The 57,671-nt window shown below is 69.3% G+C and carries 45 protein-coding genes and 1 pseudogene (1 of these 46 only partly in view); 19 read left to right on the forward strand and 27 right to left on the reverse strand.

Features of this window, described 5'->3' with window-relative positions:
- Positions 1 to 206: 206 nt before the first annotated feature.
- Both AQJ58_RS36380 and AQJ58_RS36385 read right to left on the reverse strand, forming a co-directional pair.
- The gene (locus AQJ58_RS36380; RefSeq protein ID WP_067258280.1) at positions 207 to 1,640 is read right to left on the reverse strand and encodes an RICIN domain-containing protein; all 1,434 of its coding nucleotides are present in this window, start codon (positions 1,638 to 1,640) and stop codon (positions 207 to 209) included.
- Between the two features lie 182 nt (positions 1,641 to 1,822).
- Positions 1,823 to 3,823, reverse strand: coding sequence for an RICIN domain-containing protein (locus AQJ58_RS36385; protein ID WP_067258282.1), 2,001 nt, complete (start codon positions 3,821 to 3,823; stop codon positions 1,823 to 1,825).
- A gap of 589 nt (positions 3,824 to 4,412) precedes the next feature.
- Between AQJ58_RS36385 and AQJ58_RS36390 the strand changes: the two genes are divergently transcribed.
- The 5 genes from AQJ58_RS36390 to AQJ58_RS36410 all read left to right on the forward strand — a co-directional run bounded on the left by AQJ58_RS36390 (position 4,413) and on the right by AQJ58_RS36410 (position 11,473).
- Positions 4,413 to 5,411, forward strand: coding sequence for a LacI family DNA-binding transcriptional regulator (locus AQJ58_RS36390; RefSeq protein ID WP_067258285.1), 999 nt, complete (start codon positions 4,413 to 4,415; stop codon positions 5,409 to 5,411).
- A 303-nt stretch (positions 5,412 to 5,714) separates the two neighbouring features.
- Positions 5,715 to 7,013, forward strand: coding sequence for an extracellular solute-binding protein (locus AQJ58_RS36395; RefSeq protein ID WP_067258288.1), 1,299 nt, complete (start codon positions 5,715 to 5,717; stop codon positions 7,011 to 7,013).
- 48 nt (positions 7,014 to 7,061) lie between these two features.
- Positions 7,062 to 7,946: a carbohydrate ABC transporter permease gene (locus AQJ58_RS36400; protein WP_067258291.1), complete on the forward strand. Its 885-nt coding sequence runs from the start codon at positions 7,062 to 7,064 to the stop codon at positions 7,944 to 7,946.
- Positions 7,947 to 7,952: 6 nt separating this feature from the next.
- Positions 7,953 to 8,849 carry a carbohydrate ABC transporter permease gene (locus AQJ58_RS36405; RefSeq protein WP_062032379.1) on the forward strand — a complete coding sequence of 299 codons (897 nt, stop codon included), beginning with the start codon at positions 7,953 to 7,955 and terminating at the stop codon, positions 8,847 to 8,849.
- On the forward strand, positions 8,846 to 11,473 hold the full coding sequence (locus AQJ58_RS36410) for an alpha-L-rhamnosidase (RefSeq protein ID WP_067258294.1): 2,628 nt from the start codon (positions 8,846 to 8,848) through the stop codon (positions 11,471 to 11,473). Before AQJ58_RS36405 ends, AQJ58_RS36410 begins: the two co-directional genes overlap by 4 nt.
- Positions 11,474 to 11,608: 135 nt before the next feature.
- Here AQJ58_RS36410 and AQJ58_RS36415 read toward each other — a convergent pair whose 3' ends face one another.
- Together AQJ58_RS36415 and AQJ58_RS36420 are read right to left on the reverse strand one after the other, a co-directional pair.
- On the reverse strand, positions 11,609 to 12,478 hold the full coding sequence (locus tag AQJ58_RS36415; RefSeq protein WP_067258297.1) for an alpha/beta fold hydrolase: 870 nt from the start codon (positions 12,476 to 12,478) through the stop codon (positions 11,609 to 11,611).
- 229 nt (positions 12,479 to 12,707) lie between these two features.
- Complete coding sequence (locus tag AQJ58_RS36420) at positions 12,708 to 13,358, reverse strand: TetR/AcrR family transcriptional regulator (RefSeq protein WP_234360416.1); 651 nt, start codon at positions 13,356 to 13,358, stop codon at positions 12,708 to 12,710.
- Between the two features lie 937 nt (positions 13,359 to 14,295).
- Here AQJ58_RS36420 and AQJ58_RS36425 point away from each other — a divergent pair.
- The gene (locus AQJ58_RS36425; protein ID WP_067258298.1) at positions 14,296 to 15,162 is read left to right on the forward strand and encodes an alpha/beta fold hydrolase; all 867 of its coding nucleotides are present in this window, start codon (positions 14,296 to 14,298) and stop codon (positions 15,160 to 15,162) included.
- A 193-nt stretch (positions 15,163 to 15,355) separates the two neighbouring features.
- Here AQJ58_RS36425 and AQJ58_RS36430 read toward each other — a convergent pair whose 3' ends face one another.
- The 9 genes from AQJ58_RS36430 to AQJ58_RS36470 form a co-directional block, all read right to left on the reverse strand.
- Entirely contained in the window at positions 15,356 to 15,928 is a 573-nt protein-coding gene (locus tag AQJ58_RS36430) for a TetR/AcrR family transcriptional regulator (RefSeq protein WP_062032389.1), read from the reverse strand.
- A gap of 368 nt (positions 15,929 to 16,296) precedes the next feature.
- Positions 16,297 to 17,358 (reverse strand): alkene reductase, encoded by a 1,062-nt coding sequence (locus AQJ58_RS36435; RefSeq protein WP_067258301.1) that lies wholly within the window; start codon positions 17,356 to 17,358, stop codon positions 16,297 to 16,299.
- 314 nt (positions 17,359 to 17,672) lie between these two features.
- The gene (locus AQJ58_RS36440) at positions 17,673 to 19,865 is read right to left on the reverse strand and encodes an ATP-binding SpoIIE family protein phosphatase (RefSeq protein ID WP_067258304.1); all 2,193 of its coding nucleotides are present in this window, start codon (positions 19,863 to 19,865) and stop codon (positions 17,673 to 17,675) included.
- A gap of 329 nt (positions 19,866 to 20,194) precedes the next feature.
- Entirely contained in the window at positions 20,195 to 21,028 is an 834-nt protein-coding gene (locus AQJ58_RS36445) for an enoyl-CoA hydratase/isomerase family protein (protein WP_067258309.1), read from the reverse strand.
- Between the two features lie 181 nt (positions 21,029 to 21,209).
- On the reverse strand, positions 21,210 to 23,099 hold the full coding sequence (locus AQJ58_RS36450) for an AMP-binding protein (protein WP_067258311.1): 1,890 nt from the start codon (positions 23,097 to 23,099) through the stop codon (positions 21,210 to 21,212).
- A gap of 176 nt (positions 23,100 to 23,275) precedes the next feature.
- Positions 23,276 to 24,187: an alpha/beta hydrolase gene (locus tag AQJ58_RS36455; RefSeq protein ID WP_067258314.1), complete on the reverse strand. Its 912-nt coding sequence runs from the start codon at positions 24,185 to 24,187 to the stop codon at positions 23,276 to 23,278.
- A gap of 365 nt (positions 24,188 to 24,552) precedes the next feature.
- The gene (locus tag AQJ58_RS36460) at positions 24,553 to 26,190 is read right to left on the reverse strand and encodes a sodium/solute symporter (RefSeq protein ID WP_067258316.1); all 1,638 of its coding nucleotides are present in this window, start codon (positions 26,188 to 26,190) and stop codon (positions 24,553 to 24,555) included.
- A 10-nt stretch (positions 26,191 to 26,200) separates the two neighbouring features.
- On the reverse strand, positions 26,201 to 26,422 hold the full coding sequence (locus tag AQJ58_RS43610) for a hypothetical protein (protein WP_159056380.1): 222 nt from the start codon (positions 26,420 to 26,422) through the stop codon (positions 26,201 to 26,203).
- 650 nt (positions 26,423 to 27,072) lie between these two features.
- Positions 27,073 to 28,035 (reverse strand): LysR family transcriptional regulator, encoded by a 963-nt coding sequence (locus AQJ58_RS36470; protein ID WP_079079442.1) that lies wholly within the window; start codon positions 28,033 to 28,035, stop codon positions 27,073 to 27,075.
- 128 nt (positions 28,036 to 28,163) lie between these two features.
- Between AQJ58_RS36470 and AQJ58_RS36475 the strand changes: the two genes are divergently transcribed.
- Positions 28,164 to 29,324 (forward strand): iron-containing alcohol dehydrogenase, encoded by a 1,161-nt coding sequence (locus AQJ58_RS36475; protein ID WP_067258321.1) that lies wholly within the window; start codon positions 28,164 to 28,166, stop codon positions 29,322 to 29,324.
- Positions 29,325 to 29,383: 59 nt separating this feature from the next.
- Positions 29,384 to 30,394 carry an enoyl-CoA hydratase/isomerase family protein gene (locus AQJ58_RS36480; RefSeq protein ID WP_067258323.1) on the forward strand — a complete coding sequence of 337 codons (1,011 nt, stop codon included), beginning with the start codon at positions 29,384 to 29,386 and terminating at the stop codon, positions 30,392 to 30,394.
- Positions 30,395 to 30,730: 336 nt separating this feature from the next.
- On the opposite strand, the gene AQJ58_RS36485 is transcribed toward AQJ58_RS36480, so the two are convergent.
- Positions 30,731 to 31,744 carry an NADP-dependent oxidoreductase gene (locus AQJ58_RS36485; RefSeq protein ID WP_067258325.1) on the reverse strand — a complete coding sequence of 338 codons (1,014 nt, stop codon included), beginning with the start codon at positions 31,742 to 31,744 and terminating at the stop codon, positions 30,731 to 30,733.
- A gap of 159 nt (positions 31,745 to 31,903) precedes the next feature.
- Between AQJ58_RS36485 and AQJ58_RS36490 the strand changes: the two genes are divergently transcribed.
- Positions 31,904 to 32,413: a winged helix-turn-helix transcriptional regulator gene (locus tag AQJ58_RS36490; RefSeq protein ID WP_062032430.1), complete on the forward strand. Its 510-nt coding sequence runs from the start codon at positions 31,904 to 31,906 to the stop codon at positions 32,411 to 32,413.
- Positions 32,414 to 32,448: 35 nt separating this feature from the next.
- On the opposite strand, the gene AQJ58_RS36495 is transcribed toward AQJ58_RS36490, so the two are convergent.
- Positions 32,449 to 33,054: a CGNR zinc finger domain-containing protein gene (locus AQJ58_RS36495; protein WP_067258328.1), complete on the reverse strand. Its 606-nt coding sequence runs from the start codon at positions 33,052 to 33,054 to the stop codon at positions 32,449 to 32,451.
- 85 nt (positions 33,055 to 33,139) lie between these two features.
- Between AQJ58_RS36495 and AQJ58_RS36500 the strand changes: the two genes are divergently transcribed.
- Positions 33,140 to 33,985, forward strand: a complete 846-nt coding sequence (locus AQJ58_RS36500) for an alpha/beta fold hydrolase (protein WP_234360417.1) — start codon at positions 33,140 to 33,142, stop codon at positions 33,983 to 33,985.
- 97 nt (positions 33,986 to 34,082) lie between these two features.
- Here the strand turns inward: AQJ58_RS36500 and AQJ58_RS36505 are convergent, their stop codons facing one another.
- The 5 genes from AQJ58_RS36505 to AQJ58_RS36530 all read right to left on the reverse strand — a co-directional run bounded on the left by AQJ58_RS36505 (position 34,083) and on the right by AQJ58_RS36530 (position 39,757).
- Positions 34,083 to 34,913 (reverse strand): MBL fold metallo-hydrolase, encoded by an 831-nt coding sequence (locus AQJ58_RS36505; RefSeq protein WP_079079444.1) that lies wholly within the window; start codon positions 34,911 to 34,913, stop codon positions 34,083 to 34,085.
- 47 nt (positions 34,914 to 34,960) lie between these two features.
- Complete coding sequence (locus AQJ58_RS36510) at positions 34,961 to 36,397, reverse strand: DHA2 family efflux MFS transporter permease subunit (protein WP_067258333.1); 1,437 nt, start codon at positions 36,395 to 36,397, stop codon at positions 34,961 to 34,963.
- A 134-nt stretch (positions 36,398 to 36,531) separates the two neighbouring features.
- Positions 36,532 to 37,230, reverse strand: coding sequence for an SDR family oxidoreductase (locus AQJ58_RS36515; RefSeq protein ID WP_067258335.1), 699 nt, complete (start codon positions 37,228 to 37,230; stop codon positions 36,532 to 36,534).
- A gap of 992 nt (positions 37,231 to 38,222) precedes the next feature.
- Complete coding sequence (locus AQJ58_RS36525; RefSeq protein ID WP_067258339.1) at positions 38,223 to 39,179, reverse strand: quinone oxidoreductase family protein; 957 nt, start codon at positions 39,177 to 39,179, stop codon at positions 38,223 to 38,225.
- The gene (locus AQJ58_RS36530; protein ID WP_159056381.1) at positions 39,176 to 39,757 is read right to left on the reverse strand and encodes a TetR/AcrR family transcriptional regulator; all 582 of its coding nucleotides are present in this window, start codon (positions 39,755 to 39,757) and stop codon (positions 39,176 to 39,178) included. The genes AQJ58_RS36525 and AQJ58_RS36530 overlap by 4 nt, the downstream gene beginning before the upstream one ends.
- Positions 39,758 to 39,997: 240 nt before the next feature.
- On the opposite strand from AQJ58_RS36530, the gene AQJ58_RS36535 reads away from it, so the two are divergent.
- From AQJ58_RS36535 to AQJ58_RS36570, 8 genes and pseudogenes are all read left to right on the forward strand, one after another.
- On the forward strand, positions 39,998 to 40,816 hold the full coding sequence (locus AQJ58_RS36535) for a glutathione S-transferase family protein (protein WP_067258343.1): 819 nt from the start codon (positions 39,998 to 40,000) through the stop codon (positions 40,814 to 40,816).
- Between the two features lie 167 nt (positions 40,817 to 40,983).
- The gene (locus AQJ58_RS36540; protein ID WP_067258346.1) at positions 40,984 to 41,901 is read left to right on the forward strand and encodes an ATP-grasp domain-containing protein; all 918 of its coding nucleotides are present in this window, start codon (positions 40,984 to 40,986) and stop codon (positions 41,899 to 41,901) included.
- A 178-nt stretch (positions 41,902 to 42,079) separates the two neighbouring features.
- Positions 42,080 to 43,432 (forward strand): glutamate-cysteine ligase family protein, encoded by a 1,353-nt coding sequence (locus AQJ58_RS36545; protein ID WP_067258349.1) that lies wholly within the window; start codon positions 42,080 to 42,082, stop codon positions 43,430 to 43,432.
- 165 nt (positions 43,433 to 43,597) lie between these two features.
- Entirely contained in the window at positions 43,598 to 44,584 is a 987-nt protein-coding gene (locus AQJ58_RS36550) for an aldo/keto reductase (RefSeq protein WP_067258350.1), read from the forward strand.
- 340 nt (positions 44,585 to 44,924) lie between these two features.
- Positions 44,925 to 45,203, forward strand: a complete 279-nt coding sequence (locus AQJ58_RS36555; protein WP_067258353.1) for a hypothetical protein — start codon at positions 44,925 to 44,927, stop codon at positions 45,201 to 45,203.
- Between the two features lie 211 nt (positions 45,204 to 45,414).
- Positions 45,415 to 46,335: an alpha/beta fold hydrolase gene (locus AQJ58_RS36560; RefSeq protein ID WP_067258355.1), complete on the forward strand. Its 921-nt coding sequence runs from the start codon at positions 45,415 to 45,417 to the stop codon at positions 46,333 to 46,335.
- Between the two features lie 255 nt (positions 46,336 to 46,590).
- On the forward strand, positions 46,591 to 47,598 hold the full coding sequence (locus AQJ58_RS36565) for an alpha/beta hydrolase (RefSeq protein ID WP_067258357.1): 1,008 nt from the start codon (positions 46,591 to 46,593) through the stop codon (positions 47,596 to 47,598).
- Between the two features lie 206 nt (positions 47,599 to 47,804).
- Positions 47,805 to 47,996, forward strand: a pseudogene (locus tag AQJ58_RS36570) (transposase family protein); the annotation flags it as partial.
- 95 nt (positions 47,997 to 48,091) lie between these two features.
- On the opposite strand, the gene AQJ58_RS36575 reads toward AQJ58_RS36570, so the two are convergent.
- The 3 genes from AQJ58_RS36575 to AQJ58_RS36585 form a co-directional block, all read right to left on the reverse strand.
- Positions 48,092 to 49,288 carry an epoxide hydrolase family protein gene (locus tag AQJ58_RS36575; protein ID WP_067258361.1) on the reverse strand — a complete coding sequence of 399 codons (1,197 nt, stop codon included), beginning with the start codon at positions 49,286 to 49,288 and terminating at the stop codon, positions 48,092 to 48,094.
- 663 nt (positions 49,289 to 49,951) lie between these two features.
- Positions 49,952 to 50,968: an NADP-dependent oxidoreductase gene (locus AQJ58_RS36580; protein WP_067258364.1), complete on the reverse strand. Its 1,017-nt coding sequence runs from the start codon at positions 50,966 to 50,968 to the stop codon at positions 49,952 to 49,954.
- A gap of 107 nt (positions 50,969 to 51,075) precedes the next feature.
- Entirely contained in the window at positions 51,076 to 51,657 is a 582-nt protein-coding gene (locus AQJ58_RS36585) for a TetR/AcrR family transcriptional regulator (protein ID WP_067258366.1), read from the reverse strand.
- Positions 51,658 to 51,707: 50 nt separating this feature from the next.
- Between AQJ58_RS36585 and AQJ58_RS36590 the strand changes: the two genes are divergently transcribed.
- The gene (locus AQJ58_RS36590; RefSeq protein ID WP_067258368.1) at positions 51,708 to 52,610 is read left to right on the forward strand and encodes a TIGR03620 family F420-dependent LLM class oxidoreductase; all 903 of its coding nucleotides are present in this window, start codon (positions 51,708 to 51,710) and stop codon (positions 52,608 to 52,610) included.
- A gap of 30 nt (positions 52,611 to 52,640) precedes the next feature.
- Here AQJ58_RS36590 and AQJ58_RS36595 read toward each other — a convergent pair whose 3' ends face one another.
- The 4 genes in view from AQJ58_RS36595 to AQJ58_RS36610 are tightly spaced (at most 53 nt apart) and all read right to left on the reverse strand, a layout consistent with a single transcriptional unit that may run on beyond the window.
- On the reverse strand, positions 52,641 to 54,251 hold the full coding sequence (locus AQJ58_RS36595) for a 4-coumarate--CoA ligase family protein (RefSeq protein WP_199844770.1): 1,611 nt from the start codon (positions 54,249 to 54,251) through the stop codon (positions 52,641 to 52,643).
- Between the two features lie 53 nt (positions 54,252 to 54,304).
- On the reverse strand, positions 54,305 to 55,192 hold the full coding sequence (locus AQJ58_RS36600) for an alpha/beta fold hydrolase (protein WP_067258373.1): 888 nt from the start codon (positions 55,190 to 55,192) through the stop codon (positions 54,305 to 54,307).
- Entirely contained in the window at positions 55,189 to 56,724 is a 1,536-nt protein-coding gene (locus AQJ58_RS36605; RefSeq protein WP_067258376.1) for a flavin-containing monooxygenase, read from the reverse strand. Before AQJ58_RS36605 ends, AQJ58_RS36600 begins: the two co-directional genes overlap by 4 nt.
- A 1-nt stretch (position 56,725) precedes the next feature.
- Positions 56,726 to 57,671: the 3' portion of a 3-hydroxyacyl-CoA dehydrogenase gene (locus AQJ58_RS36610; protein WP_067258377.1), read on the reverse strand. The gene runs 11 nt beyond the window's last position; only the last 946 of its 957 coding nucleotides appear in the window; its start codon lies beyond the right edge, outside the window — the gene reads right to left on this strand; the stop codon is at positions 56,726 to 56,728.

Genomic DNA, 57,671 nt, shown 5'->3' on the forward strand with positions numbered 1-57,671 from the left:
CAGCCTGTGGAGCCCAGGCTGAACGGTCTGGGGAGGGCCCCCGCCGGTCTCGTGCCGGATGGTGTCCAAGACCTGCTTCGCGGTCCCAGGAGGCCGCAGGGGGTCACGGCCATGGCGCTGCGCAGGGCAGGTCGTTGCAGCGCAGGCCCTTCCGTGAGGTGGTCCTCCGGCCTGGGGCAGACCGGAGGACCTGGTGGCGACGAGGGTCAGTCAACGAGCCACTGCTGGTTTGCACCCGCGGTGCAGGTCGCCTGGTCGAGGGCCGCGCCGTTGGCGGTCGACGCCCCGGCGACTTCGAGGCACTTACCGCTCCCCACGTTGGTGAGGGTGACGTAGCCGCCGATGACCGCCGTCCTCGTCCACAGTTGGTGCGGGGCTCCGGTGCACGTCGACTGGACGGCCACCGCCCCGTCGGCCGTCGAACCGCCGGAGATCTGGAGGCACTTGCCGCTGTTGACGTTCACCAGCTCGTAGTTGGAGCCCACCGCGGTGGGGACCCACTGCTGGTTGGCACCGGAGTTGCAGTTGCCGGAGTTCACCGAGGCCCCGTCCGCCGTGCTCAGGTACCACACGTCCGCGCACTTGCCGCTGTTGCGGTTGAGCAGGTGGTTGTTCGTGGTGCCGAGCGGAGCGGCGAGGACCGGCCATCCGCCCGCGAAGGTCACCTGGCGGATGTCCAGGGTCTCCTGACCGGAGTTGTCTCCGTCGTAGTAGTGGTAGGCGAGGAACTTGGACGTGCCGTCGTCGTAGGCGTCGGCACCGCCCGCGGCCACCCGGGGATAGGCGCCGGTGAGGACGGTGGTGCCGCCGCCCGAGGCCATGTCCGTGCCGTTCTGGTCGAGATAGGGGCCGGTGATGCTGGTGGAGCGGCCGACCACCGTGTAGTAGGTGCTGTTGACCCCGCTGCAGCACAGGCCCTTGGAGCCGAAGAGGTAGTAGTAGCCGCCGTTGAGGATGATCGTCGGGTTCTCGATGCCGACGGCGATGTGCCAGAGGTTGTTGTCGGTGGTGGAGAGCTTGCCGGTGGTCTGGTCCAGGACGTGCATGTAGGTGCCGCTGCCGGTCCAGGAGCCCCAGGAGATGTAGAGCCGGCCGTCGGGGCCCCAGTCGACGTTGGGGTCGATCGGGTAGTTGACGTCCGTGACCATGCCCTGGTCGGTCCACGGGCCCTCGATGTTCGTGGCCGTGGCGACGCCCATCACCGCGTAGTTCGAGCCCCAGAGCGAACCGGCGTAGTACAGGTGGTAGCTGCCGTTGAAGTACTTGATGTCCGGGGCCCAGATGTTCGGCGGGGTCGAGCCCAGCTTGGCTGTGATCCAGGACGGGGTCGACGACCACACGTTGCTGACCTTGGCCCATCCGGAGGCCGCGGTGCCGCCGCAGGTCTTGCGGATGGTGATCGATCCACTGGGGTTGAGGGGGTCGTTCTCGAACCCGGTGGAGAAGCCGTAGTAGCAGCTGCCGACCTTGATGACGCTCGGGTCGTGCATGCGGAGGTCACCGCTGAGCGCCTGCGCCGGACCGGCGGTGACCAGAGCGACGACGACGCTCACGAGGGCGGCCAGGACCTCGGCAAGGGAGCGATGGCAGCGGCGTCTGCGGATTCCAGGGGGCGCACCTGCGGTGCGATGGCTGGGCATGGGCGAAACTCCTTTGTGTCGCTGGTGCTGGCGTCCATTCAGTCGGCGGTCAGCCTCGGCTGCGGTGGTCCGCCTCCTGGCGCACGCATGTCACCGTCATCCGCGAAGGGGCACAGCCGGATGACGGTGGCCTGCGAGTCCGAGGCGTGGGCGGGGAGTGGCTGTCCGTTCCAGAAGCACGGCTAGTTGATTTTGGTGATCGTCCACAGCTGCGAAGAAGCAGACGTGGAGGTTTCCTGATCGAGCAGGGCGCCGCTGCTGGTTGAGGCTCCCACTACGGCAAGGGCCAGTCCGCTGGCGCGGTTGACCACCTGGTACTTGCCGTTGCCGGTGTCGGTGAGGGACCACTGCTGGGAGGTCGCGCCGGAGGCCGGGTTCTGGACGACGGCGCTGCCGCTGGCCGTGTTCTGGGCCGAGTCCAGGACGTCGCCCGAGTTCACGTTGGTGATGGTCCAGTAGGAGCCGTTCTGGGTGAAGGTCCAGTACTGGTCGGGATGATTGACGTCGCGGTACTGGTCGGCCTGGGTGCCGCTGCCTGTTCCGACCGTCTCCGCGTAGTCGCCGCTGTTGACGTTGGCCAGAACGTACTGACCGCTGGTGAAGTCGGGAGCCGCGGTCTGCAGGAGGTTCCACCGCTGGTTGGCCGCCGAGGTCAGCGGCGCCTGGGTGACCTGCTCGTTCGTGGAGGTCTGGCCGTTTGAGTCGGTGGCCATGGTCAGGGCCAGGTCGCTGCGGCGGTTGGTGATGGTGTACCCGCCGGCGGGGGAGGGTTCGACCGACCAGTCCTGCTCCGCGCCGCCGGTGGACGTCCACTGGATCTCGCCGGTGCCGGAGGACAGGGAGCCGTTCGGGACGGCGAGGTATTTGCCGCTGAAGGTGTTGTAGATGCGGTAGTAGCCGTTGCTCTGGAGCTGGAACTGCCAGTTGTGGTCGGGGGTTCCGTTGTCCGCGGCCTGGACGACCTGGGATCCGGAGTTGGCGTTGGGGACGCCCAGGACCTGGGAGCTCAGGTTGTTCTGGATCTTGTAGGTGGCGCCGGTGGAGAGGCCGCCGCCGTAGTCGTCGATGCCGTAGGTCACCTTGTTGGTGCCGTTGGTGACCAGCGCGCCGCCCCGGGTGACCAGGAGGCTCTTGCCGTCGGCGAGGGGGAGCAGGCCGCGGCTGTAGCCCTGGACGGTGTTGGAGAACATGCGCACCCAGGTCGCGCCGTTGTCGGTGCTCTTGTACAGCTGCTGGTCGCTGTAGGCCTGCACGACGATCGTCCCGTTGGGGCCGCCGGTGGGCAGCCAGGTGACGTACGGGTCACCGTCCGGCTTCTTGTTGTCCGTGGTGATGAGCTGCACGCCGGTGACCGAACCGAAGTTCTCCGGGTCGTCGGCGATCTTGTAGTAGACGGGGCAGCCGCCGCCGGGTGCGCCGCAGTACTCGTAGGTGAGGATGTACTTGCCGTTGCCGAGGCGGGCCACGATCGCCATGCCCGGCCGGGCGGCGTACGTCGAGTAGGCGACGTCGTCGACCTCCGAGGACCAGTTGACGCCGTCGGTCGTGGTGAAGTGCGCGAGCTTTTGGCCGTGCGCCGGGTCGCGCTGGTCGGAGATCCAGGCGATCAGCTTGTTGTTCGCCACCATGAAGTACGGCTCCCACACCGGGGTGTTTCCGTTGGTGTCGACGGCCTTGCCGCCGGTGGCGATGGAGCTGACAAAGGACCAGGTGACGCCGTGGTCGGTGCTGGCGTACATGTCGATCTTGGTCTGGGAGTTGTCGGCGGGGATGGAGTCGCCGGCCGCGATGATCGTCCCGGCCGGGAACGAGCCGATGGCCTGCGGCAGCTCGTACAGCGTGGGCTCGAGCTGGATGTTGTTCCAGGAGTTCACCTGGTCGCTGATGGTGGAGATCTGCGTCCAGGTGTGTCCGGAGTCGGTGCTGCGGTACACCGGCATCCCGTTGCCCGAGTACTGCTCGAAGGAGGCGAGGAGGGTGCCGTTGGAGTCGGTGCTGTGCTCGAGCCTGATCGCGTGGGCGTAGAGCGAGCCGTAGGACGGTGCTCCGCTCGGCGGCGTCCACATGGTGCCGCCGCTGTAGGTCACGGCCCCGGCGGGCGGGGCCGACGTCGTGATCGACATCAGCAGGGCGGCCGCGCCGACCACAGCGGCCTTCGCCAGTGCGTTTCGTCTTCTGTGCATGTCGTGGAGACTTCCTCGCCGTTGAAGAGGTGTTCTGGGGAGGGGATGCGGCGACAGCCGGTGCGGCGGCCGGCGCAGCGCTGAGCACTGCAGGTCAGGGGCGTGCGTGCGACGACGGCTCCGCACGGGGTTGCTGCACGCCGGGGGCCGAGGCTTCGGCCCTTCTGCTATTGATGCGTTTCAATCAGTTCGGCGATGGGAGGCTCGCATGCTCCCTGCGGCTCGTCAAGAACTGCCGTCACGATTGCCCAGGTCAAACTTTCGGCCGCCATGGGTGCCCGCAGGCGTCGACAACCCGTCCGAGGCGGACTTGGGCATGCGTAAGGGCGGGGACGCGGGGGATGCATGGAAGGCGGGGGACGCGGTATCAGCGCGTGACCTGGCTTGACGGGTCACACGCCGCATGGCCGACGGATCGGTCCGGACGCTAGACTTTGGAGCGCTTCAACGCGCGTCATGTATTCTGCCGCTTGCCCGCGAGAGCCTGGTCACTGTGAGTGCCGTGCGGCCGGGGGCTGGATGAGACCGGAGGTCGAGGAGCGCTGTGGCAACCGCCCGTCCGCGAGTGCAGGGGCATGCGGGACCAAGCATGCAGGACGTCGCCGACGCCGCGGGCGTTTCGGTCGGGACCGTCTCCAACGTCCTGAATCATCCGGCGAAGGTGAGTCCCGCAACGGCGCAGCGTGTCCGCGAGGCCATCAGCCGGCTGGGTTTCGTGCGCAACGACGCGGCCCGGTCGCTGGTGTCGGGCTCCACCAAGAGCATCGGCATGGTCCTCGCCGACATCGAGAACTCCCTGTTCATCGACATGGCGCACGGCGCGCAGGACGCGGCCCGGGCGATCGGCCAGAACCTGCTGCTCGCGAACACGGCGTGCGACATGACGCTGCAGGACGACTACCTGGACCTCTTCGACGAGTCCCGGGTGACCGGGGTGCTGCTGGCCCCGATGGAGGACTCGACCGCCGGCATCGCGCGCATCCGTTCCCATGGGCGCCAGGTCGTGCTCCTCAATTACGCACCGAAACCGGGCACGTGCTGCTCGGTACTGGTCAACAACGAGCACGTCGGATACCTGGCGGCCCGGCATCTCATCGACACCGGGCGCACGCGGCTGGCCTACGTGGTCGCGCACGACGACTACCAGCCGGTGCGCGACCGCCGCAGGGGGGTGCGCATGGCGGTGGAGGAAGCGGGAGGCGGCGTCACCCTGGAAGAGATCGACAGCGTCGGCCTGACCGCCTCCCACGGGCATGTCATCGGGCGGGAACTCGCACGGAGGGCGCCCGGCGAACTGCCGGACGGCCTGATCGTCGTCACCGATGCGCTGGCCAACGCCATCATCCACGAGCTGCACACCGTCGCGGGCGTCCGCGTGCCCGACCAGGTCGCGATCGTCGGCTGCGAGAACAACCGCGGAGCCGGTGCCGCGGCGATCCCGCTGACCGCGGTGGACATGCCGGGCCGCACGATGGGCCAGGAGGCGATCCGGCTCCTCATGGACGAGGTGTCCGCGGGCAAGCAGCACCGCCATGCCACCGTCGTGCTCGAGCCGGAACTGATCGTCCGCGCCAGCGCGCCGCTCTGACCGGGCGGCACAGCCTGCCGCACTGACCGGCGCGCACCCCCGGCTGCCGCGCCCTGCCGGCCCCGCCCGCCACCGTGGCCCTTCCGGATCCGCTCGTCATCGCGGCCTGCGGCCTCCGCGCATCGGGCTGACCAGCCGTTCCTCGTTGCCCGCTGGAAGTGATGTGCCCGGGCGGCCGCTCCGCAACGCTCGGATGCGGTTCGGAAACATCCCCGACAGATCCTTGACACGCGCCGAAGCGGGTCATAGGTTCCCGGCATCTCCCAATTGAAGCGTTTCAACGCTGTGTGCCGAGGAGCACCCGTGCACAAGACCCTCAGAACCCGCCGTATCGCCCTCCTGGCGGCCGCCGCCACCTCGAGCCTGCTGCTGAGCGCCTGCGGCGGCGGCAGCGTCTCGAGCAGCGACGTCAAGACGTTCAGCCTCACCATCAACGACGACAACCACATCGTGCAGCAGGAGCTCACCGCCCTGGGCAAGGGCTCGTGCGCGCCGCAGGACAAGGCTCTGCCGCTGAAGATCCAGACGCTTCCGATCGGCAACGTCGACCAGAAGGTGCAGCTCCTCGCAGGTCAGAACGCTCTGCCGGTGCAGTTCGCCGCGGGTGGTACACCGCAGCTGACCAAGACGCTGGACAAGGCCGGCCAGGTCCTCGACCTGGAGAAGACGCTCAAGGACCTCGGCGTCTGGAACGACCTCCAGCCCGCGGCGATCAAGACCGTGGAGAACCTGTACGGCAAGTTCAACGTCATGCCCTACCAGTTCAACATCGAGGGCATCTGGTACAACAAGAAGCTCTTCGCCGACCACCACATAGCCACCCCCACCACCTACGACCAACTGGTCGCGGCCGCCGCGAAGTTCAAGGCCGCCAGCATCACCCCGTTCTCCGCGGACGGCAAAGACGGCTGGCCCCTCACCCGTCTGGTCAGCGGCTACCTCTACCGCGAACTCGGCCCGGACGCCCTGCAGGCGGTCGCGGACGGCAAGGCCAAGCTCACCGATCCCGCCTACGTGAAGGCCGCGCGGGCCATCGCCGACCTGGGCAAAGCCGGCTACTTCGGCAAGGGCGTCGGATCGATCGACTACGACACCGCGGTGCAGCAGTTCCTCACCGGCAAGGCCGCCATGTTCTACATGGGCAGCTGGGAGCTCGGCGACTTCAACGACAAGACCAAGAACAAGATCGGCGCGGACAACGTCGGCTTCATGCCGTTCCCGACCGTCGCGGGCGGCAAGGGCAGCGCGGACCAGATCCCGGCCAACGTCGGCCTCCCGGTTGCCGTCTCCGCCAAGTCGTACAACGCCAAGGTCGGCGACTGGCTGTCCTGCATCACCAAGAACTACGGCGCCGCCTCCCTCAAGGACCAGGGCACCATCTCCGGCTTCAAGCCCAACGGCGACACCGGCACCCTCCCGCCGCTCACGCAGACGGTCCAGGACACCATCACCAAGACCAAGACCAGCACTCTGTGGTTCGAGGCGCTGTTCAACACGAAGGCGACGGAGACCAGCCAGACCAACGCCGCGCCGTTGGTCACCGGAAGTATCTCGGCCAAGGACTTCATGACCAAGGTCCAGGCCGATCTCGACAACGGCTGACCCTCCTGTCCGCCGAGATCCGCACAACCCCTTCGTGAGAGAGCCGAGATGCGTTCAGTTCTGGGAGACCGCCGTGCCATCGCCGTCCTGCTGGGCCCGGCACTGCTGGTGTACACCCTGGTGATGCTGGTGCCGATGGGCTGGTCCCTCGGCTACACCTTCTTCAAGGGCAACGTCATCGAGGGCTTCACCTTCGGAGGCCTCGGCAACTTCACCAAGCTCTGGCACGACCAACAGGCCCACTCGGCGCTGTGGTTCACGTTCAAGTACGCACTCGCCGTCAGCGTCGGGCAGGTCCTGTGCGGATACCTGCTCGCGCTGCTCTACGTCTTCATCCTGCGCAGGTCCTCCGCGCTCGTGCGCACCCTGGTGTTCTTCCCGGTGATCCTCCCGACGGTCGCCGTGGCCCTGATGTTCCAGAAACTCTTCGCCGTCGCGCCGCAGAACGGCCTGGCCAACATCGCCCTGGGTGGACTGGGCATCCACCACGGCGACTGGTTCGCCACCGGCACGGGGTCCTTCATCGTCTTGGTCGTCATGGACGTCTGGCGCTCCATGGGCTTCTACGGCGTCCTCATCTTCGCCGGCCTCCTCGACATCCCCGACGAGACCCTCGAATCGGCGCGCATGGACGGCGCCACCGGCTGGCGGCTGATCCGCCACATCGTTCTGCCGCTGTCCGCCCCCGTGCTGCTGTCGTCCATCGTGTTCAGCATCAACGGCACCCTCAAGGTCTTCGACTCGGTCCTCGCCCTGACCAACGGCGGACCGGGCAGCGACACCACACCCCTGACCCTCTACATGTTCCGCACCGCCTTCTCCTACGGCGACTACGGCTACGGCAGCACCATCGCCTCGCTGCTCACCGTCGTCTGCCTCGGCGTCACCCTGATCGTCTTCCGCTTCTCGCGCCGCGACCTGACCAAGGGCTGAACTCCCATGACCGACACCATGACGGCACCACCACGGGAACTGCCCACCCACGCGCGGCCGGCCACCGTGCGAAAGCCCGGCCACGCGCGGCGCCTGATGCGTAACCTGCTCGTCGCCCTGCTGGTGGTTATCGAGGTGACCCCGCTACTGTGGCTGCTGCTCAGCTCCTTCAAGACCCAGTCCGAGTTCGTGGGCGACCCCGCGTGGTCGCTTCCCGGCAAGTGGGACTTCCACAACTACGCCGACGCGTGGACGACCGGGCATGTCGCCCTCTACGTCCGCAACAGCCTGATGGCCACCGCGCCCTCGCTCGCGCTCATCATCGTGCTCGGCACCGCTGCGGGGTTCGCCCTGGAGGTGATGATCTGGCGCGGACGCCACCAGGTCCTGCTCGTCTTCCTGCTCGGCATCATGGTGCCCAGCCAAATGATCCTGCTGCCCCTGTTCCGGGTGTACTTCCAGACCGGGCTGTCCGGCACCATGTGGCCGCTGATCATCACCTACACCGCGGTCGGCCTCCCGCTCACCGTCTTCATGATGGCCACCTACTTCCGCGCGGTTCCGCGCGAGATCTTCGAGGCCGCCACCCTCGACGGGGCGAGCATGCTCACCGCCTTCTGGCGGATCGGGTTCCCCGTCGTGCGCAATGCCGTCTTCACCGTCGCGCTCGTGCAGTTCTTCTTCATCTGGAACGACCTGCTCGTCTCGCTCACCTTCACCACCAACGACGACCTGCGCACCATCCAGGTCGGGCTGCTCAACTTCACCGGCCAGTACGGCGAGACGGCCTACGGACCGCTGTTCGCCGCGATCAGCATCAATGTCGTCGGCGCCCTGGTCCTCTACCTGCTGATCAACCAGCGCATCATCAAGGGCCTGACCGCCGGGGCGGTGAAGGGATGAGCCACAAGCGGATACCCGAGGTTGCCGCCCCGACCGCGGAACATCACCGGGAGCCGTTCGGCATCGGTGAGCCGGCGCCCCGGCTCTCCTGGAAGACCACAGCACCCCCCGGCTGGACACAGCAGGCGTATCAGATCGAGGTCGCCCGGACCGATGAAGCCCACCGTACGGACTGGGTGGCCTGCGAAGAATCCGTGCTCGTCGACTGGCCCCACCGACCGCTCACGTCACGAGAACACGCCGAGATACGCGTCCGGGTCCGCGGCGCCGACGGCACAGCCAGCGACTGGAGCCCGGCCCTGCGCCTGGAGGCGGGACTGCTCAAGTCGGAGGACTGGACGGCGCACGCGATCTCGCCGCAGTGGCAGTCGCTGGAGCAGCCCGACGGAGAACGACGTCCGCCGCTGCTGCGCAAGGACTTCCTGGCGAGGGCCGATGTGCAGAGCGCGCGGCTGTACGTCACCGCCCACGGACTGTACGAGATCGAGATCAACGGTCTGCGGGTCGGCGACCACGCCCTCGCGCCCGGCTGGACCAGCTATGACCACCGGCTGCGCTACCAGACCCACGACGTCACAAAACATCTGCGCACCGGGGACAACACCATCGGCGCCTGGCTGGCCGACGGCTGGTACCGCGGACGGCTGGGCTTCAACGGCGGCCACGCCAACCTCTATGGCGACCGGCTCGCCCTCATCGCCCAACTCGAAGTCGTCCACCACGACGGAACCCGCACCACCATCGCCACCGACACCTCCTGGCGAGCAGCCCACGGGCCGATCGTGTCGGCCGGCCTGCTCGACGGCGAGATACACGACGCCCGCGACGAACGGCCGGGCTGGTCCAGTCCCGGATTCGACGACAGCGGCTGGTCGCCGGTCGACATCGTCACCCGTGATCCGGCCACGCTGGTCGCCCCCACCGGCCCGCCGGTGCGCTGCACCGAGGACATCGCCCCAGCCCGGGTGACCGCCCTCGACGCCGACCGTCTCCTGGTGGACTTCGGACAGAACCTCGTCGGCCGCATCCGCATCACTGTGAGCGGCCCGGCCGGACACACGGTCGTCATCCGGCATGCCGAGGTACTCCAGGACGGAGAACTGTGCGTGCGCCCGCTGCGCGGGGCCCTCTCCACCGACCGCTACGTCCTGCGCGGCGAAGGCTCCGAGACGTGGGAGCCGCGCTTCACCCTCCACGGCTTTCGCTACGCGGAGATCACCGGATGGCGCGGCGGCGATCCGCACCGCGACATCACCGCCCGCGTCCACCACACCGACATGGCCCGCACCGGCTGGTTCGCGTGCTCCAACGAGCAGGTCAACCGGCTGCACGAGAATGTGGTGTGGAGCCTGCGCGGCAACTTCGTCGACCTCCCCACCGACTGCCCCCAGCGCGACGAACGACTGGGCTGGACCGGGGACATCCAGGTCTTCGCGCCCACCGCCGCCTTCCTGTACGACTGCCACGGCATGCTCGCCTCCTGGCTGCGCGATGTCGCCGCCGAACAGCACGACGACGGGACCGTGCCCTGGTACGTGCCCGAGATCCCGGGCGGTGAGCAGTGGACGCCGGCCAGTCCGGGCGCCGGCTGGGGCGATGTCGTGGCGCTGACCCCGTGGGACCTGTACCAGGCCTCGGGCGACACGGGTCTGCTGGCCGCCCAGTACGACAGCGCACGGCGCTGGGTCGACCTCGTCACCGGCATCGCCGACGAGTCGGGGCTGTGGAACCGCGGGTACCAACTCGGCGACTGGCTCGACCCGTTCGCGCCCCCGGACGATCCGGGCGCGGGCCGCACCGACCGGCACCTCATCGCCACGGCGTACTACGCCTGGTCCCTGCGGCACGTGGCGTGGACCGCCGGCGTCCTGGGGTGCGACGAGGAACGCCGCCACTACCAGGAACTCGCGGACCGGGTCAGGCAGGCCTTCGTCAGCGAGTACGTCGGGCCCGGCGGTGCGATGACGAGCGACACCCAGACCGCCTACGCCGTCGCCCTCCAGTTCGACCTCCTGCCCGACGCGCCCGCCCGGGCCGCCGCCGGACGCCGGCTGGCCGAGCTGGTCGCCGCTGGCGGACACACCATCCAGACCGGCTTCATCGGCACGCCGCTCGTGGCACCCGCGCTCAGCGCCACCGACTACGCCGACACCGCCTACACCCTGCTCCTCCAGCAGGAGTGCCCCTCCTGGCTGTACGCCCTCAAGCACGACGCCACGACGATCTGGGAACGCTGGGACAGCATGCTGCCCGACGGCTCCGTCAACCCGGGCGAGATGACCTCCTTCAACCACTACGCCCTCGGGGCGGTCGCCGAGTGGCTGCACACCACGGTCGCCGGGCTGACCGCCGCCTCACCCGGCTACCGCGACATCGTTTTCCGCCCACGGCCGGGCGGCGGCATCACCTGGGCGCACGCCGCCCACGAGTCGCCGTACGGGCGTATCGCCATCCGGTGGGACCTGCATGCCTCGGGTATCGAGGTACGCACGACGGTACCCACCGGGACAACAGCACGGATCGAGTGGCCCGATGGCGCCGTGACCACTCTCGCGACCGGCACCACCACCACATGGCGGCCGCTGGGGCCGGGTCGGCCGGTCGCGCCCTCTCGCCATGACTGAGCCGGGGTCACCGTCCACAGGGCCTGACGTGTCGGCGCCTTGCCCGCGTGACGTCATCCGGCGCCCGCCCGTCGCCCTGCTGGCGGGCGCCGACGCGAGGGCGGTGAGTCCCGGTCCTGCGGCAGCCGCTCAGGTTCAGGACTCGAGGAATTCCAGGGCCCGGGGCACGAAGTCCTCGTGGTGCTGGAAGACACCCCCGTGCCCGGCATCCGGGTAGAGGGGGACGAGTTCGCTGTGGGGCAGGCGGGCGGCCAGGTCGAGCGTGTTCGGGCTGGGCACCATCCGGTCTCTCTCACCGTTGGCCACCAGGACCGGTTGGCCGATGGCCGACAGGTCCGAGGGTGCCTGGCGGCCCCACCGTTTGACGGCCTTCAACTGGGCGCGGAAGGACGGCAGTGAGATGTCCTTGTCCCGGTCGTGCGTACGCTCCTTCAGCCGCTCCAGGAAGGCTCGTCCGGCCTGCCGGCCGCCTGCGGTGCCGGTGAAGAAGAGGGAGAGCTTGGGGTCCTGACGGGTCAGGGCGCCTTTGAGCGTGGCCTGGATGGTGAGTGCCGGGACCTTCTCGATGCCGGGGCCTCCGGCGGGGCCGGTGCTGGCGAGGACGACCTTGCGCACGAGGTGCGGCTCCTGCGCCGCGATGACCTGCGCGATGAAGCCGCCCATCGACAGGCCGAACAGATCGACCTGGTCGAACCCGAGAGCCCGGATGAACAGCACGGCGTCGCGGGCCATCGCCTCGATCGTGTCGGGTGTGGAGCCGCTCGATCCGCCCACCCCGCGGTTGTCGAAGGCGATGACCCGACGTCGTGCGGCGAGTCCGTCGACGACGCGTGGGTCCCAGTTGTCCAGCACCCCGGCCAGGTGCATCAGGAGGATGAGCGGTACGCCGTGCTGGGGGCCGAGTTCCCGGTAGAGGAAGTCTTCGCCGCGAACGGACACGGAGCGGGTCGCCGCGTATGTGTACGACGACGCCGAAGGGGAGGGGGAATTCCGCGGGGTGTTCATGTCCAGGTCCTTCGGGTAGCGGGTTTCAGGGTGCTTGTCGGTGCCGCGGACGGTGCTGTTCGGCGCTGGATGCAGGAACCTCGACGGTCCGGCAGCCCGGGGCTTGCCGGGGATCGACAGAGGTGATTAAATTACGAATGTAATTTTAAATGGCCGGTCAGTGGACCGTGAACGGGACCGACCGGCCTCCGGTGTGAGGTGCCGGGCGCGGGGGAGGGTGGTGTGCCCCTCAGGTGTGATGTGCGGCCTGCGGTGAGGGGTGTGTCCTGCGTGAAGACCGGTTCGGGGTTTCGGCGTTCTGGTGCTCGATGCCCAGCAGTGCGAGAGCGTTGCGGATGCCCTGCTCCAGGAGTTCGTCGGCGAGCTGCCGGTCGGCCAGGGCGCGGGAGAGCTGCAGCGTCCCGGCCATCATGGCGTACGTGCTGAGTGTTTTGGTGCGCACCGAGAGCGGATCCTCGGGCGAAAGGCGGGCGGCGATGCCGTCGGCGACGACCAGTACCCCGTCCGTGTACGCCTGCCGGGTCGGGTCCGCACAGCGCCGGATCTCGTCCAGCAGGGCGGCGGAGGGGCAGCCGTCGTCGGAGCTGTCGCGATGCCGGGGGGAGAGATACCACCGCACGATCTGCTCCAGCCCGGCGCGGCCCGGTGCCGCCTGCTCGACGATGCTCGCATTCTGTGTCTGCAGCTGGTCGGCCACGGTGGTGGCCACGAGTTCGTCCTTCGACGTGAAGTGGGTGTAGAAGGCGCCGTTGGTCAGTCCGGCGTCCTTCATGAGGGCGGAGATGCCCGAGCCGTCGATGCCGTCCCGCTTGAACCGGCGTCCGGCTGCCTCGATGATCCGCTGCCTGGTCGCGTGCTTGTGCTCTTTCCCGTATCGCACCGCATTCTCCTTCGCCCATGAAATGAAATTATGGACGTACTTTTATGACTTCGGGGCAGCGCCGTCCGTCCGCCCGGCCTGGGGTCGACTCCGTGCCGGACGGCCCTGTCCGCGGCGTGCTTCGGCGCGGCCTCGGATGTGCCCCCGGTGTGCTGTGGCCCGTCCCTGGCCGCAGAGATCGCCCCCGAACCCCACCCCCTAAATATTATGAATGTAATCCAATTGACTATACCCCAGGCGGTCTCGCGGCGGCAGGGCCCCGCTGTGGGGGCAGGGGTGGCCGCAGAGTGCGAGGCCGCTCGTCACGGAGGGCGTCCCCATCTGACTCGTGCGACTCCCGGCGTCGCGGTCGGCGGTCCGCCCGCAGGTGGAGCGGGTGTCGCGGACAGTTGGCAGGCGGATGTCCATACGCCGCTGTGGCTGCGGGCGGAGTGCACCTTCCGGGTGGTGGGGGCGGGAACCCTCCGGCTGTGGGTGCAGCCGTGGGCGTGCAGGCTCAAGGCCGGCGCGGTCCGGCCGGGTGGCGCCGGGGCCGTGGTGCCCCCGTGTTCGGATGTGCTGCCCTGTGTTGGCGGTCGGGGTGGCGCCGCGGCGGTTCCCGCCTTCCCTCGTTCCGGCTCGTGGTGACCGCCGGGCCGGCCTCCGTCGGGATCTGATGGCCGGCTGTGCGGCGCGGGAGGCGGGGCCGCGTGCGGCCGGGGGTTCCGTGATCGCGTCATCTCGTTCGGTGCCGGGACTTGCGGCCACATTGCATTACGGTCATACTTCAATCATCGATGAGACGCCGGGGACTCGACCGCTCAGATTTCGATGCCCCTTGGCCTTCGACTCGCGGAGTGCATCCGCGGCTGGGAGATTGCAGGTACCGCCTGCGCTCTTCCGTCCATGAAGGCGGTGTCGCCCGCTCGCAGAAAACCCATACCCGAAGGGCACGACCGTGAATGACTCACATGAGGTACGAGGCGACGTGGTGACGTCGTACAAGAACGCGCCGACCCGTACCGTCACGGCTGGGGGAGTGACCTTCGCCTACCGCGACCTGGGCCCGCGCACCGGTGTTCCGGTGGTGTTCATCACCCACCTCGCCGCCGTGCTCGACAACTGGGATCCCCGGGTCGTCGACGGCTTCGCCGCCAGGCACCGGGTCATCACGTTCGACAACAGGGGAGTGGGCGCGTCCAGCGGTTCGACGCCGGACACCATTCAGGCGATGGCGAAGGACACGGTCACCTTCATCCGGGCGCTCGGGCTGGAGCAGGTGGACATCCACGGTTTCTCGATGGGCGGCATGATCGCCCAGGTGATCGTGCAGGAGGAGCCGCAGCTCGTCCGCAAGCTGATCCTCACGGGCACAGGCCCGGCCGGTGGTGAGGGCATCAAGAACGTGACCCGGCTGTCTCATCTCGACACGGTCAGGGCGCTGGTCACCCTTCAGGACCCCAAGCAGTTCCTCTTCTTCACCCGCACGGCCAACGGGCGCCGGGCCGGCAAGGAGTTCCTGGCCCGGCTCAAGGAGCGCACCCAGGACCGGGACAAGTCGATCTCTCCGATCGCGTACCTCACCCAGCTCAAGGCCATCCACCGCTGGGGCCTGGAAAAGCCCCACGATCTCTCCGCCATCCAGCAGCCCGTGCTCGTCGCGAACGGCGACAGCGACAGGATGGTTCCGTCGAAGAACTCCCACGACCTGGCCCGGCGACTGCCCGACGCCGAACTGGAGATCTACCCCGACGCCGGCCACGGCGGCATCTTCCAGTTCCATGATCAGTTCGTGAAGACAGCCCTCGAGTTCCTCGGCCGCTAGAACGGGCAATGGGCCCTAAGAGCGGTCGCCGCCCGGGGCGAGGCCGAGCCCGGCGTGACCGGCGTCCCGGCCGGCCCCCCTCGCCGCGGCGGGTGGCAGGCTCGACGGGCCCTTCCCCCCCTCGTCCCCGGGTGCAAGAGCACCTCGATGCCGAGGCCGGGCGGAGGTCCTGTCGGGGATCTGACCGCTCCCGTCAGCCCATGAAGGCGAGGGCGTTCTCGATCCCCTTCTCCAGGACCTCGTCGGCGAACGTCCGGTCAGAGAGGGCGCGGGACAGTTGCATGGTCCCCACCAGCATGGTGTAGAGCCCGATCGCCTTGCCGCGGGCGGACTGCGGGTCTCCGGGCGTCAGGCGGGCGGCGATCTCGTCCAGGATCCTCCGCGCACCGTCGGTGTAGGCCTGCTTGGTCGCGTCTCCGCAGCGGCCGATCTCGTCGAGCAGGGCGGCGGAGGGGCATCCGGCGCCGGGATTGTCCCGGTGGCCGGGCGACAGGTATTCGCGAATGAGGTCCTCGAGCCCCGTGCGGCCGGGCCGCAGGGTGTCGTACGCCGCGATCTGCGTGCGCAGTTGGTCGGCCACGACGTTGGCCACGAGGTCGTCCTTGGAAGCGAAGTGGGCGTAGAAGGCGCCGTTGGTGAGCCCCGCGTCCGACATCAGCGTGGAGACGCCCGAGCCGTCCAGGCCGTCCTGCTTGAACCGGTGGCCGGCCTTCTCGAGGATCCGTTGCCGCGTCACCTGTTTGTGTTCCTTGGCGTAGCGCACCACAGGCTTCCTCCGTTCGCTCCGCAGGGTCGTCGCTTCCTGCTCAAGCGTAATCCATGGCCTGTCATGCGTAATATGATGACCTGGGGCCTTCGTCCCTGTGGCTCGTGGGCGGCGGCCGGTGGGTTCGGACTCGGTCGGCGGCGCCTCGGTGCCTGACTCCTCGCCGTTGTCGATCTGTGCAGGGCGATGTCCGTGTGGTGGCGCCGACTCCTTCGCCTTCGGCGCAGAACGCCGGTGGCGAGGTGAAACGGCTGTGGCGCACGCCGGCAAAGGCCCGTAACGTTTCGGGCCGTCCGGTCGCCGTGCGCCACAGCTGTGCGCGCCGAGGTGCCCGGGGCCGGTGATGGGCCCGGGCACCTGGCTTCCCGTCAGGCGGTGTGGGTGGGGTAGTCGGTGTACCCGACTGCGCCGCCGCCGTAGAAGGTGGCGGGGTCGGGACTGTTCAGGGGGGCGCCGGAGCGTACGCGCTCGACGAGGTCGGGATTGGCCAGGGCCATGGTGCCGACGGTGATGACGTCGGCCAGACCGTCCTCGATGTCCTTGGCGCGGGTGGCGATGTCGGCGCCGGCCCGGTTGAGGACGAGGGCGTTCGGCCACAGCCTGCGCAGGGTGTGCAGGAGTTCCTCGTCGCCGCCGTGGGCGATGTGCAGGTAGGCGAGGCCGAGCGGGGCGAGGGCGCTCACGAGCGCCGGGTACAGCTCGTGGGCGTCGCTCTCCGCTATGTCGTTGAAGGGGTTTCCGGGAGAGATCCGGATGCCGGTGCGGCCCGCGCCGATCTCGTCGGCCACCGCGGTGGCGACCTCCACCGCGAAGCGGATGCGGTTGTCGACGGAGCCGCCGTAGCGGTCGGTGCGCTGGTTGGTGTTGGTCGCCAGGAACTGGTGCACCAGGTAGCCGTTGGCTGCGTGGATCTCGACGCCGTCGGCACCCGCGGCTATGGCGGCCGCAGCGGCGGCGCGGAAGTCGTCGACCGTCTCGGCGACCTCGTCGGTGGACAGTTCGCGGGGCAGGGGCATGGGCTTGAGACCGGTCGCGGTGAACATCTCGCCCGCCGGGCGGACGGCGGAGGGGGCTACCGGTTGCCGGTGGTGGGGGGTGTTGTCGGGGTGGGAGATGCGCCCGGCGTGCATCAGCTGGATGACGATGCGTCCGTCGGCCTCATGCACGGCGTCGGTGACCTTGCGCCAGCCTGCGATGTGCTCGACGGTGTGGATCCCCGGGGTCACCGGGTAGCCCTGTCCGTCGGCGGAGGGCTGGGTGCCCTCGGTGATGATGAGGGCGTGCGAGGCGCGCTGGGCGTAGTACTCGGCGTTCAGCTCGGTCGGCACGCCGTCCGGGGTGGCCCGGTTGCGCGTCAGGGGCGCCATCGCCAGCCGGTGCGGCAGGGGGATCTCTCCGACGACGACCGGGTTCCACAGCGCATTGAGCATGGGTGATTCCTCAGGAGTAGGTGGTGGATCGCTTGGGGGCGGTGCGGAAACCGCGCGCACGAGGCCGTCGGCGTCATGCCCCCTGCCGACCGGGCTGTCATCGGCCCGACTTTAAAAGTACGAACATAATATTATGCTGGGGTGTGCGGGTGCAAGCAGGGCCCCTGTGGCGGGTGCGGTTCAGGCCCCCTGCGCTCGTGTGCACGGACGTCAGCGGCGGCGTCGTGATCGGCTGTCAGGAGCCGGGCGTCCCCGGTCCCGCAGGTGTCGGCGCGGGCCGTCGCCGGATGTCCCGTCGCATCTTGCGCACACCCTCACGCCGGAGCGGATGAGGTTTTGCCCAGGAAAGCCGGAATCTGCTGCTCCGCCCAGATGACTTTGCCTTCGCGGTGGTGGCGTGTGCCCCAGTGTTCGGTGAGCTGGGCGACCAGGAGCAGACCGCGGCCGCCCTCGTCGAAGTTCCGGGCGCGGCGCAGGTGCGGGGCCGTGCTGCTCGCGTCGGACACTTCGCACGTCAGGGCCGATTGCAGGATCATCCGCAGTTGGATGGGGCTCTTGCCGTAGCGGATGGCGTTCGTCACCAGCTCGCTGACCACGAGCTCGGTGGTGAAGGCCAGCTCTTCCAGCCCCCAGGCGGCCAGCTGATCGCACGCGTGGGCGCGGGCCTCGGAGACGACCGCCGGGTCGCTGGCGAGGTCCCAGGTGGCGACGTGTCCGGCGTCCAGGGCTCCGGTTTGTGCCACCAGGAGGGCGATGTCGTCGGCGGGGTGGCTGGGCAGCAGTGCGGAGAGCAGTTCGTCGCAGGTCTCCTCGAGCGACGCCGGTGCCCGGGAGAGGGCGTCACGCAGCAGGGCGAGGGCGGTTTCGACGTCACGGGAGCGGCTCTGGACGAGGCCGTCGGTGTACAGAACCAGCCGGCTGCCTGGTGGCAGTTCGAACCGGGCGGATTCGAAGGGGAGTCCGCCCAGACCCAGGGGCGGGCCGACCGGCAGCTCCGGGAAGTCGACCGCGCGGGCGGTGAGGCCGGCGCCACCGGCGGTCGGGGGAGTCGCCACGGCCGGCGGCAGGTGTCCGGCGCTGGCCAGGGAGCAGGTGCGGGAGACGGGGTCGTAGATCGCGTAGAGGCAGGTGGCGCTGATCTCGTCCGTGTCCCCTTCCTCTTCATGCTGCAGGCGGATGACCACGTCGTCGAGGTGGGTCAGCAGTTCGTCGGGGGGCAGGTCGATGTCGGCCAGCGTGCGGACGGCCGTGCGCAGTCTGCCCATGGTGGCCGCGGCATGCAGGCCATGACCGATCACGTCGCCCACGACGAGGGCGACGCGGGCTCCGGAGAGCGGTATCACGTCGAACCAGTCGCCTCCCACGCCCGCTCGTGATCCGCTGGGCAGGTAGCGCGAGGCGGTCTCGACGGAGGCGTCCTGCGGCATGTGGTGCGGCAGCAGGCTGCGCTGGAGGGTGAGCGCGGTGGAGCGCTCCTGGGTGTAGCGGCGGGCGTTGTCGATGTTCACCGCCGCTCTGGAGGCGATCTCCTGGGCCAGCAGCAGTTCGTCGTCATCGAAGGGGTCCGCCGGTTGGCAGCGCACGAACTGGGCGAGCCCCAGCGGGCTTCCGCGGGCCCACAGTGGAACAAGGAGCAAGGAGTGCGGGTTCAGTGCGCGCAGGCAGCGCGCGCGGTCCGTCGACATCGCCAGCCAGGCGGGGACGCCGTCGGCGGTGAGCGGAAGCCGCAGGGGCGCTCCGGTGGCCAGGACGTGGGCCGGCTCCGAGTCTTCCGGATAGGTGTGTGCCTGTCCTGTGCCCAGTGCCGGGGCGGGGCAGCCCTCCGAGACTGCCGCGGCGATGCGGCGAAGCGTCGCAGGACCGGCTGCCGCATACGTCTCCTCCTCCTGGAGAGCGCCGGAAAGAAGGTCGACGACGACGAGGTCCGCGAGGTGGTCGGCCCCGACATCTGCCAGTTCTTGTGCGGTACGGGTGGTGTCCAGGGTGGTCCCGATCCGCGTCCCCGCCTCGTTGATCACGATCAGGCGCCGCTGCAGCCAGTGGTCGCGTTCCCTCTGGTAGGCGGCGACCGTCTGTTCCGACGTGCGATCGACGTACTCGAAGGCCATCGCGCTCAGGGCGACAGTCGTTGCGTTGATCAGCTCCTGGGACCCGGCGGCACGGGCTGTTTCCGTGTAGAGCTGATCAAGCAGATCCGCGTGGACGAGCCGGTAGACGCGAAGGAGCTGGCTGATCGGCACCCCGTGCTCGGCAAGTCGGCGGGCGAACTCGATGGCGGCGGGCGGTGTCCTGACCTCAGCCATGGCGAGGCCGTGTTCAAGGAAGTCCAGACCGGCTGCGATGTGTTCGGACAGCGCTGCGGGCGCCACGGAGACGATGTCCTCGTACTTCCATACTTCTGGAAGCTCGCTGCGCAGGTGCTGCAGCATCACGTGGACCATCTGATCCGCACGGGGTGTCAGGCCCCTGGCGAGCTCGCTGAGGAAGGCATGGGCGTCAGTACCCATAGGCACAAGGTACCCCGCCCTGGTCGACCGGCCTGTCTGTGAAGTCCGCCGTGCGTTCGCCCACTGCCTGTCGGCCGGCGCTCAGGGGGTGTGCTCGTAGCGGAGAACAGGGCGCAGGGTGGTGACGCCGGGGCCGTCGGTCATGGAGGGGTGGGCATGGTCATCGGCGACGCTGCACACCGGCGGAGTTCTTGGCGCAGGTGCGGGTCGCCACACGCGGCCAGGACGGCCTGCTGGACGGCGCCGGGAGGCCGCAGGCGGGCAACGCGTCGGACATCTCACGGTGTGGGTCTGCCGGAAAAGCGTCGCGCCGCCCGCGGGCGGGAGGACTACGGCTGCTGGTTGACGAGGCCGAGGAACTCGCCCATGTGGAGCTCCGCGAACTCGGGGCCCTTTTCCGCGATGACCTGGCCGAAGCGCGGTACACGCTCCTGGAATCCCGGCCAGGTGAGCGAGTCCGCGTATTCCCCGTAGGCCGCGTAGAGGTCGGCGTCCGGCGGGAGGGAGGCCCGGTTGACCTGGGCCTTGGCGGCCGCCAGCGCTGCCTTGTCGAACGATGCGAGGCGGGACGCCATGGTGTCCACGAAGCTGTCCAGTTCGGCATCGGCCATGGTCCGGGTCACCCAGCCGTAGCGCTCTGCCAGGTCGGCGTCGTAGTCGTGGCTGCTCAGGATGGCTTCGAGTGCCCGGTCCCGGCCGACCAGGCGGGGCAGGCGTTCGCTTCCTCCGCCGCCGGGAAGGATGCCGGTGCCGACCTCGGGCTGTCCGAACAGCGCGTGCTCACGGCTGGCGTAGCGCAGGTCGCAGGCCAGGGCCAGCTCGTTCCCGCCGCCTCGGGTACGGCCGCGGATGGAGGCGATGCTGATGAACGGAGCCTTCGACAGCCGCACGACGAGATCGGTCCATACCGGCGCCGGATCCGCACCGGCCAGCAGCGGGAACTCGGCGGCCTGGGCGAGGTCGAAGTGGTTGAAGAAGAAGCCGGGCGTACTGCTGGTGAAGACGACCACGTGGACCTGGGCGTCCCCGCTCAGCTCGGTGACGACTTCATGCAGCCGGGAGACCGTCTCCGGAACGATCGGGTTCGCCGGCGCGTTCGAGAACACGATCTTCCGGATCCGGGGTGCCGGGCTTTCCACGCTGATGGTGCTGGGCTGCGTCATCTGGTGCTCCTTGGCTGATGCCGACGTACGGCTGGGTGAAGGAGGACCTGGCCGGCGTCGAGGGCGGTCGGGCATCACCTTTATTGAATTATGAGCATAATGCCATTCTTTCGCCCGGACGATCACAAGGGAGCAAAGATGCGGAACGTGTTCACCGTGGCTCAGGTTGCGTGGCAGCCTTTCACGGCGTGTGACCGGCGCGGCGGAGAACCGGGCGCAGGTTCTCGATGACCCTGGGGTCGTCCACCGTGGAGGGGATGGGTTCGTTGCGGCCGTCGGCGATACCGCGCATGGTTTTGCGCAGGATCTTTCCCGACCGGGTCTTGGGCAGGGCCGCCACGACCGTGACGTCCTTGAGGGAGGCGACGGCGCCGATGCGCTCGCGTACGAGCCGGACGAGTTCGGCCTCGACCTCGCCCGGGTCGCGGTCGGTGCCGGCTTTGAGGACGACGAAACCGCGCGGGATCTGTCCCTTGAGTGCGTCGGTGACGCCGATGACGGCGCATTCGGCGACATCGGGGTGGGCGGCCAGGGCCTCTTCCATGCTGCCGGTCGACAGCCGGTGCCCGGCGACGTTGATGACGTCGTCGGTGCGGCCCATGACGAAGACGTAGCCGTCCTCGTCGAGGTGGCCGCTGTCGCCGGTCAGGTAGTAGCCGTCGTACGCGGAGAGGTAGGAGGCGACGTACCGGTCGTCGTCCTGCCAGAGCGTGGGCAGCGCGCCGGGCGGCAGCGGGAGCCGCACGACGATCGCACCGTCCACACCCGCGGGCACCGGCTCGCCCGAAGCGTCGAGGACCTGGACGTCCCACCCCGGCAGCGGGCGGGTGGGAGACCCGGGCTTGACCGGGGCGGCCTCGATGCCGACCGGGTTGGCGACGATGGGCCAGCCGGTCTCGGTCTGCCACCAGTGGTCGATCACCGGGATGCCCAGCAGGTCGCTCGCCCACTGGTAGGTCTCGGGGTCGAGACGCTCCCCGGCGAGGAAGAGGTAGCGCAGGCGGGAGAGGTCGTACCCGGCGGCGAGGGTGCCTTTGGGGTCCTCCTTGCGGATGGCGCGGAACGCGGTGGGCGCGGTGAACATGGTCTTGACGCCGTACTCGGCGGCGACGCGCCAGAACTGGCCCGCGTCCGGGGTGCCCACCGGCTTGCCCTCGTACAGCACGGTCGTGGCACCGGCCAGGAGCGGTCCGTAGACGATGTAGGAGTGGCCGACGACCCAGCCGACGTCGGAGCCGGTGAACATGGTCTCGCCGGGGCCCACGTCGTAGACGGCGCCCATCGACCAGTGCAGGGCGACCGCGTAGCCGCCGCAGTCACGCACGACTCCCTTGGGTTTCCCGGTCGTTCCGGACGTGTAGAGGATGTAGAGGGGATCAGTGGCGGGGACGGGAACGCAGCCGGCCGGCGCGGCGGCGGCGACCAGAGCGGCCCAGTCGAGATCGTCGGGCCCCAACTCGGCACGTTCCTGCGGGCGTTGCAGGATCACACTCTTCTGGGGCTTGTGGACCGCGAGTTCGATGGCCTGGTCGAGGAGGGGCTTGTACGCGATGACGCGCTTCCCCTCGATGCCGCAGGAGGCGGAGACGACGACTTTGGGGGCCGCGTCGTCGATGCGCAGGGCGAGTTCGCGGGGGGCGAAGCCGCCGAAGACGACCGAGTGGACCGCGCCGATCCGTGCGCAGGCCAGCATCGCGACGGCGGCCTCGGGGACCATCGGCATGTAGATCACCACCCGGTCGCCGTGCCCCACGCCGAGTCCCGCCAGTGCTCCGGCGAAGGCCGCCACCTCGTCCCTCAGCTGCGTGTAGGTGTAGGTGCGGCGGGTGTCGGTCACGGGTGAGTCGTAGACGAGCGCGGGCTGTTCGCCCCGGCCGGCCTCGATGTGCCGGTCGAGCGCGTTGAAGCAGACATTGAGCCGCCCGTCGGGAAACCAGCGGTGGAAGGGCGCGCCCGAGGAGTCCAGGGCGCGATGTGGAGCGACATCCCAGTCGATGCCCTCGGCCGCCTTCAGCCAGAAGCGCTCGGGGGCCTCGGTACTGGCGCGGAAGACATCCTCGTACGTTCCCATCGCGCACTCCTTTGTGGCATCGGGACGGTGGTGTGGCGGTGTGCGGAACAAGTGTCGGACGCAGGTACCGCATGCCGGTGTGGTCGAGCAGGATGTCGGTGACCGGTAGGCCGGTCACCGACATCCTGGTGGTGCGCGCCTGGACGGAAGACCCTGCTGTCAGGCGCGGCGTGTGCTCAGGCGCCGAGGTGCGTGCGCAGCCACTGGCCCATCTGTCCGATGGCCTGGTCCACCTCGGGTACGCGTCCGGCGCCCAGGACGAATGAGTGCTGTCCTTCGGGCATCGAGTGGGTCTCGGTGGTGACCTTGAAGTCCGCGAGGCGGCGGCCGAGCTGGGCGCCGTCGTCGGCGAGGGTCTCGTACTCGCCGTAGTAGACGATCGTGGGCGGCAGGCCGGTCAGATCGGCGTTCACGAGGCTGATCTCGGGGGAGGTGAAGTCCACGGCCGGGTCCTGCAGCCAGGCGCCTCGGAAGAGCTCCAGGGTGCCCCGGCTGAGCATCTTGTCCTTGTCCTCGTTGGCGTCCACCGACGCGTTCTGGATGGTGAGGTCGGTCCAGGGGGAGACGCTGACGATCGCTCCGGGAGTGGCCTCGCCCTTGGCGAGCAGGCGCAGCGGCAGCATCACCGCGAGGGTGCCGCCGATGGAGTGGCCGGTGCTGCCGATGTTCTGGGGCTGGTAGCCCTGCGAGAGAAGCCAGCGGTAGGCGGTCTCGGCGTCGTCGAGCTGGGCGGGGTAGGGGTGCTCGGGCGCCAGGCGGAAGTCCACGACGAGGGAGCGGGCGCCGGCGGCCTTCGCGATGTGGCCGGCGGCCTTGCGGTCGGAGTGCATGGAGGCGGTGACGGATCCGCCGAAGTGGAAGTGCAGCAGTGCGCGGTCGGGGTCGGCGCCCTCGGGGATGGCCCACAGGGCGGGGACGCCGTCCGCGTCGACCTCGGCGTAGGTGACGCCTTCCGGTTCGGTCGATGCCTTGTGGTTGGAGTCGACGATGTCGCGGATGACGGCCAGGTCCAGGCCCGGTGTCGACGACTTCGCGCTCACGCTCGCGAGGAACTCCGCGAACTCGTGTGCTTCCTTGCTGACTGCCATGAGGGCGCTCCTTTTCAGACCGGTGCCGTGCGGGGTTGTCCCGCGGCAGTCCGGGGCGATGTGCTGGCCACGACGCTACTAGCTGAGTATAGAAAAGTAAACTCAGGTGGGCTGGAATCATCCTGCTGCACGCGAGCAGCCCCTCGGGAGGGCATCGGTGTGGACGCTCTCTCGATCCGGGCACGTCGAGCCGCCCGAACCAGGGGCCCTTGAGGTCGCGGACGAGACGTGGAGGCTCCGGATCTGTGGCGCGGCCGTGCCCTTCGGCTGGCGGGACGCGACCAACCGTATTCCTCCACCGACAGGGAGCCGCCTGGAGCGACGCCCTGGCCATGGGACGCGGTACCGGCTGCGACGCGGAACACCTACCGCCGAGGATCGGCGGCCTGAGGCCGGGCTGTCCTTCCCGTCAGAATCCTGTACTGCAGGTGACGGAACTCGGGTTCGGAATCTTCGGGCGAGGTGATGCTTCCGAGCCATCCGAGGACGAACGCCGCAGGTACGGAAACCAGGCCTGGCGTCTGGAACGGATACCAGTTGAAACTCGCTTCCGGCCACAGAGCGAACCCGGTCCCCGAGACGATGGGCGAGAAGACCGTGAGGGTGATGCAGAGCAGCAGTCCTCCGTAGACGGACCACAGCAGTCCTCTGCGGTTGAACCGGCGCCAGAAGAACGAATAGATCAACACGGGGAAGACGCACGACGCTGCGACGCTTATCGAGAAGGCGACCAGGAAATCGGTCGGATACCGGTGGATGGCAGCGGCCAGGGAAAGACCCACCGCGCACACGATGACGGCGGCCACGCGCAGTGCCCGCACCTCCCCGGTCTCGGTGCGGTGGAGCCTGCCTCGCGCGAACACGTCGTGGGCGAAGGAGACGGCGGCGGCGAAGGTCACGCTGGACACGGTCGTGAGCACGGTCAGGAAGACGACGCATGCAACGACGGTGATCAGCGCCACGCGTCCTGTCGAGCCGTCGCGGAGCACGCCCGAGGCCAGCTGGATCAGGGATGACTGCCCGGTGGCGTCGACCGCGCCGATGCCGGTAGCGCCCACCACGGCCGCTGCCGCGAAGCCGGTGGTGATCAGGAGGAGGACGAAGGCACCGACCAGCCCCGTGGCGATACTCACGGACCGCCGTGCCGTGCGCCCGGTCCGGGACGCACCGATCCGCAGGAGCTGGTGAGGCATGACGGCCGTACCGAGGATGAAGACCAGGTGGTTGCCGAATGTGTTGAGCGCCCCGAGCGTTGCCGTGTAGGGCCAAAAGCCCGGCCTCAGATAGTCGTTTGGCGCCAGGCTCTTGTCCACTGCGGTGGAGAGCAGGGATTGGGGATCCCAGTCGAATTTCCTGAGGGCCAGCAAGGTGATCACCGCAAGTGCGCACAAGGTGATCGGCACCTTGGCGACGTGCATGAAGCTGTTGCCCCGCAGACCCGCCACCGCGGCGAAGCAGGCGACGAGACAGCCCATCAGTATCGTGCACACCACCTGGGCCCCCTCGGCCGATGTGCCGATCAGGAGAGCCGTGCTGCTGCCGGCGACACGCAGTTGGATGATGAGCAGGGGGATGGTGATGGCCAGTGTCACCGCGGTCGCGGCGATCCGGGGGCCCGAACCTGATGCCCGCAACGAGAAGAGGTCGCCGAGGGTGTAGCGGCCGCTGTTGCGGATCTTCTGCGCGAGGAGCAGCAGCACACCGAGCATGATCAGACCGTCGAGGGCGTACGTGAACCCGTCGTACCCGAACAGGGCGATGCCCCCGGAGACCGTCAGCAGGGTGACGATCGAGATCTGCTCGCCGGCCATGGCGAAGCCGTTGAGGACGGGGGACAGGGCCCGGTCGGCGACATAGAGCCTTTCGGGGTTGTCCTCCTCCGCTGTGGCGAGCGTGAAGAGCCACAGCAGGGACACTCCGATGAAGATCAGGAAGGCGATGATCACGGGGCGTCTGGCGTCCGACCCGATGGGGTCGAGTACGCCCGAGCCGAGGATGTCCATGGTCACCGCTTCACCGCCAGGACCCGTTGACGGGAGCGGCACCCGACGCTGCGGTGTGCACCGCACCGGACGTCAGGGACTGCTCGATGGGGTCGGACAACCGGGTGCTTCTGGCCTCGTGCAGCCATGCAGTGGCGACGAAGAGCCCGCATTGCAGGATGCCCCACACCATGCCGAGAGTGAGCACCCCGTGCACCCGCACCGCGGGCACGCCGGTGAAGCATGACAGCACGGTGCCGATGGTGAAGGGGACCGCGTTGACGGTGAGGAAGGCGCGCTGCGCACGATGCGTGCTCTCACGGAGACTGTTCAGTTGCTGCTGCTCGGCGGCGGCCGCAGGGTGAGGTGCGGGTGGGCCAGGGGGAGTCGGGGGGATATGAGGGTGCACAAAACCTCCAGGCGATGAGGGCGGGGTAACGGCACAGCGCACGGCGCTCCGCCATCAGGGCGGGGGGAGCCCCTCGGTGGCGGAATGGACGTCATGGTGAGGGCAGCGGGTGTGAGCGCCCTGGCGGAGCACGGCATGTGGCACAGGACGTGCTGCCGGCTTCTGTCGCCACTCGATGCACAGGGTGCTGTGCCGGGTGCCTGGCGAAAGAACGCGGGCAAGAAACTGGGCAGGCCCCGAAGCCCCGGCAGGGACCTCGCGAAAGCTGCGCGTGCTCAAGCCGCTGCCGCCGTGATGCGGCGTATCGCGATCAAGAGGATCACGGACTCTGTGATGGCCTGTCAACAATCTGTGAGCTGTGTGCGGCATGTCACCGTGGCAACCAGAGGCCGCGCCGTGTCTTCAGAGGCGGCGCCAGGCGCTGCGGGAGACCGGGCGGACGGACAGGCGAGGGGGACCGGCAGGCGCTCAACGCACCGCCGTCTCCTCGGCGTTCACTCCGGAAGCAGGTCGGCGGCCCGTTCGGTGACCTCCTGCCGCAGAGCCGCCCACAGGGCGCCTACGGCGGGGTGTGTCACCGCCTCGCGACGGACGGCCAGGGTGATGGGGAGCCGGATGTCGATCTCGTCGGCGAGCACTCGGTGCAGTCGCGTCCGCTGGGTCAGGAAGGCCGGAAGAACGCCGATGCCCGCCCCCTGCCGGGTGGCCTCGAGTTGGGCGAAGACATTCGTCGAGGAGAAGGCCGGGGTCATCCCGGGAAGGTGGCGTTCGATGTCGAGGTCGCCGACCTGAAGCATCGACTCGATGTAGAAGATGAGCGGGTGCTCGCGCAGCTCGGCCACCGTCTTTGGCCGTCCGTACCGGGTGAGGTATTCCTCGGACGCGTAGAGCCCCAGCGCGTAGTCGGTGAGGTGCTCGGTCACCAGGCGGCTGGTGGAGGGAGTGCCGATGACGAGAGCGAGATCGAAACCGGTCGGGCGCAGGGCCAGCTGCCGTGTCGCGGTGATGAGTTCGGCCTGGAGCCGTGGGTGGCGGCGGCGTACCCGTACGAGGGCGGGGGTGGCGAAGGCGGTGCCGAAGCCGTCAGGCGCGCTGACACGCACCGTACCGTGCAGGGACGGCGAGTCCTGGCCGGCCACGGTGTCGACGACGCGGTCGATGGCCTCCTCGATGGCGCGTGCGTTCTCCGAGACGGCCCGTCCGATGTCCGTCAGTGTCCACCCTTCCGTGCCGCGCTCGATCAGGCGCAGGCCGAGGCGCTTTTCCAGCGCGGCGATACGGCGGGAGACGGTGGTGTGGTCCACGCCGAGAGCGTCGGCGGCTGTCACCAGACGTCCGGTGCGGGACACCGCGAGCAGGTAGCGCAGATCGTCCGCGCGAAGTCTGCGCGGATCGAGGGGCCGAGGCGAGCCGGCCGTCTGCGGGGCAGGATTCTCGTCCGGGGAACGGGAGTGCACCACCTGACCGTATCTGCATTTGTGCACAGGGGGTGTGCGCTATTGGTGGTTGTCCGCACACGGCGTGGGGCCGCACAGTCGGGGCCAGTGGGCGCGACATGCCCCGCCGTTCTGCTGAAAGGGCCGCCATGGTCGCCAGCCTTTCCCTCCCGCGGATCCTGCGCGTCGGCGGCGGTGCCGTCGGCGCGCTGGGTGACGTCGTCGCAGGGCTGGGCCTGCGCCGCCCCCTGCTGGTGACGGACGCCTTTCTCTCCGGGACGGGGGCGGCGGAGCGCCTGATGGCGACGCTGAGGGATGCCGGTCTGCAGCCGTGCCTGTTCGCCGGCACCGTCCCGGATCCGACGACCGACTCGCTCGGCGCGGGCCTGACCGTACTGCGGGAGCACGGCGCGGACTCGGTGATCGGGTTCGGCGGCGGCAGCCCGGTCGACACCGCGAAGGCGCTTGCCCTGCTGGGCGTCCGGGGTGGCCGGATGCGGGACTACAAGGCCCCGCACACCAACCTCGGCCCGGCGCTTCCGGTGATCGCGGTCCCGACGACCGCGGGCAGTGGCTCGGAGGCCACCCAGTTCACCATCGTCACCGACAGCGCCACCAACGAGAAGATGCTCTGCTCGGGACTGGCGTTCCTGCCGGTCGCCGCCGTCGTCGACTTCGAGCTGACCCTGTCGATGCCGGCCCGGCTGACCGCCGACACCGGCGTGGACGCGCTCACCCATGCCGTCGAGGCGTATGTGAGCCGCAGGGCCAATCCCTTCAGCGACGGCCTTGCCCTGACCGCGATCCGGAGCATCGGCCGCCACCTGCGGCGCGTCTACTCCGACGGGGCGGACACCGAGGCACGTGAGGCGATGATGCTCGCCGCGACCCAGGCCGGCATCGCCTTCTCCAACTCCAGCGTCGCGCTGGTGCACGGCATGAGCCGTCCGATCGGCGCTCACTTCCATGTCGCCCACGGCCTGTCGAACGCGATGCTCTTCCCCGCGGTGACAGCGTTCTCCGTGCCCGCCGCCGAGAGCCGCTACGCCGACTGCGCCCGCGCCCTCGAAGCCGCCACTGACGGCGACAGCGACGCCGTGGCCGCCGGTAAGTTCGTGGAGGCGCTGCGCGCCCTGTGCGTGGATCTTGAGGTGCCCACCCCTCAGGCGCACGGCATCGACAGTGATGAGTGGTCGCGCCTGTCGCTCCTCATGGCCGAGCAGGCGCTCGCGTCCGGATCCCCGGCCAACAACCCGGTCGTACCCACCGTGGAGGAGATCCAGGATCTCTACGAGCAGATCTACGCCTGACATCCTGCGGGGGAGGAACCCTGATGGCGAGAAAGGCACGGCGCACGAAATGACGGCTCATGACTGATACCGCTGCGGACGAGATTCTCGCCGACGTGCATCGCGGCGTCGGCCGGATCCTGCTCAACCGGCCCAAAGCGCTCAACGCCCTGACGACAGGCATGGTCGCCGCCATCGACCGGGTGCTCGCGGCGTGGGAGGACATACCGCTGTCCGCGGTGGTGCTCGCCAGCACCAGCACGAAGGCGTTCTGCGCTGGCGGGGACATCCGCACCATCCGCGAGCACAGCCTCACCGGGGACACCGAGGCCAGTGAGCGGTTCTTCGCCTCCGAGTACCGGCTCAACGCCCGGATCGCCGAATACCGCGTGCCCGTCGTGTCGCTCATCGACGGCCTGTGCATGGGCGGCGGCCTCGGCCTGTCCGTCCACGGCGGCTTCCGCGTCGTCACCGAGCGTGCGGTGCTGGCGATGCCGGAGACCGGGATCGGGTTCTTCCCGGACATCGGCGCCAGCTACTTCCTGCCGCGGCTGCCCGGCGCGATCGGCATGTACCTGGGACTGACCGGGCACCGGCTCGACGCGGCCGACGCCCTGTACACGGGCCTGGCCACGCACTTCGTCCCCGCCGACGGACTCGACGCGGTCGGGAACACCCTGGCCGACCACCCCGGCGACCCGGTGGACGTCGTCCTGAACCGCCTGGCCGGCCACTCGCCGGTGGCGGAGAGCGCGCTGGCGCAGGTACGTGCGGACGTGGACCGGGCCTTCGGCGCGCCGAGCCTCGGCGAGATCGACAAACGCCTGCGCCACATCGGCACCCCCTGGGCGCAAGCCGCGTCGGCCGCCCTGGAGTCCGCCTCGCCGCAGAGCCTGGAGATCACCCACACCCTGCTGGCCCAGGGCAGACAGCGCACGCTGCGCGAGTGCCTGGCCGCCGAACTCGCCCTCACGCGTACGACCATCCGTACGCCGGACTTCCTGGAGGGCGTCCGCGCGGCCCTGGTCGACAAGGACCGCACTCCCCGCTGGCAAGGCACCTCGCTCGGCGGACGGACACCGCAGGCCTGAGCATGTCCGCCGGTGAGCAGACCACCGCCGCACGCAAGCAGCCGGTCGGGCAGGAGAGGCGCGTGCCAAGGAGATGACAGCTGCAGCCTCCGCCGAACAGGCTGTCACACGCGAGCGTCGTGAGCCGCGAGCCGTCGCCGCGTCCCGCCCCGGCGCGGGGCATCCCTGTCTCTCCGCCTGGGCGGGCTCGCGCAGGCGTGGCAGTTCGTCCGCGGTGATCGATCCCGCCAGACAGCACGAGGGCGCCGGAACACCGACAGTGCCGGCTCTTCGCGACCGTAGTCACCATCGGATCGCCGACGGCGTCGTCGCCCCTGATATGCGACCTGTACCGGTTCAGGCGTTGTCGTGCCCCATCGAGACCACAACCTTGCCGGCCTTGGTGCGGCCCTGCTCGACGTGCGCCATCGCCTCAAGTGTCTGCTCGAACGGGAAGGTGCTGTCGATGACCGGGCGGAGCTTCCCGCTGTCGTAGAGGGCGCTGAGCTTGCGCAGCTGCGAGCCGCTGGCCTGCATGAAGAAGAACTGGTAGCGCACGCCCAGTGCCTTGGCCTGCTTGCGGATCTTACGGCTGAGTGTGTTCATGACCAGGCCCATGAAGGAGGGGGCGCCGAGCTGCTTGGCGAAGGCGGCGTCCGGCGGGCCGACGACACTGATGGCCAGGCCTCCGGGCCTCAGCACGGTCAGCGACTTCTCCAGGTTCGCTCCGCCCACGGAGTCCAGCACCAGGTCGTAGCCGGACAGCTGCTTCGAGAAGTCCTCCTTGGTGTAGTCGACGACGATGTCGGCGCCGAGGCTCCTGACCAGGTCCTCGGTCGCGGTGTCCGTGGTCGTCGCCACGGTGGCGCCCAGGTGCTTGGCGAGCTGGATGACCGTCGATCCCAGGCCGCCGGCGCCGGCGTGGATGAGCACCTTCTGGCCCGGCTTCACCTGGGCGCGCTCGACGAGGATCTGCCAGGCGGCCAGGGCCACCAGCGGCACCGCGGCCGCCTCCTGCAGGGTGAGGGAGGCCGGCTTGGGCGCGACATCGTCCGCGTCGATCGCGATGAACTCCGCGAAGCCGCCCACCCGCAGGTCGCGCGGACGGGCGTAGACCTCGTCGCCGACCTCGATGCCGTGCACGGCGGAGCCGACCCGCGTCACGACGCCGGCCACGTCGTGGCCGAGCACGAACGGGGTCTTGTACTTCAGGAGCTGCTTGAACTCCCCGTTGCGGACCATCTTGTCCAGCGGGTTGATGCTGGCGGCGCTCACTCTGACCAGGACGTCGCGGTCCCCGACGGCGGGCTCGGGTACCTCAGCGGCGCGCGCGCCGTCCTTGCCGTACTTCTCGACGACGAAGGCCTTCATGCCGGCCCCCTTTCCGTGTGGGTGTTTTGGTGCTCGATGTGATTCTTCGGGCAGGTCCCCCTGTGTGCCCGTTTCTCGCGTGCGGCCGGGGGAGCTGCTGGTCATGACGCTACTGGCTGAGTATAGAAAAGTAAACTCAGAAGAGGTTAGTATCACTGCATGGATGCGAGGACCGAAACTCTTCAGGACGCCGGCAGGGACCCCCGCCTGGACCGGGACATGTCGAACTGCTCGATCGCCCGGACCCTTGAGGTCGTGGGGGAGAAGTGGACGATCCTGATCCTGCGCGAGGTCTGGTACGGCTCGTCCCGTTTCAGTGAGTTCGAACGCGTCCTGGGCTGTCCTCGCAACCTCCTCGCGGCGCGGCTCAAGATGCTGGTGGAGGAAGGGATCCTGGCCACCGAGGCCTACAAGGAGCCGGGCTCGCGGAGCCGGCCGAAGTACGTGATCACGCCCAAGGGCATGGACCTGGTCCCGGCCGTGATGGGGCTCCTGCAGTGGGGTGACCGCTACCGCGCCGACCCCGAGGGCCCGGCCATGCTGGCGCGCCACCGCGGATGCGGCGCGCACGTCGACGCCCAGATCCGCTGCGAACGGGGCCACGCCGTGCAGGCGGAGGACATCGAGAGCATCCCCGGCCCGGCATTTCGCCTGAAGCCCGCCGAGTGAACCGAGCGCGGTGGCGCCGGGGACTCGTGGCGGGCTCAGTCTGCCGGCGGGTGCTCGCCGCGTCTGGTCCGGGCCTGGTGGAGGCGGACCTTCGTGCGGTTGCCGCAGCGGGACATGGAGCACCAGCGGCGGTTGCGGGCGGGGGAGCGGTCCAGGAAGCGCAGGGCGCACCTGTCCGCGCCGCAGATACGTACGCGCCGGATATCGGCGGACAGGAGCAGATCGACAGCGTCCTGGGCGATCAGCGTCAGCGCGGCTGAGGCGTCGGCGGCGATGCTCGTGGTTCCGGCGGCCTCCAGGCGCCCGTCCGTGACGGCTATCTGCAGGGCGGGCCGGGGAGCCCTGGCTGCCGCCCTGTTGAGCGCGGTGACGTCGCCGGGCGAGGGCAGCCGACCGTCAGCGAGAGCGAGTACGGCCCGGTCGACCGTCTCGCGCAGTTTCCGGCCCGACGCCAGGACGGCGGCGTCGGCATGGTCCGGGGGGCCGGGCCGGAGCAGGCCGGCCCGCTCAAGCCACAGGGTCAGGTCGCCAGGATCCCGGAGAGTCTCCTGCGACGGGTTGCGCCACCGGTGGCGGAGGGTGTTGGCGAAGTCCAGGCAGACCCGCCCGCCGTCCCAGACCCACATGTCGTCCGTTGCCACGCCTCCATTCTGCACGTTAGCTTAACCGTCTAAGACGGTTAGTCGAGGGAGTGCAGCAGTGGGACAGCCGACAGTGACAACCGGCGTGACACAGGTGGACGGGGTCCGCCTGCACTATGTCCGAGCAGGATCGGGCCCTCTGCTCGTTCTGCTCCACGGCTGGCCGCAGACCTCCGAGTGCTGGCGGCCGGTGCTGGCGGATCTCGCCGCCGACCACACCGTCGTGGCACCCGACCTGCGCGGCTACGGACTGAGCGACAAGCCCGCGACCGGCTACGACAAGCGGCGGATGGCCGCCGACATCGCCGGTCTCGTCGAGGCGCTCGGCTTCGAGAAGGCCGCGGTCGTGGGTCATGACCGCGGCGCCCGGGTGGGGCACCGGTGGGCGCTGGACCGCCCGGAGCAGGTGGAGCGGCTGGCCGTGCTCGACATCGTGCCCACCCGGGAGATGTTCCGCCGTCTGGACGCCTCCCTGGCCTCCGGGTACTGGCACTGGCTGTTCCAGATGCAGCCCGATCTGCCCGAACGCCTCGTGGGACCCGACATCCGCGGGTATCTCGAGTACTTCTTCGAGCGATGGACCTACAACCGTCACGGACTGACCCCCGAAGCGGTCGACACCTACGTCCGCGCGTTCTCCCGCCCGGGTGCTTTGCGGGCGAGTTTCGACGACTACCGGGCCATGGAGCAGGACGTCGCGCTTGACGATCTGGACGCCGCCGAAGGCCGCCGCCTCGGCATGCCGGTACTGGCGCTGTGGGGTTCCGCGGGACTGCCCTCCCGCCTGCCGACGCTGGAGATCTGGCGCGAGTACGCCGATGACGTCACCGGCGCCGAGATCCCGGAATGCGGCCACTTCATCCCGGAGGAGCGTCCAGAGCTGATGCTGGCGCATCTGCGCGACTTCCTGACCCCTGCGACCAACCGGTGACAGTGGACTCTGGCGGGGCCGGGCCGGGGCGTCACCACGGCAGGCGGCAATGACGGAGCTGGAGCCGACCCCACAAGGATGTCCCCGGATCGGCTCGTCACCGCGTACCGCCGGCCGAGTCGCCGTCGGGGAGGACGCGGTCCGCACCGGTCTGGAGAGGGGTGCCGAACAGGTAGTAGTTGCCGATGTCGATCACGAAAGGACTTCCGTAGGAGGGGAAGCGCTCGATGATGGCCTGCTTGTAGGCCTGGCCGTCGTCGCCCAGGAGTTCTTGCGCGGCCTTCAGGTACTCGGCCATCTCGGCGAAGACGGCCGGTCCCGCGGGCAGCCCGTGTCCGGGCAGGACCGTGTCGTAAGCCGGGTCGCTGAGCGCCTGGAGGATGTCCTGCCACCGGGCGATGTCGTTGTTTCCGACGAACGCATGGGTGTGGTGGTAGACGATGTCCTGTGCCACCAGCACGCCGTGCTCGGGCAGCCGGATCAGCAACTGGTCGCTGGTCTCGCCCCCGGAGACGGCTTCGAAGACGAAGGGCACGCCGTCGATGACCTCGGTGCCGGGGGTGATCAGGTGAGTGGGGGCTGTCTCCGCTGCCGGGACGGGGACGCCGTCGGGGTCCTGAAGGTCTCCCCGCGCCGCCATCTGGTCGCGTACGACCTCCAGCGCGTGAATGGGCGCTTCGAAGTGGCCCGCGCCGTGGTAGTGGTCCGGGTGCGCATGGGTGACGATGAGCCGGTCCAGCGGCTTGCCGAGCCCTTTGGCGTATGCGACCACCTCGTCGGCGTCCGCAACCCTGACCTGTGCGTCCACCGCGATGAGCCGGTTCGGGGTCTCGATCAGCTGAGTGGTGACGTTCAGGGCATTGTCGGGAGCCATGTAGCTGTGCACCCGAACGTTGCCCTTGTCGATGACGGCGATCGTGCCTCTCATTGCTTTCTCCCTCTCGTTGTTCGTCGGTGAGGTGGCGCGGCGCGGGATCACATGGCGGCCGGGACTGTGTTCGCAAGGTCGCCGGTCGGGCCGCCGGCCTTGCGCTGCCGGGCCATCAGCAACGCCAGGACCGCAGCCAGGGCCACCGCGGCGGACCCCACCCAAAGAGCCGGGACCAGCCCGTCCACGAACAGTGAGGCTGACCCGTAGCCGCCCTGGGCGGAGAAGACCGCCGCCAGCGACGCGACCCCGACAGCGCCGCCGACCTCGCGGATCGCGTTGTTGGCACCGGAGGCGATGCCCTGCTCCTCGGGGCGGACCGTGCTCATGACGAGGTTCGCGCTGGGCGCGAAGAACATGCCCATGCCGATTCCGCAGACGATCAGCGCCGGCAGCAGAGCGGTGTACGACACCTGCGGTTCGACCGCCAGGGCCCAGAGCCCGAGACCCACCGCGTTCAGGGCCATACCCACCGTGACGACGGGAGCGCCGCCGATACGGTCGGACAGCGCCCCGGCCAGCGGCCCGGCGATCATGGGCATGGCGGTCCAAGGCAGCATCCGCACACCGGCCTCCATCGGCGAGTAGCCGCCGACGGTCTGCAGGTACTGGCTGAGCAGGAAGATCGCCCCGAACATGCCCAGGAACATCAGCAGACTGGCGGCGTTGATGGCGCTGAAGGAGCGGTGGCGGAAGAGGCGCATCGGCAGCATCGGGTGCTCGGCGCGCAGCTCGTACAGGACGAAGCCGACGAGCAGAGCCGCACCCGCGATGAAGCCGCCCAGCACCAGGGTGCTGGTCCAGCCGTCGGTGTTGGCGCGGACCAGGGCGTAGACGATGCCGAACAGGCCGCCGCTGGCCAGGAGGGTTCCGACCAGGTCGAGGCTGGGGTTCGGGCCGCGGCTCTCGTCCAGCCGGAGCCGGGCGAGGGGAATCAGTGCCAGGCCGATCGGGACGTTCACCCAGAAGATCCACTGCCAGGAGAGGTGTTCGGTCAGCGTGCCTCCGATGAGCGGTCCGGTGGCGACGGCTATGCCGCTGGCCGCGCCCCAGATGCCGAAGGCCGTGCCACGTCGCTCGGCGGGGACGGCGGCCGACAGCAGGGTGAGCGTCAGCGGCGTCACGATCGCGGCCCCCACGCCCTGTGCGGCGCGGGCGGCGATCAGTTCACCCATGCCCGGGGCGAGGGCGGCCGCGGCCGAAGAGGCGGTGAAGATCGCGAGTCCGACGGCGAACAGCCGCCGGCGGCCGAAGCGGTCGCCGAGGGAGGCGCCGAACATGAGCAGCACCGCGAAAGTGAGGGTGTAGGCGCTGACCGTCCACTCGAGGTCTTCGAGGCCGCCGCCGAGGTCCTTACGGATGGAGGGGAGGGCTGTGGTGACGACCAGGTTGTCGAGCGCGGTGATGAATCCGGCGATGCTGGTGATGACCACGGCCCAGACGGCGCTGCCGCCGCGAGCCGCTTCGTTGCGGTGCTGTGTCATGACGTTCCTTGGCAGATGTGCGTGGCGATGGGGCAAGGGGTGCGGGGTGGAAGTGGGTGGGGTGCGACGGCGCGCCGTGCACTCTCAGACACCGGTCTCCACGGGCGCGGTGCGGATTCCTGAGCGGGCGGTTCTCAGGGGAGCTGGGGGTAGAGCACGGAGACGCCTCCGGCCAGCGCGGCCTGTGCCTGGCGGGCCGCGCTGTCGGCGAGGATCTCGTAGGCGCCGGCGGCGATGCCGTCGACGGCGATCCGGGCGATGTCGGCGGGGTCGGACTTCTCCGCGTCGACCGACCGGACCATGTCGGTGTCCATGTAGCCGACGTGCAGCGCGGACACGCGGATGCCCTGGTCGGCGAGCTGGAGGCGCAGGGCGTTGGTCAGTGACCACTCCGCGGACTTGGCGGCGCTGTAGGCGCCGAGCTCCGGGAAGCTGACCCAGGACAGACCGGACAGGATGTTCAGGATCGCCCCTCCGCCGCCCGCCGCGATCTTGGGGGCGAAGCCGCGGACCACGGAGAGTGTGCCGAAGTAGTGGGTGTCCATCTCCAGGCGGATGTCGTCCAAGTCCGCCGCGGGCAGGTCGGCACCGGTGCTCGACCCCGCGTTGTTGATCAGGAGGTTCAAATCGCCGATGGCCTCGGCGGCGGCGGCCACCGAGGCGGGGTCGGTGATGTCGAGCGCGATCGGCTTGGCGCCGGGCAGGTCGACGTGGTCGGGATTGCGGGCTCCGGCGTAGACGGTCGCGCCGCGGCTGAGCAGTTCGGCGGCGAGAGCCCGGCCGAAGCCGCGGTTGGCTCCGGTGACGAGGGCGGTGCTGGTGGAGAGGTCCATGGAAGCTCCTGATCAGGACAGAGGCGTGCGCGCATGCTGAGGGTGGGGGAACCGGTCGTGCCGCAGGTGGGGGCGGCGCCGAAGGGCGAGGCGGTCGGCCGACGTGGTGATGACCGGCGGCCGACCCCGGGGGTCCGGAGTTCGGGCCCTGTGGGTGAGTGCCGCGGGACGCGTCCGTCGAGGTGCCGGCGCGACGCCCCGGCTATTGAATTACGATCGTAATCGTATGTGGGCCGACTCCGTGATCGCAAGCGCTCTGCGGGGAAAGGTGCTGTGGGTGTGGTGCCGAGGAGGCGGAGAGCGCTGTCGCGGGAGTCGGTGTCCGGGTGTGCTTGGTTTTCGGCTCGCAGACTGTCCCGGAATCGCCGACCGGTTCGGGTGTCTGCGGAGAGACGGACTGTGCGTGTCGCCGGGGCCGTCTCTGGAGCGACCTGTCCGTTCGTGTTCGCTGAAGCGCGTAAACACGCTCGTCCCGCCGGCGCTCGGCCGTGAAGGGGGCAAGGCCGCAGCCGTCGCGTGTCCCCGGCGGAGTGGATGGTTGCGTGGATGGAGGGTGGCTGAATCGGCGGCGTGGAAGGCGCGCCGACCGGCGGTACGCAATCGAGGCAGGGGCCCACCGTGTCCACGGTGGGCCCCTTGGCCGTCTCCCCGAGCCGGGCTCAGAGCTTGACGATCATCTTTCCGGTGTTCTCGCCCCGCATCATCGAAAGGCAGATCACGGGCTCCGGGTCGCCGGGCGGTTGCGGCGGGATGGCCCGGTGGATGGCTCAGTGAGCCGCCCACTGTCGAAGGAGACTTCCGCATGGCACGCGTTTTCGTGATCGGCGCCCCGGAGGCGTCAGCAGCCGCTGACCCACCAGCTCATCGCCCGGCGTGACGAAACGCTGATCCTGCTACCAAGTGCCCCCTCCAGCCAGCACCGGCCTCCTGACGTGCGGCAACGTACAACGAACGGGGAATTTTCGTACGCGGGCCGGCGCACCTCCGCGGACCTAAGTTCGCACGATCACGCGGCCGAGCTTTCCCGCCTTCTCGGCATGGTGATGCGCGGCGGCAATGTCGGACAGCGCGAACGTGGCGTCAATCGGGACGACGAAGCGCCCTTCGGCGCTGCCGCTCAGGAGGTTGTCGATCAGTGCCCGCGTGCCGGGTTCGCCCATGACCGGGCCGAGGAAGCATCCGGTCACTGTCAGCCGGTGCGCCAGCAACATCCCTGCGTCGATGGGGGTGTTGAAGCCGCCGATCACTCCGACCATCACCGGACGCCCGCCGTCCGCCAGCGCTGCGAGTCCGTCCGTGAGAGCGTCGCCGCCGACGGTGTCGATGAGGAGGTCGGCGCCGCGACCCCCGGTCAGGGCACGCACCTGGATGCTCGCCGGGGTGTCACCGGTCACGACGTAGTGCGAGAGGCCGAGGTCCGTCAACGGGCCGAGACCGTGGCGACGTCGCGACGTACCGATGACGCGGGCCCCTGCCGCGGCGGCGATCTGCACAGCGGCGTTGCCGACACCGCCCGCCGCGCCGGTGACGAGGACCGTGTCGGTGTCACGCAGGCGGCCCAGCCCGAGCGCCAGGGCGGCGGTGCCCGGACCGCACGAGATCGCCGCCGCCACGCCCAGGTCGAGCCCGTCGGGGACCGCGAAGGTCGTCGCCGCCGGAGCGACGCGCAGCTCCGCGTGCGATCCCTCGAAGGCGAAGGTCGTCACCCGCTGGCCGACGTCGAACCCCTCCACCGCGCGGCCGACCTCGACGACGGTTCCCGCGGCGGCGTACCCGAGGACGTGGGGACGGAGGGCCCCGCCGTTCTGCCGACTCGCGAGATCGCCGCCCTCGATGCTGATCGCCTCGACCCGGACGAGGACGTCACTCTCGCCGGGCCGGGGATCGGGAAACTCCGCGAGGCGCAGGGCCTCGGGACCACCCCCGGCGTCGATCACCGCGGCCCTCACGAACCTGCCTCTCCTTCCCGGAGAGCTTCGTCCGGGCCGCAGATCACCGTGACGGCGGCCTGGGCTATGCCGACGAGTTCCTCGCGCGAGCTGCCGGTGCGCGCGCGGACCGCCAGGGTCTGCAGCATCGCCGAGGCCACCGCCGCGGCCGACGCGGGATCGACGCCGACGTTCAGTTCGTCGACGGACCGCTCGAAGCGCTCCCGGAAGACACGGTCCACGTCCTCGACGTAGCGCGCCGCGATCCCACGGATATCGGCGTCACGGAGCGACTCGGTCACGGCGGTGCAGACGATGAAGCAGCCACGGGCGCCCTCGTCGCCGGCCAGCGTGCTCTCCCCGGCCGCGACGAGGAAGTCGAAGAGGGCCGTGCGCAGCGGCCCGTCTCCGCCCAGATACTGCTCGACCCCTCCGACCGACCCTGCCCGGTTCTCCTCAAGCGCGCGCAGGTAGAGCGACCGCTTGTTGCCGAACGCGGCGTAGAGGCTGGGGCGCTGCACCCCGGAGGCCGCGACCAGCTCGTCGAGGGACGTGCCCGAGTAGCCGTTGTTCCAGAACACGTCACGGACCCGTTCCACGACCTGCGCCTCGTCGAACGCCCGGGGGCGGCCTCGGGGGCGGCGGGCACTCCCGTCAGATTTTTGTACCACTTCGCATTCAACTCCTTGACCCGCTTAATTTCTATGCGATACGGTACAGAAGTCGCCGCAGGGGGTCAAGGAAATCCCGAGCGCCCCCCGGCCCCGTTCCCAAGCGATCCCTCCACCCGTTCCCGGGCGAGGGCGCGCATCCACCACACCCGATGGAGCACGACAGCCATGGACACCGGCCTCACTCAGTACCCGCTGTACACGAACCCCTACGACAAGCTGCAGATCGACAAGGACACCGAGTTCGAGCTGCACGCCGTGACCCTCGGCGAGAGCGAGATGGCGGCCTACGTGTCGAGCCTGTCGCCCTACGCCGCGAAGCTGGAGGCGTACTTCCGCCTCTTCGGCGTCAAGCACAAGGTCGTCGGCGAGCCCATCCCCGATGTCGGGCCGCGCGGGAAGGTGCCATACATCACCGTCGGGGACACCAGGATCTCCGACTCCCAGCTCATCATCGACTGGCTCAAGCGCACGGTCTCCGACCCCGACACACACCTCACCGAGCAGCAGAAGGCCGTCGGCCACGCCGTCAAGCGCACGCTGGAGGACCACCTCTACTGGATCATCATCTACTTCGAGTTCTTCGACCAGCAGGGCTTCGACTTCATCGTCAGCCAGACGATCGGCGACACCTCGGTGCTTCCGGCCGAGATCCAGGAAGCCATCCGGGTACGCCGCGAGGACTTCCGCAAGCGCTGCTACGACCAGGGCATCGCGCGGTACACGCCGGCCGAGATCTTCGACAAGGCCAAGAAGGACTTCGAGGCCATCTCGGTCATCCTGGGCGAGAACCGCTTCCTCCTCGGCGACACCCCGAGCTCCTACGACGCGACGCTGTTCGGCTTCATTCAGGCGTTCTACCAGGCGCGCGGCATGCACCCGGAGATCACCGACTTCGTGCGCACGATCCCGAACCTCAGCCGCTACGTCCAGAACATCCAGGAGACCTGGTACCCCGAGCTGAAGCTGGCCTTCGAGCCCGCCTAAGGGGCACCACGCACTCATCCCTCCGGTGGGCCCGCGTGCACGGTGACGTGCACGCCGGTCCGCCGGACGGCCCGGGTCACGTCAGCGTTCCCGGGCGAACCCCCGTCGGCGGGCCTTGCTCCGAGACGGGCTCGTCGGAGGCGCGCCTCCGTGAACAGGAATGCCACATGCCGCTGAACGTAGCCGTCATCTCCGAGAAGCTCGGCACCTACGACTCCAAGGACACGACCAAGATCGCTGTCGAGGCGCTCGTGCGCCATCACACGGTCTACGAGGTCTACCCCGCCGACGTCAGCCAGGTCGAAGGGCACCTTGTCGCCCACGCCCGCGTCTACACCGGCGCCGACGCGGCGCACGGACAGGACGAGGTACGCATCGACCTTGAGGACATGGACGTGATCCACTTCCGGCCCAACCCGCCGGTCGACATGTCCTACCTGACCACCCTGTACCTGCTGGAAAGGATCAAGGACAAGGTCCTGGTGATCAACGACCCGGAGAGCATCATCCGCTTCCCCGAGAAGATCCTCCCCTTCGAGTTCCCCGAGTTCACCCCGCCCACCCTGATCACTCACGACGTCGCCGAGGTACGCGACTTCACCGAGCGGCACCACGAGGTGGTCATCAAGCCGCTCTACGAGTACGGCGGACGCGGGATCGGCAGGCTGACCTCGACGACGTTCGACGAACAGCTCGTCGGCGCCCGGCTGGGAGAGGGCGGTCCCCCGCTCGTGGTACAGGCGTTCCTGCCCCGCGTCACCGAGGGCGACAAGCGCATCTTCTTCATCGGCGGCGACGTGGCCGGCGCCTTCGTCCGCCTCCCCAAACCGGGCAGCTACATCGCCAACATCGCACAGGGCGGTTCGATCCACCCGACCACGCTCACCCCACGGGAGGAGGAGCTGGCCACGCTGCTGGGGCCGAAGCTGCGTGAGCGAGGGATCTACATCTGCGGCATCGACGTCATCGACGACCACGTCACCGAGATCAACGTCACCTCCTCCGTGGGGTTCTCCCAGATGGAGGAGCTGTACGGCGAGAAGCCGCAGATCAAGCTCTGGGACCTCATCGAGAAGGCAGCGTAGGCGAGACGGCGCCACGCCGCCCGCCCACAGGACCAGCCCGCTGCCGCCGAACTCAGGGATGCCAAGGCCCGTGCGGTCCGGCCACCGTTTCGTCGGGGCGACAGCCGCGATCGTCAGCCGGCCGCCTGCCAGAGAAGAAACCAGAGAAGATCACCAGACCATCCGGAGGACGTTAGTCATGCCTGCAGCACACCCCTCGATCACGTACGAGCGGTTGCGCGAGGTCACGGACTCCATGTTCGCCTCGACGACGGACGACCTCCTCGGCCTGGAGACCGAGTGGGCGGTCCACCCCGTGGCGGACCCGATGTCCCGCCCGGACCTGGGCCGGCTGCTGACCCTGGCCGACAGCCCACTGCCCGAGGCAGGCCGCGTCACCGTGGAGCCGGGCGGCCAGATCGAGCTGTCCTCGGCCCCCCAACGGTCGGTCTCGGAAGCGATCCGCGCCGTGGACACCGACGCCGCCGTGCTCCACCAGGGCCTGTCGCGAATCGGCCTGCGGGCGGAGAACAGTGCCGTCGATCTGCGCGCCCCCGTCCGTATCCTCGACCAACCCCGGTACCGGGCCATGAACGCCCACTTCGACCGCCAGGGCGAGGCCGGCCGCTGGATGATGACCAACACCTCCTCCGTGCAGGTCAACATCAGCAACGACCCCACGGACCCCCTCGGCCGGTGGCACGTCCTCAACCTGACCGCACCGGTGCTCATCGCGATGTTCGCGAACTCCCGCGCCGTCGACGCTTCCGGCACCACGTGGGCGTCGGCGCGTCAGGGCATCTGGTGGAACATCGACCCCACACGCACCCGCCCGGTCCCGGTGACCGACGACCCCGGCGGCAGCTGGCTGCGCTACGCGCTCGACGCGCTCGTGTTCTTCATCCCCACCCAGGGGCCGGGAAGCCAGAGCGGCGTGGGCGTGAGAGAGCCGATGACCTTCCGCGAGTGGATGCACAAGGGGCACGAGCTGGGCTGGCCGACCATCGACGACTTCCGGTACCACCTCACCACGCTCTTCCCGCCCATCCGCCCCCGAGGCTGGATGGAGCTGCGGGTCCTGGACGCGCTGCCGCGCGCCGAGCGCGCCGCCGCCGCGCTGGCGGTCGCGACCATCGGCCAGTCGGGCGTTCGCGAGGAGCTCCACGAGCGGCTGCCGGACACGAGCGACCTGTGGCTGGACGCGGCCCGGTACGGGTTGGGCCACCCCAGGCTCGCCGAGGCCGCACGCATCCTGGCGCGCGTCCTGTCCTCCTACGCCAAGGACGTGGCCGACCGCGAGCACGTCGACCTGCTCGACTCGTTCCTCGACAGCTTCACCGCGCGCCAGCTCACCCCCGGTTGCGGCGCGTGGCTTACGTTGCCCATCGACCTGACCGGCACCGGTCCACGGCCCCGGCCGGCGGGCTCGGGCGGCGGCCGGGGGGTCCCGCCGCAGCCCGTCGTCGATGTCGGGCGGGGTGCGCCACAGGGCCGGGCCGGGGGCAACAGGGCCGAACAGCTCACCCTGGCCACGCGGCACGGCCAGCTCTGAGAGCACGCGCCCGACATCGGCGATCATGGCGGCGGCGTCGGTGAGGACGCGGCCCGGACCATGCCGCCGATCGCGTCGCTGTCGGCGAGCTCGACATCGACCGGCTGACCGTGGGAGCGCCAGGACCAGGCTTTCCTTCCCCCTCATCACACAAGGAGCACCACGATGCACACCCGCACACTCGGCCAGGGCCTTGAGGTCTCGGCGCTCGGTCTGGGCTGCATGGGCATGTCCCAGAGCTACGGCCCCAACCCCGGAGACCGCGCCGACATGATCGGCGTACTCCGCGCCGCTGTCGACCGGGGCATCACCTTCTTCGACACGGCCGAGGTCTACGGCCCCTACGTCAACGAGGAACTCGTCGGCGAGGCGCTCGCCCCGGTGCGCGACCAGGTCGTCCTCGCCACCAAGTTCGGCTGGCGCATCGAGGACGGCACATCGGTCGGGCTCGACAGTCGGCCCGAACAGATCAAGAAGGTCGCCGACGCCTCGCTGCGCCGGCTGCGCACGGACACCATCGACCTCTTCTACCAGCACCGGGTCGACCCCGACGTCCCCGTCGAGGACGTCGCGGGCGCGGTCGCCGAGCTCGTACAGGCAGGCAAGGTACGCCACTTCGGCCTGTCCGAAGCCTCCGCGGCGACGATCCGCAGGGCCCACGCCGTCCACCCCGTGACCGCCCTGCAGAGCGAGTACTCCCTGTGGACCCGTGACCCCGAGTCCGAGGTGCTGCCCACGCTCGCCGAACTCGGTATCGGGTTCGTGCCGTTCAGCCCGCTCGGCAAGGGCTTCCTCACCGGCACCGTCGACACCACGACCGCGTTCACCGACGGCGACATCCGCTCCACCATCCCGCGGTTCGACCAGGACAACCTCACCGCCAACCAGGCCCTGGTCGACCACGTCGCCACGATTGCCCGCGCCAGGAACGCCACCCCCGGGCAGATCGCCCTGGCCTGGCTGCTCGCCCAGCAGCCCTGGATCGTCCCGATCCCCGGCACCCGCCGCATCGAACGCCTGGAGGGGAACGCCGGCTCGACCCAGGTCGCCCTGTCCGCCGACGACGTGGCCGACCTCGACGCCGTGGCGGCCCGCATCGGCGTGCACGGCGACCGCTACAACGACCAGCACATGCGCCTCGTCGGCAAGTGAGACGACTGCCTGCTCGTCTCCGACGGCGGCTCGGCCAGGCGCCCTCGCCGCCGCAGTTCATCGAAGTCCAGGCCGGCCCCACCAACACGGACATGGACTCCGCCGACGGCCCGTTCACGGAATCCCTGGGCCGGAGCCGGCCCGCCCGGGGTTCGTCCGTGGCGTCGTCAGCGACCTCGCCAAGGCGAAGGACTTCTTCTCCGGCGGCCTCGGATCGCGCGACACCGGCACTACCCTGCACGACGCGGCCGACGAGGCGCTGTGGAACGACTCCGCCGCCCCTGCCTGGTCCGTCGTCCTTTCCGCCGACGGCAAGCTGGACGGCCTGCTGATCGAGGTCGTGCAGTACACGGACCGCACTCCGCGACGGCTCCCGACGCACTACCAGCTCTCCGACCAGGGACTCTTGAACGTCGCCTTCGAATCCCGCAGCGTCACGGACTACGAGACCGTGACCGGACAGATCAGCGACGGCGGCCACCAGCCGCACTCCGAGTTGTCACACGGCTCGGCCCGCGTCCGCTACCTCCTCGGCGCCGACGATCTCAGCGTCGAGCTCATCACCATCCCGGACAGGAACCTGGAAAAGACGCACGGGTTCGAACCGACCTCCGGCTGACGGCCGACCACGCGGTCGCACCCCTGACGCCGCCAACCTCGGCAGCACCCGGCCCCGGTCAACAGATGCCGACGCGGGCACGGCGGCCGGGCGCGAGGCAGCCGCCCGTCACCTTCCGCCCGGCCGCCGCCGATCCCGACGCGGCGCAAACACCCACCACCAACCGGTCCCGCACAGCGAGGACCACATCACCAGAAAGAGCAGAGCACCCATGGCCAGCAGTCACCTCGGCACCGACGCCGTCCCGAACACCGTCGACACCCTTCCGCACCTGCCCCCGGGCTTCACCGACACCTTCACCAGCCGCATCGTCGACATCGACGGCATCGCCGTGCACGCCGTCGTCGGCGGAGACGGACCGCCGCTGCTCCTGCTCCCCGCCTGGCCCGAGTTCTGGTACGGCTGGCGACTGGTGATGCCCGCGCTCGCCGAGCACTTCACCGTGATCGCGGCCGACCACCGCGGCGTCGGCGCCAGCGACAAGCCCGCCACCGGCTACGACTCCGGCACCATCGCCGACGAACTGGCGGAACTGATGGCCACCCTGGGCCACGACCGCTACTCCGTCGCCGGATACGACCTGGGCATGATGACCGGCTACGCACTCGCCGCCAAATACCGGGAGCGTGTAACCCGCCTCGCGGTCGCCGAGGCGATCCTGCCCGGCATCTCCCCCTCCCCACCGCTGATCGCGGACGCGACCACCAACGAAGTCCTGTGGCACTTCGCCTTCAACCGCCTGTCGGACATCAACGAACGTATGGTGACCGGCCGCGAGGAGATCTACTTCGGCCACCAGTTCGCCTCCAAGGCCGCCACACCCGACGCCATCCCGCCCCACGTCGTGGACGTGTACGTCGACGCTGTCCGCGACCCGGCCGCCCTCCGCGCGAGCTTCGAGTTCTACCGCGCGGACAACGCGCCCCTGCTGACCGCCTGGCAGAAGGAGGGCCCCCTGGAGATACCGGTCCTGGCCATCGGCGCGGAGCTCTCGGTCGGCGCCTCCGTCGAGCACGTCATGCGGGAAGTCGCCACCGACGTCACCGGACTGGTCATTCCCGGCTCCGGCCACTTCGTCACCGAGGAAGCCCCCGACGCCATGGCCACGGCACTGCTCGACTTCTTCCGCTGACAAGCAACATCGCGCCCAGCGACTCGCCCAGGACCTGATCGACCCGCTCGGCTTCGACACGGTCGACACAGACGCCCCCTGCCGCCCCGTGGCTCCGGCAGCCAGGGACAACCCCGACCACGTCCTGCTCGACGGTGTCGCCGTCGCCGCCAAGGCCCTGGCAGCGGCCTCCCCGGACATCCCCGGACACCTGGCGGACTGCCGCGGCGCGAGGGCAACTGCTTTCACACCTTTCCTTTCCCGAAGGAGACAACGATGACCGACCAGACGACCACAGAAATACTCGGCCCCACGACGACCCGGCCGCCGTTCGACCCCGAACTCGTTCTCGCCGAGGAGGCGATACGCGGTGCGATGCCCGTCCTGTCGCACGAGACCCTCCCCTCGGTCCGACGGCTCCTGACCGAGGGAATGCCCGGCATGGAGCCTGCGGACCTGACCGCGGGCGGCCGCGTCAGGGTCGAGGAACGCCAGGTCCCCGGGCCCGAAGGGGCACCGGACATCACCCTCCTCATCCTCAGCCCCGCCGACGGCAGCAGCACTCCCCGGGCGGGCATCTACTACGTCCACGGTGGCGGAATGGTGGTAGGGGACCGCCGCACAGGTGTGGAGTCCTTCGTGCCCTTCGTCGCCGAGGGCGGCGCGGTCGTCGTGTCGGTCGAGTACCGGCTGGCCCCCGAGCATCCCGACCCCGCTCCCGTCGAGGACTGCTACGCCGGACTGGCGTGGACGGCGAAGAACGCGGACGAGTTGGGCATCGACCCCGACCGCCTGCTCATCGCAGGCATCAGCGCCGGCGGCGGGCTGGCGGCCGGAACCGCGCTGCTCGCCCGCGACCGCGCCTTCCCCAGGCTCACCCACCAGGTGCTGGTCTGTCCCATGCTCGACGATCGCTTCGAAACCCACAGCAGCCGCATGCTGGACGGCCTGACCGGCTGGGACCGCAACAGCAACCTGTTCGGCTGGACATCACTGCTGGGCGAGCGCCGCGGCACTCCGGACGTGTCGCCCTACGCAGCCCCGGCCCGCGCCGAGGACCTCGGTAATCTGCCGCGCACCTACATCGACACCGGCTCGGCCGAGCTGTTCCGCGACGAGATCCTCACCTACGCGCGCCGCCTCTCCGAGGCGGGTGTGAACGTGGACCTCCACATGTGGGGCGGCGGCTTCCACGGGTCCGATCAGATAGGAGCCCACGCCTCGGTGTCCCGGGCCTCCGTCGCCACCCGCGAGGAGTTCATCCGGCGGGCCCTGCGGGACTGACCGCAGGTACCCGCCCCAACCCGGCAGCGTGGAAGAGCGACCTGAGAGGTCCGTGCGGGCGTGATCTCATCGGCAGGCTGGAAGTGGTGTCGACGGGACGCACCGCCGGTCCGCACTGCGCGGGCAGGGAGTGACCCACCGATTCACCCCTGCGGCCACAGGCCGTCCGACGCCGAGAACAGCTCCTGACGACATGTGCCGGGTTCCGGCCCCTGACCCGTGGTCAGAAGCTGTCCAACAAGGCACTGGCCGCGGTGCGGGCTCCGGTCGAGCACGGCTTCGCGCATCTCAAGAACTGGCGTGTCCTCGGCAAGGTCCGCACGGATCCGAGGTGGGCGACCGCGCTGGTGCGGGCCCTGCTGGTGCTGACGAACCGGGAAGTCGCCGCTGACGGATGATCTTGTCAGTGGACTACCGCCCCGGACCTGCCAGAGCCTCCCGACGCCTACGCACACCAGGCCATCTGACATGCAGTTTTCACGATGCACTGTGCTCAGTGGGGCAGTTCCCGGAAGAAGGCGCGGATGTCGCCGACGAGGAGTTCAGGCTCTTCCATGGCGGCGAAGTGGCCGCCACGGTCGAACTCGGTCCAGCGCACGATGTTGGCGCCGCGCTCCGCGAGGGCGCGGACAGGCAGAACGTCGTGAGGGAAGACCGCGACGCCCCAGGGGGTGGTGGGCGGCTCGGGCCGGACGTCGAGCGGGTCGGCTTCTTGCCGGAGGTCCTTCGCCGGGTGGGTGACCTCGTAGTAGAACCGGGCCGATGAGGCGGCGGTGTTGGTCAGCCAGTACAGCGTGATGTTGGTGAGCATGTGATCGCGGTCGACCGCGCCGGACCCCTCTGTCCCGCTGGCGGGATCGGTCCACTCCTTGAACTTCTCCGCCATCCAGGCGAGTTGCCCGGCAGGGGAGTCGGCCAGTGCCACCCCGATGGTCTGCGGCCGGGTCGCCTGGATGGCGAAGTAGGCGCTGCCGTCAGCCTGGAGCGCCAGATTGCGGTCGATCCGGGCCTTGTCGTCGGGGCTCAGCTCGGCGAGGTCTCCCGGCGTGCCGGTGTCGGGTGCCAGGAAGTTGACATGCACGCCGATGACGTGATCGGCATCCACGCGCCCGATCGCCTGGGAGACGAGCGAGCCCCAGTCGCCGCCCTGGGCGCCGTAGCGGTCGTAGCCGAGGCGGGCCATCAACTGCGCCCAGGCGCCCGCCACCCGCGTGGGATCCCAGCCCCGTTCGGTGACCGGGCCCGAGAACCCGAATCCCGGGATGGAAGGGATGACCAGGTGGAAGGCGTCAGCCGGGTCGCCGCCGTGCGCCCGCGGGTCGCTCAGGGGGCCGACCACGTGCAGGAACTCGACGAACGAGCCGGGCCATCCGTGCGTGAGGATCAGCGGGGTGGCATCGGGCTCGGGGGAGCGGACGTGCAGGAAATGGATGCTCTGGCCGTCGATCGTGGTGGTGAACTGCGGCAGTTCGTTCAGCCGTCGCTCCCAGGCGCGCCAGTCGTAGGTCGTGCGCCAGTATTCAGCCAGTTCGGCCAGGTGGTCGACCGGTATGCCCATCTCCCACCCGGTCCCGGGAATCGAATCGGGCAGCCGGACACGGCCGAGGCGATCGCGGAGATCGTCCAGGTCGGCCTGCGGGATGTCGATGCGGAACGGGCGGATGATGCTGTCGTCGACGTCGATGGTCATGTCCTCACAGCTTTCGTGGGTCTGGCAGGGAAAGGGGAGCAGGACGGGAGCCGATCACTGAATTCATGAATCGAGGAATATCAGAGCTTCGTCGACGAACTCCTCGTGATACTGGAATATGCCGCCGTGGCCGGCATCGGGAAAAGCCTGAGCTCAGCATTCGGTAGGCGTCGGGCCAGGCCGACGGAATTGACGCTGGGTGGCATTTTGTCGGATTCGCCGTTCACCACCGGGACGGGAAGCTGGATGCCCGTCAAGTCGGAAGGCTCCTGAGTTCCGCAGCCATGGATGGCCTTTAACTGGGCTGGGGTGGCCGCGAGGGAAATCTCCTTGTCCGATTGCTCGTTCGCGGCCCGTCTCTGCGGCTTCCGCCGCAGAGACGGGCTATGCCGGCTGACTTGCGTTGCCGACCACCGACGCGTCTTGAGTCGGGGCCGGCGTTCGCCGCACTGCACAAACCGCCGTGGCCAGTGACGGAGCGGATCGGTACGCTCACGCAGGCCAAGGCCCTGAGCGGGGCGCTCGGTATGCGGTCAACTGGTTGGTAGAAGGTGCCGCCGTCACGGAGAGCACGTCGGCTCGGCAGGTGTCCCTGGGATACCGAGCCTGTATGCGGGTGAGAGGGCCGGGCTGTGCACGGCCGGCCCCCTCCGGCAGGTGGGCTCAGAGCTTGACGATCATCTTTCCGGTGTTCTCGCCCCGCATCATGGAGAGGAAGGCCTCCAGGGTGTTGTCCAGGCCCTCCTGCACGGTCTCGCGGTAGGTCAGCTTGCCCTCGGCGAGCCAGCCGCCGACCTCGCGGACGAAGTCGGGCTGGAGGTCCAGCTCCTCGCTGACCATGAAGGACAGGATGTCCGATCGCGTCACCGACAGGTTCCACAGGTTGCGCGGTCCGACGACCTTCTCGTCGTTGTACTGGGAGACCATCCCGCACAGCACGATGCGTGCGTGCAGCCGGAGCGCGCCGATGGCCGCCTCCAGGTGCTCGCCGCCGACGTTGTCGAAGAAGACGTCGATGCCGTCCGGCGCGGCCTGCGCCAGCTGCTCGGCGACCGGACCGTTCTTGTAGTTGAACGCCGCGTCGAAGCCGTACTCCTCGATCAGCGACTTGACCTTCGCGTCCGAGCCCGCGCTGCCGATGACCCGGCCCGCGCCCTTGAGCTTGGCGATCTGGCCGGCCACGCTGCCGACCGCGCCGGCCGCGCCGGAGACGAAGACCGTGTCGCCCTCCTTGATCTTCGCGAACCGCTCCAGCCCGATGTAGGCGGTGAGGCCGGTGACGCCGAGCACGCCCAGGTATGCGCTCAGCGGCGCCAGGTTCGGGTCCACCTTCTGGGCACCCGCGGCATCGATGACGGCGTGGTCGCGCCAGCCGAGGAAGTGCACCACATGGTCGCCGGGTGCGAAGCCCTCGGCGTTGGAGGCCAGGACGCGGCCGACCGCGGGGCCGTCCAGCGGTGCACCCACGTCGTACGGCTCGATGTAGGACTTCTTGTCGCTCATCCGGCCGCGCATGTAGGGGTCGACCGAGAGGTACTCGTTGGCGACCAGGAGCTGCCCCGGGCCGGGGGCAGGGAGCTCCACCTCGCGCAGCGAGAGGTCCGACGGGGTGGGCCAGCCCTCCGGGCGGGAGTCCAGGTGCCAGGCGTGGGCGGTGGTGGGGAGGGTCTGCTCGGACATGTGGATCAAGTCCCTTCGATCGCGAGGTAGATGTGGTGAACAGAAAGGTCTGTCTATTTTGCGGATGCGAGTGGCCTGTCACGGCGTGGTGGCCGCGTCCGGTGTGGTCAGCGGGCCGAGCCGCAAGCCACGTCGATCATGGTGTGTGCCGCCTGGCGTGCGGCGGTGGCGACGCTGCCGGCATGCTCGACGCGTGTCGCCGCCAGCGTGCCGTCGATGAGGAGCGTCAGCTGGAGCGCCAGAGTGTCGGGGTCCGCGGCTCCGGCGGCCGCGGCCAGGTCGCGCACCCATGCCCGTACGGCGTGCTTGTGTTCGGCGGCGACGGCGTGGACGGCGCTGCCGGGCTGGTACTCCGCCACCGCGTTGATGAACGCGCAGCCGAGTCGCCCCTCCCGTGCCGTGCGTTCCAACGCCGTGAAGACACCTCGGAGTTGGTCGCGCGGATCCTCGCCGCCCGCGAGCGCCGCCGCGCGCAGGTGACCTCGCCAGTTGCTGTCCATGCGGCGCAGGTAGGCGGAGACCACGTCGTCCTTGCCGGGGAAGTGCTTGTACAGCGTGGCCTTGGCGACCCCCGACTCGGCGATCAGCCGGTCGACGCCGACGGCGTGGATGCCGTGGGTGAAGAACAGCTCCGAGGCGGTGTCGAGGATGCGGTCCCGGGCCGGGCGTCGCTTGGTCTCCGTGCTCATGACGGTTAAGCTAACAGACAGGTCTGTCTACTGCAAGAGGGGATCGTCCGATGGGTGGCATAGATGGTCTGGATCTCGGGACGTTCGGGGTCTACACGTTCGACTTCGAGTTCCAACCGGCCGCACAGATACGCGATGCGGCCCAGGAGCTGGAGGAACAGGGCTGGCGGGCACTGTGGGTTCCCGAGCTCCTCGGGCGCGACGCGCTCACGCACGCCGGATATCTGCTCGCCGGCACCGATCGGATGCGCGTCGTCAACGGCATCGCGCAGATCTGGTCACGCGGGGCCAGGTGGGCGTACGGAGCCTCCCTCCTGCTGGCTGACGCCTACCCCGGCCGGCATGTGCTGGGCCTGGGATTCGGCGGTGGGCCCGGGCAGGGCGCGGTGGTCAGGCCGCTGGCGGCCATGACCGCGTACCTGGACGAGCTGGACGCCCTCAGCGGACAGACGCCCAACCCCATGCCCAATGCTCCGATGCGCCGCATCATGGCCGCATACGGGCCGAGGATGCTTGAGCTGGCGCGCGACCGCACGGCCGGCGCGCAGACCTACCACGTCAACGTGGCGCACACCGCGCAGGCGCGCGAGATCCTCGGGCCGGACGCGTTCCTGGGCGTCGAACACGCCGTGCTGTTCGAGTCGGACCCCGGCAAGGCCCGCGCGATCGCGCGGGAACACCTGCACATCTATCTCAACTCCCCGTACAACATCGCGAAGTTCCGCCGTCTCGGCTACTCGGAGGAGGAGATCGCCGGTGGCGGTGACCGCATCGTCGACGACCTCGTGTTCTGGGGCGACCTGGACACCGTCGTCGACAAGCTCCATGCCCATGTCGAGGCCGGCGCCGATCATGTCGCGGTGCAGGTGATCGGGATCGAGCCGGGCGCCTCCGCGATGCCGTACTGGCGGCTGCTCGGCGAGGCACTCCTGCCCCCGGGCGGCGGCGCCTGATGCCCCGCCGGTCGTTCCCGACGGCGCGCGTCACGTGCTCGGGGCGCGGAGCTCCTTGCGCAGGATCTTGCCGGACGCGGACTTGGGGATGGCATCGATGAACTCGACCCGCCGGACCTTCTTGTACGGGGCGACGCGCGCCGCCACGAACGCGATGACCTCCTGCGCGGTCAGGTCGGTGCCAGGCCGGCGCACGACGAACGCCTTGGGGATCTCCTCGCCGTCGCTGTCGGTGACCCCGATGACGGCGGCGTCGGTGACGGCCGGGTGGGTCAGCAGCAGCGCCTCCAGTTCGGCGGGCGGGACCTGGTAACCCTTGTACTTGATCAGTTCCTTGAGCCGGTCGACGATGAACACCCTGCCCGCACCGTCGACTTGGGCGAGGTCGCCGGTGTGCAGGAACCCGTCGGCGTCGATCGTGTCCGCGGTCGCCTGCGGGTTGCCCAGGTAGGCGGTCATCACGTTGGGCCCCTTGACCCACAACTCGCCCGGCGCGCTCAGCCCGTCGGCGGGGTAGGCGATCTCCTTGCCGGTGGCGGGATCGACGAGCTTGTTGACCGTGTTGGGGACGGGCCAGCCGCAGGAGCTGAGCGGGGCGCTCTCGCCGAAGCGGTCCTGGCCGCCGTCGCGGGGCATGACGTGACTGACCGGGCTCAGCTCGCTCATGCCGAAGCCCTGGAGCACCCGTACGTCCAGCCGCTCGGCGACGGCGCTTCCGAGATCGGCGTCCAAGGGTGCGGCGCCGGACAGGACGACACTCAGCGAGGACAGGTCGTACTCGTCGACCTGAGGGTGCTTGGCCAGCGCCACCGCGACGGGAGGCGCGATGAAACCGTAGGTGACCCGGTGTTCCTGGATGGTGCCCAGGAACGCGGCCAGCTCGAAGCGGGGCATGACGACGAGCGTCGCCCGCGCGTGCAACGCGGCGTTGAGCAGGACGGTCATCCCGTAGATGTGGAAGAACGGCAGCACCGCGAGGATCCTGTCCTCGGCGCTCATGGCGAGCAGCGGCCGGGTCTGGGCCACGTTGGCGACCAGGTTGCGGTGGGTGAGCATGACGCCCTTGGGGTCGCCGGTGGTGCCGGAGCTGTAGGGCAGAACGGCCAGGTGTCTGGCGGGATCGAAGTCGGCCTGCGGTGCCGGGGCGTCCTGGGCGAGCAGATCGCCGGCGTTCGGGTGGCCGGTGGCCGCTTCACCGTCGCCGTCCAGGACGATCAGGCGCCGCGGCGCGATCCCCGCGGACTCTGCCGCCTCCCGGGCCTGCGGCAGCAGCGCACTGACCGTGATCAGCATCGTCGCGTTCGCGTCGGTGAGCTGTTTGGCGATGTCGTTCGCGGTGAACAACGCGTTCACGGTGGTCGCCGTGGCGCCGGCCCGCAGAATACCGTGGAAGGCCACCGCGAACAGGGACGAGTTCGGAGCCAGCAGGCCCACCACGTCTCCGACGCCGATGCCGCGGGCGGCCAGTGCCCCGGCCGTCGCGTTCACCCGCTCGATCAGCTCCCGGTACGTGGTCCGCGCGCCGCCGACGGCATCGATGAGCGCGATCCGGTCCAGATCCGTCCGGCTGATGTCTGCGAAAAGCAGGTCGTACACGCTCACTTCGGGGATGTCGACGTCGGGAAAAGGGCTGGCGAACATGACGGACTCCATTGCTCAGGGTCTTGGGGCTGTGCGGCAGGCGGTCGCAGCGATCACCGGGAGGCCGCGCTGTCTCGCGGGAGGGTGCCGTCACGGTGTTTCGTCGCGGCGAGAAAGGCCAGGACGAGCTCGGCGAACCGGTCGGGGCACTCGACCTGCGGCATGTGACCGATCCCCGGCAGGAGATGGGTCTCGGCGTGCGGCAGGAGCCCGCGTGCGGAGTCGAGGTGACGGGCGGGCAGAACCCGGTCGTCCTCGCCCCAGATGATCAGGGTGGGGCGCGGGTACTTCACGACGGCGGCGGCCAGCTCGGCCTGCCAGCCGGGCTTCGCGCCGCGCACGGTGGAGAGTCCTCGCACCGTCTCCAGCAGCACGGCGCCCGGACCGGGCTGCCGGGCGATGGCCAGGGCGTGGTCGACGCGCTCCTTGGTGGCCACCGCCGGGTCGGCGTACATCAGGCGTTCGGTCATGAGCGCGCCGGCGCGCGTGGTGCGTCGGATGGCGAGGGGGCCGAGGACGGGCAGGGCGAGCAGCCGCAACGCGAACGCGACCTCGGGGCCGAATCCGGCGCTGTCGACCAGCACCAGCGAGGTCACCCGTTCCGCGTCGAGCGCGAGCAACCGCTGCGCGATGGCGCCGCCGAGCGAGTTGCCGAGCACGTGCAGGGGACGCCGTTCGCCGAGGGCGTCGAGCGTCTCGAGCGCTCCGCGTGCCAGCACCTGCAGTGTGGTGGGCTCGGGGGAGCGGGCGGAGAACCCGAAGCCCGGAAGGTCGAGAGAGATCAACCGGTACCCCTGGGCAAGGCGTGGGTACTGCGGGGCCCAGTCCTCGAGACTGCGGCCGATGCCGTGCAGCATCAGCACGGGCGGGCCGGCCGGGTCACCCGCGACACGGACGCGGGTGCGCCGTCCCCTGACGGAGATGAAGGCGGGCGCGCTCACGCCGCCGCTTCCCTGTGCGCCGCCGCGCCCGGTGCAGCGGAATGGCCCACCCCGGTTGCGGTGAACCGGAGTGCGGGGTCCTCGACCGGGCCGGTGCCCAGCCGGGCACGGTCGAGTGCGTAGTCCTGACTCACCGTCCACGGGCCGTGGGAGCCCTGTTGGGGGAACAGGTGCATGGCCCGGTTGATGTACGCCGTGTCCATGTCCAGGAACGGCCGTCCGGTGAGCGACGGGTCGTCGGCGACCGGGGTGACGGTGGCGTAGCCGTGGCGGTCCATGTGGGCGAGCAGCCGGCACAGGTGATCGGCGACCAGGTCCACCTTCAGCGTCCACGCGTTGGTGGTGTAGCCGAGCGCGAAGGCGAAGTTGGGCACACCGCTGACCATCATCGACTTGTAGATGAAGTGGTCGTGGAGGTCGACGGCCTGCCCGTCGACGTGCAGGGCGATCCCGCCGAACGGCAGCATGTTCAGTCCGGTGGCCGTGACGATGATGTCGGCTTCGAGCTCGTTGCCCGACTCGAGCAGGATCCCGTGTTCGGTGAACCGCGTGATGCGGTCGGTGACCACCGAGGCCGCACCGCTGGAGATGGCCTTGAACAGGTCGGAGTCGGGGACCACGCACAACCGCTGGTCCCATGGGTTGTAGCGGGGGTTGAAGTGGGTGTCGACCGCGTAACCCGCGGGCAGCGCCCGGGCGTTGAGCTTGCGGATCAGGCGGCGCATCTGCCGCGGGTAGCGGCGGCTCGCGGCCAGGATCAGACGCTGACGGTTGGTGTTGAGTCGCCGTGAGATCCCGTACGCGACCGTCTCCGGCAGCAGCTGGCGCAGGGTGTTGGCGATCGGGTCCCGGCGGGGGACCGGCAGCACGTAGGAAGGCGAACGCTGCAGCATGGTGACGTGGCCGGCCTTGTCGGCCATCGAGGGCAGGAGTGTCACGGCGGTGGCGCCGCTGCCGATGACGACGACCTTCTTCCCGGCGTAGTCGAGGTCCTCCGGCCACTGTTGCGGGTGGACGACCGGTCCGCGGAAGTCCTCGCGCCCCTCGAAGTGGGGGGTGTATCCGCCGGCGTAGTCGTAGTAGCCGGCGGCGGAGAACAGCACGCCGCAGGTGACGTCGAACTGCTCGCCGTCACTGGTGCGCTCGAGTGTGACGGTCCAGCGTGCCGTGTCGGACGAGAAGTTGGCGCCCAGAACCTTGTGGCCGAGGTGCAGGTACTGATCGAGGCCGTTCTCGGCGATCGCCTCGCGCAGGTAGTCGAGGATCTCGTGGGCGTCGGCGATGGCGTTGTCCTTGGTCCACGGCTTGAAGCCGAGACCGAAGCTCTGCATGTCGGCGTCGGACCGGATGCCCGGATAGCGGAACAGGTCCCAGGTCCCGCCGATCGCGTCGCGTCCGTCGACGATGGCGAAGGTCCGGCCCGGCTGCTTCGACTTCAGGTGATAGGCCGTGTCGATGCCGGAGATGCCGGCTCCGACGATCAGTACGTCGACGTGTTCTAGTCTCTGTGTCGCTCGGGCGGTTCCGCTCATGTCAGGCTCCTTCGATCGGCACTATCAGGGACACGAGGTCCGGTACGGCGGAGATGTCGGGGACATCGAGGAAGCCGGGACGCTGGTAGGCCGGGTCGGGGTAGTCGTAGTAGCCCCCGCCGGTCTGCAGTCCCAGCCGTCCGCGGTCCAGGAAGTTCTTCTTGACGTACTCGGCGTTGGCGCCCATCTGCGCGTCGTCGTTCTCTCTCGCCCAGTGGGAGAGGACGTCGTACGCCGTCTTCATGCCGATCATGTCCATCATGCCCAGCGGCCCGAACCTGGCGCCCGTGTACAAGAACGTGCGGTCCACGTCCTCGGGCGTGGCGACTCCGTTGGTCACGAGGGTCTGCGCGGCGTTGAGGAAGGGGACCAGCCACGTGTTGACGACATAGCCGTGCTGTTCCTTGCGCACGGGGATCGGCAGCATGCCGATCTCGACGGCGAACTCCGTGACCTCGGTGAGCGTCTGTGGCGACGTACCCGGGTGAGCCATGATCTCGGCGAAGTTCATCGCCCAGATCATGTTGGAGAAGTGCAGAGCGCAGAACTTCTCCGGACGGCCCGTGGCCGAGGCGAAGTCCCTGGGGAGGAACGTCGAGGAGTTCGTCGCGATGAGGGTGTCCGCGGACAGCAGTCCGGCCAACTCCTCGTACACGGCCGTCTTGACCGCGGGGATCTCCGGCACCGCCTCGATCACCAGGTCCGCCCGGGCGACCGCGGCAGCCAGGTCGGTGCCGTACGTCAGACGCTCCCGGGCGGCAGCGATGTCCGCCTCGTCGGCGCCCACGTCCGACAGGTAGATGGCGGCGTACTGGTCGTGCGCGGCCTGGCAGCGCACGATCGCGTCTGGATCGATGTCGTACACGGTGACGGTCTTGCCCTTGAACGCGCTGTGCCAGGCGATCTGTCCGCCCAGCACACCTGAGCCCAGGACGGTCACGTTGTCG

It is taken from the genome of Streptomyces sp. DSM 15324 (genome assembly GCF_001514285.1).
Classification (GTDB): Bacteria; Actinomycetota; Actinomycetes; order Streptomycetales; family Streptomycetaceae; genus Streptomyces.

What these genes read in the sequence shown, in the direction of transcription:
- AQJ58_RS36380 (WP_067258280.1), bottom strand. Translation starts at nt 1,640, where the DNA reads ATGCCCAGCCATCGCACCGCAGGTGCGCCCCCTGGAATCCGCAGACGC.
- AQJ58_RS36385 (WP_067258282.1), bottom strand. Translation starts at nt 3,823, where the DNA reads ATGCACAGAAGACGAAACGCACTGGCGAAGGCCGCTGTGGTCGGCGCG.
- AQJ58_RS36390 (WP_067258285.1), top strand. Translation starts at nt 4,413, where the DNA reads ATGCAGGACGTCGCCGACGCCGCGGGCGTTTCGGTCGGGACCGTCTCC.
- AQJ58_RS36400 (WP_067258291.1), top strand. Translation starts at nt 7,062, where the DNA reads ATGCGTTCAGTTCTGGGAGACCGCCGTGCCATCGCCGTCCTGCTGGGC.
- AQJ58_RS36405 (WP_062032379.1), top strand. Translation starts at nt 7,953, where the DNA reads ATGACCGACACCATGACGGCACCACCACGGGAACTGCCCACCCACGCG.
- AQJ58_RS36410 (WP_067258294.1), top strand. Translation starts at nt 8,846, where the DNA reads ATGAGCCACAAGCGGATACCCGAGGTTGCCGCCCCGACCGCGGAACAT.
- AQJ58_RS36415 (WP_067258297.1), bottom strand. Translation starts at nt 12,478, where the DNA reads ATGAACACCCCGCGGAATTCCCCCTCCCCTTCGGCGTCGTCGTACACA.
- AQJ58_RS36435 (WP_067258301.1), bottom strand. Translation starts at nt 17,358, where the DNA reads ATGCTCAATGCGCTGTGGAACCCGGTCGTCGTCGGAGAGATCCCCCTG.
- AQJ58_RS36440 (WP_067258304.1), bottom strand. Translation starts at nt 19,865, where the DNA reads ATGGGTACTGACGCCCATGCCTTCCTCAGCGAGCTCGCCAGGGGCCTG.
- AQJ58_RS36445 (WP_067258309.1), bottom strand. Translation starts at nt 21,028, where the DNA reads ATGACGCAGCCCAGCACCATCAGCGTGGAAAGCCCGGCACCCCGGATC.
- AQJ58_RS36450 (WP_067258311.1), bottom strand. Translation starts at nt 23,099, where the DNA reads ATGGGAACGTACGAGGATGTCTTCCGCGCCAGTACCGAGGCCCCCGAG.
- AQJ58_RS36455 (WP_067258314.1), bottom strand. Translation starts at nt 24,187, where the DNA reads ATGGCAGTCAGCAAGGAAGCACACGAGTTCGCGGAGTTCCTCGCGAGC.
- AQJ58_RS36460 (WP_067258316.1), bottom strand. Translation starts at nt 26,190, where the DNA reads ATGGACATCCTCGGCTCGGGCGTACTCGACCCCATCGGGTCGGACGCC.
- AQJ58_RS36475 (WP_067258321.1), top strand. Translation starts at nt 28,164, where the DNA reads ATGGTCGCCAGCCTTTCCCTCCCGCGGATCCTGCGCGTCGGCGGCGGT.
- AQJ58_RS36480 (WP_067258323.1), top strand. Translation starts at nt 29,384, where the DNA reads ATGACTGATACCGCTGCGGACGAGATTCTCGCCGACGTGCATCGCGGC.
- AQJ58_RS36485 (WP_067258325.1), bottom strand. Translation starts at nt 31,744, where the DNA reads ATGAAGGCCTTCGTCGTCGAGAAGTACGGCAAGGACGGCGCGCGCGCC.
- AQJ58_RS36490 (WP_062032430.1), top strand. Translation starts at nt 31,904, where the DNA reads ATGGATGCGAGGACCGAAACTCTTCAGGACGCCGGCAGGGACCCCCGC.
- AQJ58_RS36505 (WP_079079444.1), bottom strand. Translation starts at nt 34,913, where the DNA reads ATGAGAGGCACGATCGCCGTCATCGACAAGGGCAACGTTCGGGTGCAC.
- AQJ58_RS36510 (WP_067258333.1), bottom strand. Translation starts at nt 36,397, where the DNA reads ATGACACAGCACCGCAACGAAGCGGCTCGCGGCGGCAGCGCCGTCTGG.
- AQJ58_RS36515 (WP_067258335.1), bottom strand. Translation starts at nt 37,230, where the DNA reads ATGGACCTCTCCACCAGCACCGCCCTCGTCACCGGAGCCAACCGCGGC.
- AQJ58_RS36535 (WP_067258343.1), top strand. Translation starts at nt 39,998, where the DNA reads ATGGACACCGGCCTCACTCAGTACCCGCTGTACACGAACCCCTACGAC.
- AQJ58_RS36540 (WP_067258346.1), top strand. Translation starts at nt 40,984, where the DNA reads ATGCCGCTGAACGTAGCCGTCATCTCCGAGAAGCTCGGCACCTACGAC.
- AQJ58_RS36545 (WP_067258349.1), top strand. Translation starts at nt 42,080, where the DNA reads ATGCCTGCAGCACACCCCTCGATCACGTACGAGCGGTTGCGCGAGGTC.
- AQJ58_RS36550 (WP_067258350.1), top strand. Translation starts at nt 43,598, where the DNA reads ATGCACACCCGCACACTCGGCCAGGGCCTTGAGGTCTCGGCGCTCGGT.
- AQJ58_RS36560 (WP_067258355.1), top strand. Translation starts at nt 45,415, where the DNA reads ATGGCCAGCAGTCACCTCGGCACCGACGCCGTCCCGAACACCGTCGAC.
- AQJ58_RS36565 (WP_067258357.1), top strand. Translation starts at nt 46,591, where the DNA reads ATGACCGACCAGACGACCACAGAAATACTCGGCCCCACGACGACCCGG.
- AQJ58_RS36575 (WP_067258361.1), bottom strand. Translation starts at nt 49,288, where the DNA reads ATGACCATCGACGTCGACGACAGCATCATCCGCCCGTTCCGCATCGAC.
- AQJ58_RS36580 (WP_067258364.1), bottom strand. Translation starts at nt 50,968, where the DNA reads ATGTCCGAGCAGACCCTCCCCACCACCGCCCACGCCTGGCACCTGGAC.
- AQJ58_RS36585 (WP_067258366.1), bottom strand. Translation starts at nt 51,657, where the DNA reads ATGAGCACGGAGACCAAGCGACGCCCGGCCCGGGACCGCATCCTCGAC.
- AQJ58_RS36590 (WP_067258368.1), top strand. Translation starts at nt 51,708, where the DNA reads ATGGGTGGCATAGATGGTCTGGATCTCGGGACGTTCGGGGTCTACACG.
- AQJ58_RS36595 (WP_199844770.1), bottom strand. Translation starts at nt 54,251, where the DNA reads ATGTTCGCCAGCCCTTTTCCCGACGTCGACATCCCCGAAGTGAGCGTG.
- AQJ58_RS36605 (WP_067258376.1), bottom strand. Translation starts at nt 56,724, where the DNA reads ATGAGCGGAACCGCCCGAGCGACACAGAGACTAGAACACGTCGACGTA.